Source organism: Bacillus sp. AR8-1, from assembly GCF_008042345.1.
GTDB classification, from domain to species: Bacteria; Bacillota; Bacilli; order Bacillales; family Bacillaceae_G; genus Bacillus_A; species Bacillus_A cereus.
Window position 1 is genome coordinate 1 of the sequence record NZ_QNUB01000032.1, and the last position, 51283, is coordinate 51283.

The following is a 51283-nucleotide window of genomic DNA, read 5'->3' on the forward strand; positions in this document are numbered from 1 at the left end:
TCTTCTTTAGGCTTTACTATTTCTTGCGCTTTTACTTCTTCTTTGACTTTTGCTTCTTCTTTAGGCTTTACTATTTCTTGCGCTTTCGGTTCTTCTTTAACTTTTGCTTCTTCTTTGACTTTTACCTCTTCTTTAGGCTTTACTATTTCTTGCGCTTTCTCTTCTTTTTTAACTTTTACTTCTTCTTTGACTTTTAACTCTTCTTTAGGCTTTACTATTTCTTGTGCTTTCGTTGTTTCTTTCGCTTTTGCTACTTTCTGCGTCTTTACTTCTTTCTTTTCTTTAACTGATTTTTGTACTTTCGCTACTTGCTTCGTTTTCTCTTCAGTTTTCTTTTCAGTTGGTGCTGTACTTGATAGGAAAGAAACGTTTGCATAAGCAGTTTTTCCTTTATACTCAAATTGCAGCCATCCGTCTTTTACTTGATGCGTTGATTCAATTACATCATCTTTTTTTAGTCTGCCAAGAATTTCTGAATCCGTGTTTGCTTCAGTGCGTACATTTAACAAATTCGCCGTTACATGATATACATCTTTTGTAAACTCCGAACTTACAAACACTTCTTTACCATTCAACTCAATTTTTGACCAGCCATCTTCGGTATTTATGACTTTTAACTCTTGCCCATTCTTTACTTTTTCGACCACTTTTGATTCTGTAGTCGGTTTTTCACGTACGTTAAGTACATCTGCTGTTACAATTGTTTCTGCGGTAGCAGTTGTGGTAAACGCTCCCAATCCAAAAACAGTTGCTGTTGCTGCGCCAATTACTTTTTTCATATTAACCTCCATTAAATTTTTTTGAATTTTATCAAATGCCTCCGTAAAATTGTATAATTTTACATAATATCAAAACATTTGCAACAGTATATTAATATTGTTTAATATACTGTTATTAAAACTCCTTACTCCAATACTATCAAATTCTCATTTCTAATTCTATATATTATAAATCTCCTTATCTTTTATAAAAGCTCCATACCCTTCTTCACACTAAATAGTTGTGGCAATTCCCGCCAAAAATAAACTTACGATTGCTAAAATTTGAGTAGCAACAATAGCCCCTCTTAAATGAAACTTATAATCTTTATATCCTTTCATACCTTCCGTACTAGGAATCACAACAAACCTTGGAGTAATCCAGCAAAAAATTAGCAAATCAATTATAAGTAAATCTACTAAATTGAAAATCATTAAAATACCAAAAGTGTGTAAATAGGCATCCATATACATTAACTTTTCATGCTTATGTAGTATATATGTAGAAACGAAAGGACTACCGAAAAGAATAGTATTATATACAATATTAAAATAAATGCTTTGCTTTTTTTCATGAATCGATTTTGGAAAAACTACTTTTTGAATATCTTTCGGATAATCAGTTAACGAAAGTCGAGGATTATAATATAAGGACCCTAAAATCATTACAGATAGTACAATAGACATGATGACACCAACGTACATCATTTGCTCAAATTGATTCATATACTGTATTCACCCTTTTCTGTAATTACTATGATGGTCATTCACTTAATTACATATTGTATGTACGTACATAATCAAAAATTAACAACTAGCTTTAATAGCAAAGCAAAATTGTTGCAATGCAAATGCAAATTTAATACAGTGGAAGCCTAATTGATACAGATAGGATTGGTGAAACCTATGAAAATTGAACATATTGCAATTTGGGTAAATGACTTAGAATGTATGCGTGATTTTTATATAAAATACTTTAATGGTAAAGCAAACTCGTTATACCATAATGAAATGAAACAATTTGAATCTTATTTTATTACGTTCGAATCTTGGAGCAAGGCTTGAACTTATGCGTAAAAAAGGGGGTGAAAATAAGCCTAATTTAAACATAACTGGCTATGCTCATATGGCTTTTTCTGTCGGTAGTGAAGAACGAGTGAATGAACTGACAAAGGTGATAAAAGATGCTGGTTATCCTTTATTAAATGGACCACGTTTTACTGGAGATGGCTATTATGAAAGTGTAATAGGTGATCCAGAAGGCAATCAAATAGAAATTACGATTTAACTTACCCTTTTTTACCACCTCCATATTTTCCCACGGATTAGGCGGTGCTGTTGCTGAGGTGCCAAATGGGGCAACTGCTTACTTTTACCGAAAGCACTATCAAACATGTCAATATTCGCTACTTGGGAGCAAACAGAAGGTGCTGGTGGAAGTATTCGATGGGTTGAAGACTTCCGCTTGGCAATGCTTCCATTTACAAAAGGTGTCTACGTTAATACGCCTGACCTATCCATTAAAAATTGGCTAGATGCATACTTCAGTTGTAACTTTGACCGATTAATGAAAGTAAAAGCGAAATATGATCCGAAAAATGTTTTTAACTTTCCGCAAAGTATTCCGCTTTTTTAAAATATACACTCCACCTAATCTATCTAAATGCAAAACATCCATTTTTAAAAATGGATGTTTTGTAAAAAGAAGTTTACATAATATAATTATCAATTGCTTATACCGAATAACTATTCAATCATCGAAAGTAAAAGGTTCTCAAGCTCTTTTTTAGACAGCATACTATCATTTATATACACTTGATATGCATTTCTCCCTTCCCTTGCTGGCACAACTATTTTCATAGCCCTTACATTCGATTCTTTATACTCACCGAATGTAACGTCATAGCCATTTAATTTATATTTCTTTATATCTCCAGTAAAATTAGGCCCTCTTTCAGATGGTTTATCAAATGGTCTATCAATAAAGTAATCTTTATATTCTCCTTCAACAATTTCTAATTGATAAATTGTAAAACCTTTTTGTACAACTTCTACTAATTCACTTCGTGTTTCTTTATGTAAAATAGCTTCATCCATTATGTAAGGCCGATCTTGTTCATACATTTTCTTCTTTTCAAAGATTCGAAATCGTCGCCACGATTTACGACGCCAATCCTGTACTTCCTTGACAACTAGTCCATGTAACCAAAAACGAAATGAACGATTTATATCATAGTTTGTTATGGACTTCCACATATTGATGTACACTTCATTAACTATATCGTCTACATCTTGGTTTTGACTTCCTACTAAAAATACTACTGTTCTATAAATATCTTTACATGTATATTCATAAATAATTTGAAAGGCTTCTTGGTCCCCAGACCCCATTTTATATAGCCATTCCTTTAATTGTACTTCATCAAAAGCTCCGTTCCCCTCTCATGATCTTTCACACTATATTCGCTCGTTTTTCACAAAAAGTTCATTTTACATGAAAATTTATTTATTACAATAAAAATATAAGGTATATTTTTATGAAAAGGAGGAATTCAAGAATGAATACAGAGGATAAAATTTACGCTGAAAAAGTGTTAAAAAATCTCTTTATCGGATCACAAGTTGATGGATTACAATTTGGTATTTCTTCAGGCGCTATAAAGATTCAATTTACAAACTTTCACGACTCCATTGATTATGACGAGCAATTATATATCAATATCGAATCAAAATGGTGTTTATTTAATAAACCTCAAAAAAGATACCCATTAAATGAAGATGAATTTGAAGTTTATTCTGAGGAAGAAGAATATGAAAGAATATTTAAGATAAGAAGACAAAAAGTTACCGATATACAACTTGGCTTAGAAAGCCCTCATTTAATTATTACATTAGATAGTGGACAAATTATTTTTTTAAATGGTTTTCATGATTATTATGAATGTTGGCAAGCTGGTGTCCTATGTGAGCAATGGCTTGTAGTCGCTGCACCTGGGAATGAAATCGCCACTTGGACTCCTGATGAGTTTATCGATAAATAAACTGTTTTCACGAAGAAAAACCGAAAATATTTTATGAACTACATAACTATTTCTATTACACTTAAACGAATAGACATTTTACTTTAATAGAAATCATTTTATTAAATTTGAAAGGATAATAATGATGGCATGTGTCCATGATTTTGGAATAATTGACGAATTTAATTCTCAAAAAAGTTACAATGATTATACACCAGAGAAATATCATTGTATTTCTGTTAATGATGATATTATCAGTAGTTTAAATCAAAATTTATCAATTATGAAAACTTACTTTCATACAGTCAAAAATCAAGAACACGGTTTAGCTTATTACGGTATTACAATTATCCCGCCTGAATCATTAGCAATATTCTATGAAACAGTTACATCTTCAAAGTTCTTCAAAAATTCTGATGAGCTGATTGAATTAGCTTCAAAAATTGAACAAGCTACAGCAGAACAGAAGTACATGATCCATTATGGGGTTTAAATGTAATACAAAAAATGCTTAGGATTTCTCCGAAGCATTTTTTGTATGTTACTAATAAATTTATTTCCTTAACCATTTAGTCCATGATTGAGCCTATGGCCCCACCTTTTACAAGTGAGGGCACCCCTATTAATCTAAATAGGCGTCTCATTTCCAATCTTCCAGCTAAACCATTTCCCATGCCCTTCTGTTTCTCCAACCGTTTCACGATATTCGTTTCCGTTAATATAATAATCAATATGAAGGTCACGATCCCACATGTTGTTATAAAGGTGGAATACATCACGTTTTGCGCCAATTTCTTGTATTTGTTTTTCTAACTTATGTTTTACTTGTTCTGGTATTTGATTTGCGACGTGTGTATGGAAAATACAAATAACAGCTTCTTCACTTATTTGTTCAATAATAGATGATAATAGCTCTACACCGTCTCCTTCTATTAATTGGACAGATTCATTTTTCACTAAAGATGCAGCTTGATCAAACATCTCAAGCCTTTCTTTATGTTCTGGCCAAATTAAAGCACGTAACCATAAATAATCTTCCTCATTATGTAAATCATTCACATGTAAGTCCAGTCCGATTCTTTCTACGACAGATGGGCTTTCTTTTAGAAAATGCGGTACATTCTCCCCTCTTATTTCAGAAGTTACATGCACATTTGAATTTATATTTCCGTACATTTCATCCGTCCCGTACGAATAACGATATTGGTCCCAGAACAGTTGCAACCCAGAACTTGTCCCAATTTCAATTAACGCTAACGGCTTCTTCACTTTGTTAAATATGTAGCAGAAACTTGGGTATAAGTATGCGCACCGTCTTACTTCATTTGTTTGAACGAGTTTCGTTTGTAACAAAGTAATGATTTCTTCTCGGTACTCTTTACAGAAATCTTTAAAATGATTAAAAGCTTTATCTAAATTTGTATCAGCATTTTCAACTAAACTACTATAATACGTTTTTAAATGATGTTCTTTCCCTGCTAGCAATAAATAATGTACTGCACCTAATAGTAAGTTTGGGACTGGTTGACCTACCTGAGCATAGGACGATAGTGTAAGTACTTCCTCATCTTCAGCAATTTTCATTGATAAATATTCATATAAATCACTTGACCCTTTACATTCCTTTATTGAAAAGTTTCGAAATAAGTTTGAAATTTGTTCTTTTGTACACATTAGAGTCCCTCCTTTTTATTTTTCGGAATAATCTTACCATTACAGAAAGAATAATCCTATAAAAAGGTACTCGATTTAGTCGCTTAAGGATACGTAAGCTTTTTCGAGATAATTTCAAACTGTAATTTTTTTCTATTTACCACCTTAAAAGAGCTTGTTAAATAAGATTTTTAGCGAATAAAACGTTAAATAGTTTAAAATTATCAGATAACACTAGATATTTTAGTCTATTAATTATTATAATAGAGTATGAGATGGTTATATAATTGAGACAAAAAAGGTATACACCTAGGTGGGGCCTAGGCGGTGTTTCTCTTTTACGGCTTAGACATAGAAAACACCTACACTTTTTTGCCAATATAGGGGATGGAGAGATTATCATGAGCAACATGCAGCAAAAAACAGACGTTATCTTAATTGGTGCAGGAATTATGAGTGCAACGTTAGGCTCATTACTAAAAGAATTAGCACCAGAATGGGAAATTAAAGTTTTTGAAAAACTCGCAAGTGCCGGGGAAGAAAGCTCTAACGAATGGAATAATGCAGGTACAGGGCATTCTGCGCTATGCGAACTGAACTATACTTCCGAAAAAGCTGACGGATCTATAGATATTAGTAAGGCTGTAAAAGTGAATGAGCAATTCCAGCTTTCAAGACAATTTTGGGCATATCTTGTAAAGAGCAAATTAATTCGTAATCCACAAGATTTTATTATGCCACTACCTCATATGAGTTTAGTACAAGGGGAAAAAAATGTTGAGTTTCTAAAAAACCGTTTTGAAGCGCTTTCAAAAAATCCACTGTTTCAAGGAATGGAATTTTCTGATGCTCCTGAAACATTAAAAAAATGGCTTCCACTCATTATGGAAGGTCGCACATCTAATGAACCGATGGCGGCAACGAAGATTGACTCTGGAACAGATGTTAACTTCGGTGCATTAACACGTATGTTGTTTGATTACTTAAAAACAAAAAATGTCGAGCTAAACTACAAGCATAGTGTCGAAAATATTAAGCGCACGAAAAATGGTTTGTGGGAAGTAAAAGTACACGATATGAATAGTGGTAAAATTGAGCATCATACTGCTAAATTCGTCTTTATTGGCGGCGGTGGCGGTAGCCTACCTCTACTTCAAAAGACTGGTATCCCTGAATCAAAGCATATCGGTGGCTTCCCAGTAAGTGGACTATTTATGGTATGTAAAAACCAAAAAGTTGTAGAGCAGCATCATGCGAAAGTGTACGGTAAAGCTAAAGTTGGCGCTCCGCCAATGTCTGTACCTCATCTAGATACGAGATATATAGACAATAAAAAAGCTTTACTGTTTGGACCATTCGCAGGCTTCTCACCTAAATTCTTAAAAACTGGCTCAAATCTTGACTTAATCGGTTCTGTAAAACCGAATAATGTCTTAACGATGTTAGCCGCTGGTGTAAAAGAAATGGGACTTACAAAATACTTAATTCAGCAAGTTATGTTATCACATGAAAAACGTATGGAAGAATTACGCGAATTCATTCCGAACGCGAAAAGTGAAGATTGGGATATTGTAGTTGCTGGACAACGTGTACAAGTAATTAAAGATACTGATGCTGGCGGTAAAGGAACACTTCAATTTGGTACAGAAGTAGTAAGTGCAGCTGACGGCTCAATCGCCGCATTACTAGGCGCATCACCAGGTGCTTCTACTGCTGTTCACGTCATGCTTGAAGTATTAGAAAAATGTTTCCCAAGCCGCATGGTAGAATGGGAAGAAAAAATAAAAGAAATGATTCCTTCATATGGCATTTCACTAACTGAAAATCCAAGATTGTTCCAAGATCTTCACACTTCGACTGGTCGTACACTTGGATTAAACGAAAAAGAAACTGTTCATAATTAATGAAGAAATAAAAAAAACGTCCGATATATTCGGACGTTTTTTTTGTCTACTAAAAATTATACTTATCAATATTATCTTTCGTAAATATAACTCGTTCTGGCAATACGATAATTCCGTTTCCTTCTGCCTCATAATCATATCCTTGAATGGAGTTTGGCTCTACTTTCACTTTTCCGATTCCTTTTACTTCAAAGCTATCCCCTACTTTTAACTTCTTTCCTTTTACAACAATCTCATTTGCTACATAAGTTGCCAACGCACCTTGCTGTTTGACATCCCATAATCCGAATTGTTGTACTGTTCCTCGTTTTACATAATCACGCATAACGTTCGGTGTAGAAAATCCAGTTACCACTACTTTTTTATCCATTTTTAAGTTTTCAGCTGCTTGCGCCATGGCTGGGAGTGCTGTTGCATCTGGACAAATAACTGCGTTAATATCTGGATACGTTTTTAATATGTTCTCCCCTACGGATAAAGATTTTTGTGCATTATTTTCACCGTACTGCGTCGTTACAATTTCCCAGTTCGGATATTTCTTTTTAATAATTTCTTTCGCTTTCGTTACCCATTGGTTTTGATCCGTTACTGTTGGACTAGAATAAAAGAACGCTACTTTCCCTTTATCTCCAATTTGCTTGGAAGTCATTTCAATTAATAAGTTAGCAAGTTGGTCTGGTGTCCCTTGACTTATATAAAAAGAACGGTCTTTTGGATTCACATCAGAATCCCACGTTAAGACAGTCATTCCTTTTTTCTTAGCACGTTGCAATGATTGCGATAAACCATCAACTGATGTAGAGGAAACCATAAGTGCATCATAATTTTGGTTAATAAAATTATTTATATACTTTACTTGCCCTGATACACTCGCTTCAGACGGCCCATCATATTTCACTTGTACGCCTAGCTTATCTCCCATCTCCTTTGCTCCTTCACCGCCCGATGTAAAGAAGCCAACTCCAGTTAATTTCGGGATAAATGCAAATTTCACATCATCCGCTTTTTTCTTATCTGCCGTTTGACTGGAACAAGCGATTAAACCGATTAAACAAATACATACAATCAATACAATCCCTAGTTTTCTCTTCATGACATTTCCCCCTTATGCCAACTCTGTCTTTTCCCCGCTAAAAATTGATGTAATCTGAAATGTCTCATAATAACTGAAAGAATAAGGATAATACCTATTACGACATTTGATTGTTCATTTGTTAAGCCTGTCATTTGTAGGCCATATTGCATAAGGCCTATAAAAATACTTGCAAGTACAGTACCGAAAATACTTCCTTTTCCACCTGTAATAAGTGTCCCGCCTAATACGACTGCTGTAATGATTGGTAATATTGTTTCACTTCCTATATCAGCACGTGCAGAACCGAAATATGCAGTTAAGAAAACTCCCCCTAATCCACCTCCTAACCCAGAAAGTATGTAAGCAATGATTACTACTTTCTTCGTCTTAATCCCGGTGTATTTTGCTGTATTTTCGTTCGCACCTGTTAATTTTACATGGCGCCCGTATATAGTTCGGTGAAATAATACAGTATATAAAACTGTTAATACGATCAGTAGCCATAATAAATTCGGTATTCCTATAAAACTACCGTTTGCCAGTTGTACAAATGTGTCAGGTAAACCGCTTATTCCTTCATACCCAGAAGCACCTGCTCCTCCTGAAATGACGAGTGCAATTCCTCCATATAAAAACATCGTTCCGAGTGTAACGACGAGTGGTTCTACATCTGTCATTTTTATAATGAGTCCGTTTAAAGCGCCTGCTAAACAACTAATTATTAGGGCGATTATGACAGCAAACAAAATAGGTATTCCGTTCATCCAAAGTACACCAATCAAGATCGAAGTGAGCCCCATTATTGATCCGACCGATACATCAATTCCTCCTGTTACAATAACGAAAGTCATTGGTATCGCCGCAATTGCGATAAATAGGAAATCATTTGTACTAAAAAGGAGATTACTAATATTTAAGAAATCACTATTTATAAAACTAAAAAGGATGAATTCTATAAGAAGTAATACAATTAGAACCCCTTCCCATCTATATACATACTTCATAGATTCATCCTCCTTTCTGCCTTCCACTTTTTCATAACACTATCTAATATGATGATAAGTAATAATAAAAAACCTGAAATAGCATTATTCCAAAATGCTGGTATTTTTAAAAAGACGAGTGAGCTACTTATTGTTTCTAAAAATAACGCTCCTAATGCAGCTCCAAATAAAGATCCTGTTCCTCCTTTTAAATGAATTCCTCCTAGTACAGCGGCTGCGATTACTTGTAATTCTAATCCTGTACCTGTTTGATTTGGGACGAACCCGATATTCATAACAAATATGCAACCAGCGAGCGCAGCGCTTATGCCTGAAATCATAAACGCATATATCTTCACTTTATTAACAGGTATACCAATAAGCCTCGCGCCATCTTCATTATCACCTACCGCATAAAAGTATCTTCCCAATGGCACTTTTCTTAAAAAGAAGTATAGTAGTAGTAAAATAATAAAAACGAACCATACAGTTATAGGTAAACCAAGAATGATGATAGATGACAGCTGCTTAAAATCGTTTGGAATATCTTCAATCCACTTCCCGCCTGTGAAAATTAACATTGCACCTCTAATAATTCCTAACATGCCTAATGTCATAATAATGGCTGGTACCCGAAACTTCGCAACTCCAATACCATTTACGAAACCGATAATGGCCCCAAGTATAATAGCTACAAATATCGACAAGAATGCACTATCCCCATTCGTTAACATCATTCCGCAAACTGCTGCACTTAACCCCATGCTTGAACCAACTGATACATCTATATTTTTCGTAAATAAGACGAACGATTGACCGATTGCTAGCACGACTAAAATAACGCTTGATTTCATCAGTAAAGATAACGAGTTAAATTGAATAAAACTAGGGTTTATCATTCCTACAATAGCTATATAAATTAGTAGTAACAGTATGATAGACGTTTCATGCATTTTTAACATATGTTTCATTCCGCTACACCTCCGTATGCAAGGCGTGTAACTTCATTCACACTCAGTTGTTCTTTTTCCATATGAGAAACAAATCGCCCATTTCTCATTACATATACACGGTTTACTAATTGGACAATTTCTTCAACATCTGAAGAGATTAATAAAATTGCGAGTCCTTCCCTTTTCATTTTTTTTATCGTCTCATACACTTCAAGCCTTGCTTTCGCATCAATTCCGCGAGTCGGCTCATCAAGAATAATAATTTTAGGATTACATGCAAGATACTTCGCAAGCACGACCTTCTGCTGATTACCTCCTGATAAAGATGCCAGTTCTTTATTCATATTCTGTACAACAATTCGGAACTGTTCTATAAACGAATTAACTAAAGCGCTTTCTTTTTCTTGATTTATAAAAAAGCGATTATTTTGATATAAACTTGCTGCTGCAATATTTTCTTTAACAGAAGCAATTGAGAAAATTCCATTCCTCGCCCTATCCTCTGGCACATAAACTAGTCCTTCGTCTAGCCTTTTATGCAAAGAACACGTATCAATTGATTTTCCACCCAATAAGATAGACCCTGATTTTATAGTTTTCAATCCAAATATCGCTTCTGCTAATTCCGTTCTGCCAGATCCTATAATGCCAGCAACACCTACAACCTCACCCGCATGTACAATGAATGATATATTTTCGAATCCGTGACCATTTATATCAACCACTTCTAATATTTTTTTCGTCTTTGCTGTCTCTTGAACTACTTCTATTTTCTCTTTCTGTTTATATCCTTTTGGCAATAGTCCTTCCATCAGCATGTCATATGTATAGTCACATACATCACCTTGGCTTACAACCATTCCATCACGTAGTATTGCTACTTTGTTTGCAATTTCAAAGATTTCTGGAAAACGATGCGTAATATAAATCATCCCAATTCCTTTTTCTTGCAAGCTTTTCATCAGCACAAAAAGACTCTTAATTTCATGAGTTGTTAATGTCGATGTTGGCTCATCTAAAATAAGAATCTCAGCGTCTCGTATTAATCCTCTAATGATTTCTACTAACTGTTGCTGCGCAATGGATAACGATCCTCCCTGTTCATTAAGGTCAATATCCCAACTTAAACTGTTAATTAATTGCTGAACTTTTACTTTTAGTTTCTTTCTATTCCCCTCTAATCCAATACATATATTTTCTTCAATGGTCATATGAGGAAAAATGAGCGGTTCTTGTGGTATTAAATAAATCCCTTCTTGGTGTGCTTCTTTTGGATTTGCAAACTGCTGTCTCTTTCCTTTCACATACATTTCTCCACTATCATACGAATATAACCCCGTTAATATTTTCATTAATGTCGATTTCCCGGCGCCATTTCCACCAACTAAAGCGTATATATCACCATGATCTACTTGTAAGTTCACTTCCTTTAGCACAAGTTGATTCGAAAACGCCTTACTCATTTTCTTCACTTGTAATAAGGGCACATTCTCCACATGATGTCACCTGCCTTTACCCAGAACATTTTTTGAGAAAATGATTATTTGTTCTACTTGTTTTGTAGCATTGTATATTCCTTTTTTCATATCTAGAACACTTTTTTCAATGTACTATTAATCGTTTCAACTGGAATAAACAAAATATGTGACACATATGTTTAAGCATTGGTCAATTGTTGAAAGGGATGAAGAGTATGTCACAGCTGAACTTTGAAGAAAATTTATTAACTAAAGTAGCCTGGTACTATTATAAAGATCAATTAACACAACAAGAGATTGCTTCACTTCTTCATATTTCAAGAAATAAAGTCGTCCGGTTATTAGATAAGGCACGCAGTGAAGGTATCGTTACATTTCACGTAAAAGGAACCGGTTTGCATTGCTTGAGCATTGAACGTGACTTAATGAAAAAGTTCCACTTAAAAGATGCTTTCATTATCCCTACTCCAATAAACAATTATGCTACTTCTCTCGGAAAAGCCGCTGCACAATATTTAGAGACTCATCTCCAACAAGGTGATTTACTCGGCATCGGCTGGGGTGAAACGATAAGTAAAATGCTAGAAAACATTCATTTTGAAAGTTCTATTAATCTTTCATTCGTAACGCTAACAGGGGGAGTAAACCACTATCTTTCAAGAAAACAAAACTATTTACACTACATGCAAGGTGATCTTCATATTATTCCTACTCCTTTTCTAGCATCTTCTACTGAAATGGCACGAAGTATTTTATCAGAACCAAGTGTGAAAGATATGCTTCATGTCGCTTCACTTGCACATACAGCAGTTGTCGGTATTGGCGGGTTATCTCAAGACGCTACAATTGTAAAAGAAGAAAAATTAACGCTACGTGAAATGACATATATTCGAAGTCAAAACGGGGCGGGCGATATTTTAGGACAGTTTTATAATACGAATGGTGAGTTATTAGAGCTCTCGCATCATAATCGTCTAATTGGCACACCACTTATGATTCTTCGCAACATGAAGCATGTCATTGGTGTGGCTGGAGGTACACAAAAGATAGATGCCATTTATGGGGCTTTAAAAGGGAAATTTATTCATACATTAATTACTGATGAAGAAACTGCGCTCTCCTTATTAAGAAAGGAAGGTGATTCTTAATGTCTACTTTATTAGCTTTCGATGCTGGTACAGGAAGCATTCGAGCTGTTCTTTTTGATTTACATGGCAATCAAATTGCAGTAAGCCAAAAGGAATGGGTTCATAAAACTGATCCTCGTTACCCCGGTTCTATGAATTTTGATGTAAAAGAAAACTGGCAACTTGTACAACAGTGTACGAAAGAAGTTCTGCAAAAAAGTAATATACTTCCCTCTTCTATTCAAGCTATTAGCGCTACAAGTATGCGAGAAGGTTTTGTTTTATATGATAAAAATGGGCAAGAAATATGGGCATGTGCAAATGTTGATGGCCGTGCATCCGCTGAAGTTAGTGAGCTAAAAGAAATCCGCTCACATCTTGAAGAAGATTTATACAGAAAATCTGGGCAAACTTTTTCATTGGGTGCTTTACCACGTCTACTTTGGATTAAAAAACATGAACCAGACGTCTACAACAATATTCACTCCTTTACGATGTTAAATGATTGGATTTTGTATAAATTAAGCGGCGTACTGCAAATCGATCCTTCCAACGGTTGTACGTCTGGAATCTTTGATTTACAAAATAGAAATTGGGATAACAATGTCGCTAAAGAGTGTGGTATAACGTTGCCATTTTCACCAAAAGTAAATGAAGCTGGCACTGTGATTGGTAATGTTACAAAAGAGTGTGCAGCACTAACTGGTTTACTTGAAGGAATTCCTGTCGTCGCTGGCGGCGGTGATGCTCAAATGGCAGCACTCGGGACTGGAGTCGTAAAACCAAATCAAACTTTAATATGCGGCGGCAGCTTTTGGCAACAGGAAGTGAATATTACAGAGTCAACAACGGATCCAAATGCGGAAATTCGAGTAAATTGTCACGTCGTTCCGAACCTTTGGCAATATGAAACGATTGCCTTTTTCCCTGGCCTCGTTATGCGTTGGTTTCGAGACGCTTTTTGCCAAGAAGAAAAAAAGCTCGCTGAAAAACTCGGTTTAGACGCTTATGAATTATTAGAAGAACAAGCGAAAGACGTACCTGTCGGTTCATATGGTATTATCCCTACTTTTTCAAACGTTATGAACTACATTTCTTGGCGTCATGCCGCACCTTCATTCTTAAATTTAAGTTTAGACGCTGACAAATGCGGAAAAAAAGAAATGTTCCGTGCTATTGAAGAAAATGCGGCCTTCGTTACACTTGGAAACTTAAAACTAATTGAAAATCTTACTGGTACATTCCCTTCTGAAGTCATTTTTGCTGGCGGTGCCGCTAAAGGGAAACTATGGCCACAAATTCTATCAGACGTACTCGGCATTCCTATAAAAGTACCCGTTGTGAAAGAAGCAGCTGCTTTAGGAACTGCAATTGCTGCTGGAGTTGGCGCTGGCATATATACATCTATGGAAGAGACTGCCGAACAATTTGTACAGTGGGAAAATATATTTGAACCAATCACTGAAAATCACGAGCTATACAAGGAATTCTATGAAACATGGAAAACCGTGTATAGCAGTCAGCTCGCTTTAGCTGATAAAGGACTTACAACACATATGTGGATTGCGCCAGGTGCACTGTAACTCATTTACATAAAGGAGTGAACTGTATGTTAAAAGCGAATGAAAATGATTTCTCCTATCGCTTCGGTGATAACGGGCCGAAATATTTAATACAAGGCCCGAATATTGATCTTGGTCTTGTTGTCATTCAGCCTGGGCAAGAGTTTCAAAATCATTACCATACAACGTGTGAAGAAGTTTTTTATGCGTTAGAAGGTGAAATAGACTTCTATGTAAATAACGAAAGAGTTCCGATTAAACAAGGTGATGTCCTGCAAGTTCGCCCTCATGAATCTCACTATCTAATTAACCATTCTGACAAACCTTTTAAAGCTGTTTTTATAAAGTCACCACATTTACCAAATAAAGATACGGTACAAACGGAAAATCCAACATTAACGAAGGAGTGATTTTGAATGACTTGGGGATTTAAAAATCGATTAAATACAATTTTACCTGATGGTAGAGCGGTTATGTTAGCAATAGATCACGGCTACTTTTTAGGGCCAATTCACGGGCTAGAACAACCACTTGAAACAGTTAAAAACTTACTTCCTTATACAGACTCCCTCTTTTTAACACGCGGTGTACTTAGCTCCTGCATTCCTGAAAACTGCAGCACACCGATGGTTATGCGTGTATCCGGTGGCGCTACTGTCGTCGGTAAAGATTTAGCGAATGAAACAATTGTTACACCTGTGAAGGAAGCAGTGAAGCAAAACGCAATTGGCGTTGGCGTTTCTATTTTTGTCGGATCAGACTATGAAACACAAACTGTTACAAATCTCGCAAATGTAGTTTCTGAAGCTCATGATTACGGCCTACCAGTACTAGGCATTACCGCAGTCGCAAAGGAATTACAAAAACGTGAAGCTCGCTTTCTAGCACTTGCTTCCCGCGTATGTGTTGAAATGGGTGCTGATATTATTAAAACGTATTACTGCGAAGGATTCGAAAAAATAACGAGCACATGCCCTGCCCCAGTCGTCATCGCGGGCGGCCCAAAACTAGATTCAATTGAAGACGCATTAAACATTACGTACAATGCATTGCAAGAAGGAGCAATTGGAGTAGACATGGGCCGAAACATATGGCAATCCGAGCACCCAGCTGCGATGATCCAAGCAATACATGGCATTGTGAAAAATGGATTGAATGTGAAAGAGGCACTTGAACTTTATGATGATGTGAAGAATTAATGTGAAAAGACAGACTATTTATTAGTCTGTCTTTTTTGTTAAAATAAAGTAAAGGAGGAATGATTATGCGAAGAATGACTTTCGAACGTCCTACCGATCATTACGATGAACGCTTATACTCTATTGATGAAAAAATTTGCGCCCTATTAAAAGAACGAAAAGAACTTTCAGGTGGTGACCCAGGTTTTCCACATGATGAAGCGATTTATAAATGGGCAAAGCAATACGAATTTTATCCAGACTATCTAAACTCATTATTCTCTTCCATGATGGATGAAGAAGAATTTAAACCTCGCGTTGAACCAACTGAGTTTAAAAAACATGTACCTGTTTTTAAAACTTATGAACATAATGGCGTCATGTATACTGTAACTTTTATTCGGCAATATGCAAATGCTAGTGTAGTTTATTTATATAGCGATTGGGATTCCACGGATGAAGATTTTATTGAAAATAAGCCTCATAGTTTCTTCCAATTATCAATAGATGATACATACGATTGCTGGTCAGAAGGTGGTGGCGGCACCGATGGACATATGAATCATCAATTCGTTATATCTCCTGTCCTTCCTGATAATTTGTCTGGAATAAGCTTACGATTTAAAGAACTCAGTATGCCGTTTAGGAAAGATCAAGCTGTGCTTGAATTTGAAATTCAGATAGACAAATAAGGTGAGACTATAATCAATCCACAAATAGTAAGATAAATAAGGTAATAAAATAAACAAGCCCCTTTCCAAACTGGATAAGGGGCTAAATATACACCTTCAAATGATTACTCTTGGTGATTACTATTAAGCTTTGAAATTTTCTTACCTTCTCTATAATCAAGACAAGACACTTCAATTAATAAGCCATTAAATACTGTAAAATAAAAACCATAACTACTACCTCGCATCGAATAAGGTTCCTTATCTATTTCAATGCCGCCTGCTACTAAACGATTATACGCTTGATCCACTTCATTTGTAGTTTCCACTAAAAAACCAATATGAAAAGCTTCCGGATACGTAACTTCCTTATTCCCTTTAAATGCTTTTGGATCACTTAGCACAAGTATAAATCCACTCTCATCACTCATAACTACAAGTGCTTTCCCTTTTTGTTCCAAAAATTGAAAATCAAAAAATGTTTCAAAGAAATGTCTCGCTTCTGATAAGTCATCAACACATAAATTTAAATGATTCAGCTTCATGTACTCATCTCCTTTTAAACAGAAGGGATATAGACTCATTTTCATAACCCTTAAATATGTAAGGCAAGATATTCAAGCGTTCCATCTAAGACTATGCTTTATAAGTCTAATACTTTTCTCCATAGCCTAGAACGTTTTTTATGACTGCAATTATATAAACCGTTCGACGTGAAATATTAATGTACCTATATAAAATAGTCTCATTATTTATTTTCCAGATTGTGTAGAACCCACTCAACCAGGAAAATTGCTGAAGGGATGCGCTCTGTTGTATCACCTAAAAATAGCTTATTAAGTAACTCATCTAAATGAATTGGCTTATTCGGCAACGTTTGAATATACCTTAAAGCAGATCCCGCTGGCGGTACTGGCTTATTATTAATAGCCCATATCCCTTCTAACAATGTCCAAGTTGACGTATGAACTAAGTATGAAGCTTTTAACTCATCATTTGCTTTTAAAGCAGATTGAATTTTAATAAGCGAACTATGCAACCAATGAGAAATGCCCTTCATTTTGTCACTTGAAACACGATAGTTTTCAAATTCATATGTAGCTATTTCCTTTAACTTTTTTAACTCACCGCTTTTATCAAACAAAATTTTCCCTTCTAGAAATGAGTATAGTTCCATCGGATTGTTTTTAAAGTTTACTTGAATTTGATTAAAATCTGCACCCTTATATTCAACTAAAATATCTTCTCTCATTTCAGAATGAAATTTCTTCTTTTGTCCGTCTTCTAAAAGAATATAGAAGTCTAAATCAGATTCAGGATATGCATCGCCTCTTGCAACAGATCCAATTAGCATGAATCCATTTACCTTTTCCATAGATAAGACTTTCGCTACTATTGTTTGCACTAATTTTTTATGTTGTTCATATGTAATGAATGCAAGTTTTTCTATCATTCCCATCCCCCCAGTAATAAAAAAGAGGATACATGATTGCTTCTACAACATGTATCCTCTGCTTGTATATTACGACTGTTGATAAGCCGATTTCGATGATTTCACATAATAAACTGCATGATCCACATTAATAATATGATCTGGCTTTGGTTTACCACGGCCCGCTCTATGTCCAGCTAAGTGTTCTTCACTTGTTTCCCAGTTTTTCCATGCTTCTTCAGATTCCCAGCGAATCATTACGACAACTTCTTCGTCGCCGCGTCTTACTTTTTTCACGAGAACACTTAAATCGATGAAGCCTTCAAATTTTTCAATAATACCTTCTCCAGTGAAACGTTCTACAACTATATTTGATGTACCTTCTTTTACTGTAAATGTTTTCGTTTCGATAAACATATATCCCACTCCCTCTTTGTTATACGAATACTAGTATTCTTCTATTATAATTGATTATGATAATTATTTTCAATTGTAAAGTTTTAATTTTTTGAATTATGCTGATTTCTTTTCTATCGCCTCATCTAAAAATTTGAAATATGGAAGTAACATCCCTATTAAAGATGTAACACATATAATTGCACCGATGATTACATATAGCACTCTTACTCCCCACATTTCACTCAATATCCCCCCTACTAACACACCTAATGGCATAGCGGATCGTATAAAAAATAAACGCACTGAAAATACTTGTCCTATCATATTATTTGGGACGGTTTGTTGGCATATTGTCGTGTTATGAACATTGAAAAATGCAATACAAATCCCTGCTATTACTTCAATTATTATTGCAATGATAATACTATGATTGAATCCTAATGAAATGTATGTGAGTCCCCCTATAAACAATCCTCCGAGCATAAGTATACGCCGGCTTTTATATGTTACTTTTCCGACTAATACTGAGCCAATTACGTAGCCAAGTGGAAAACCTGCCATGAAATAACCGTACTCTGCATATCCCGCTGACAGCTCGTCTTTTATATATGGAAGATTTGTAACCATCGTTACCCCTACTCCAAACTGTACGAAAGTAAGAAATATACCGAGCCAAACGATGATTGGTTTTCTAAAAAAATATGTAAAACCTTGAAGAAATTGTTCTAACCACGTTTTCCGAATAGGTTGCGACGTTCTATTTTCTTTTATATAAAATAAGAAAGTGCCACTAACAAATAAACATATGCATACGAAAGATAATGTAAGTTCTGTTCCAATCAAATGAATGACTACTCCGCCTAATACTGGCGCAAGAAACATCATAAGGCGAGTCATCCCATCAATATACGCATTTGCATCTTGAAGTTGTTCTTTCCCTACAATGCTCGGTGTAATTGCTTGACTTGCAGGTGTATAAAGTGGTGTAATAAGTCCCACTACAATTTGAACAACATAAATGTGCCAAACTTCTATACTACCCGACACTAGCATCACCAAAGGTAATAAAAATATGGACGCTCGTATCCATTGTGAAAATATCATAATCCACTTCCGGCTCCATTTATCAATAAATGGGCCACTTATTAATTGCAATATGAGTGATGGGATGAAATATAATAGCCACATACTACTTAAAGCCATTTCCGATCCTGTTAATTCATATACTAGAATTGAATTACATAACGTTCCGAAAGCCCCTCCTAATTCTGAGATTGCACTACCAATCCACATAAAAAAGAAAGAACGACTTTTCAATACACTCTTCACTATAGCTCACCAACTTTTCTCTTAAATTCCTCCCTTTATGTACATTCTTGTTGCATATTATCTATTCAAAAACGCTTCTAATTCTTTTGCTAACGACTGTACTGCTTTCTTCCTTAATACATATTTTCCGTCATGTATATCAACTAACTTCGCTGCACGTAACAATTTCAAATGATGGTGTACTGTCGATTTACCAAGCTGCAATCTTTCCGTTATTTCCTGTAAAGTACGTTCTTTTTCAAACAACATTTTTACAATTCGCAATCTCGCTTCATCCCCAAGAGCCTTATGTTTTTGAACTAAAAAATAATTCGGTTCATACGAATCTTCAGGATGAATGCTTTCATTCGCAACTGGATAATGAAATACTTTCGTATCTTCAATATCTGCTTCAATATTCCACGGTCTGTACGTCATTTGCGGAATAAGAAGTACGTGATGAACACTTGGCTCTGGCATATAGTTCACTCCGCCAGTTGCCCATTCGACAAACTCTTCCGGTTTCATCTTTTTATTCATTTCATTTTTTGCTTCATAATCTCGTTTTAATATAGAAAGTATTTCTTCTTCCTCTTTCTTAATTATGCTCTCATACCAACCTGTCATTACAGTGATTAAATGAGATTTCAGCACTTGTACATCTACATCACATATAAAGCTAATATAAGTAGAAAAAAACGGATGATCCTGCGTTAATTCCTTTAGTTCATGTATTGCAGTTACGTTTCCACTTGCCGCTAAAGTTCTTTTTTCTTGGTACTTCTCTCCTAAAAACGGTAAACATATGTACTTCAAACCTTCTTCTGAAAGTAAATCAATTTTAAAATTAAACTGCGATAAATCTTGAAAATCCTCTTCATACAATAACTGAAGCAATGCTTTCCACGTATTATGTTCTTCTACAAACTGTAAGTGTTCTTCCATCTCATCTGTTAATGATTGTCTAATTCCTTTCCATTCACTTTCAGTCTTTTCAAGAGTATCAATTAACCTTTTATGAGTAATTGCTGCAATGCCAAGTGCACATTCGAAAAGTATCGAATATTTCACCTGAACGTTGTATGTTTCCCTCTTTTTACTCTTTATGTGATAGACTTCCATTTTTATCCCCTCCTTGTTTGCTATGTATTAAATTCTATCTTTATCGAATTTTACCTTCTATTCTTTTAGAATTTACAAAAATATAAATTAAACCACATTCATTCTAAATTAAGAAGAATAAGAGCTTTTTTATATACAAATAATAAAGCTCAAGGAGTGGTTGACATGCATTTCATATTAAATATGTTTGGGATTTTCGTTGTCATATTAATCGTTTTCTTATGTTCGCCTAATAAAAAACATATAAAATGGAGACCAATTGTAATCCTCATCATATTGGAGCTTTTTATTACGTGGTTTATGTTGGGCACAAAACTAGGCAGTATTATCATTAATAAAATTGCGTCATTTTTCAGTTGGCTACTGGCATGTGCGAATGAAGGAATTCGATTTGCATTTCCTTCCGCTATGGACAGTCCACACATTGATTTCTTCTTTAGCGCGTTACTTCCTATCATTTTTGTTATCACGTTCTTTGATATTCTTTCTTATTTTGGAATCTTAACTTGGATTATTGATAAAGTAGGTGCAGTTATTTCAAAGATTTCTCGTTTACCAAAGTTAGAAAGTTTCTTTTCGATTCAAATGATGTTTTTAGGAAACACCGAAGCACTTGCGGTTGTTCGTGATCAATTATCTGTTTTAAAAGAAAATCGTTTGTTGACTTTTGGAATTATGAGTATGAGTAGCGTTAGCGGATCCATTCTTGGCGCTTATTTATCAATGGTTCCAGCAACATATATTTTCAGCGCAATCCCATTAAACTGTATTAACGCATTAATTTTAGCCAATGTATTAAATCCTGTGGAAGTTTCGAAAGAAGAAGACGTTGTTTACACACCTTCAAAACATGAAAAAAAGGATTTCTTTTCTACTATTTCAAACAGTATGTTAGTCGGGATGAATATGGTTATCGTTATTTTAGCTATGGTAATTGGTTATGTAGCTTTAACAGCATGTTTAAATGGGATTTTAGGATTTTTTGTAACGGGGTTAACAATTCAAAAAATCTTCTCCATTATCTTTAGTCCTTTTGCATTTTTACTCGGTTTATCAGGCAGTGATGCTATGTATGTAGCTGAATTAATGGGGATCAAAATAACGACGAATGAATTTGTTGCAATGATGGATTTAAAATCAAACTTAAAGTCGCTACAACCGCATACGGTTGCGGTTGCAACGACATTTCTAGCTTCTTTTGCTAACTTTAGTACAGTAGGTATGATTTACGGAACTTACAATTCATTATTTGGCGGAGAAAAATCATCAGTCATCGGTAAAAATGTTTGGAAGCTTCTTGTTAGCGGGATGGCTGTTTCTTTATTAAGTGCTATGCTCGTTGGGCTATTTGTATGGTAAATAATTTTTATAATAAAAGACACTCAAGCCAATTGAGTGTCTTTTATTATTATTTTCGAATTTGTCCATTTCCACGAATTACATATTTTGTAGAAGTTAATGCTGGAAGCCCCATTGGTCCTCTTACGTGTAACTTTTGTGTACTGATACCAATTTCCGCTCCGAATCCAAATTCGGATCCATCTGTAAAACGAGTCGATGCATTATGATAAAGTGCCGCGGCATCTACAGAAGTAAAAAACTTGCTGACGTTTTCCTCGTTTTCAGTAATAATTGCTTCAGAATGCATAGATCCATACGTATTTATATGATGAATCGCTTCTTCAACAGTGGAAACCACTTTCACTGCTAGTGTGAGAGATAAAAACTCAGTTTCCCAGTCTTCTTCTGTCGCAAGTAAGATAGAAGAATCAATCGCCACTGCTTTATTATCACCATGTAGCTCCACTCCTCTTTCCTTCAAGGAAGAAAACAACTCGCTACCATATTGCTCTGCCCAATTCTCATGAAGTACAATCGTCTCAATTGCATTACATACAGATGGACGCTGTGTTTTTGCATTTATAATAATATTAAACGCCATTTGTTTATCTGCTGTTTCATCAATGAATATATGACAATTTCCCGCACCTGTTTCAAGTACTGGAACAGACGCTTCTCTCACAACAGTATCGATTAATTGTTTGCCACCTCTTGGAATAAGAACGTCTAGATAATCCTTCATTGTAAACAACTGCTTTGCGCTATCTCGCGTTGTATCTTCTATAAGCTGGACGCTTTCTTGAGGTAAGCTTGTTTGTTTGAGCGCCCTGTGAATAACGGCAACGATCGCTTTATTAGAATGAATAGCAGAAGAACTACCACGTAATATGACCGCGTTTCCTGTTTTCAAACAAATTGTAGCAGCATCCACTGTTACATTCGGTCTTGCCTCATAAATCATCCCAACAACACCAAGTGGTACGCGCATTTCCTGAATAGATAGTCCATTTGGCCTTTCCCATGCACTTACACATTCTCCTACAGGATCACGTAATTCAATTAGCTGCTTAATCCCTTCTGTCATATCAACAATACGCTGTTCATTCAGCATAAGGCGATCAAGGAGAGAATCAGAAAACCCTTTTGCCTTACCTTCTTCTATATCCCGTTTGTTTTCCTCTAAAATATAAGCTGTTTCACTTATTAATTGATTTGCAATTGCAGCAAGTGCTTCGTTTTTTTGATTTGTAGATTTTAGTACAAGTTCCCTAACAACCTCTTTTGCTTTTATCCCCTTTGCCAACACTTCATTCATTTTTATTTCCTCCTTTTTAAAGTGAAACCCAATGATCCCTATGGATGACTTCATAACTATGTCTCTCGCCTCTTACTTGAATATCTTGGCTTTGCATACCTTTTACATCTCTTAGTTCCTCTGCACTATATGTGCATTGTCCTTTTCCTATTACGCGCCCTTGTTGCGTTACAACCTCTACAACTTCACCCACTTGGAAAAATCCTGATACATTCGTAACACCAGCTGGAAGTAAACTCTTACCATGCTGAATGATGGCAGTAGCTGCCCCAGCATCTACTTCAATTTGTCCGCTAACAAGCGAATGCAAGGCAATCCATTGCTTGTTCATCTTCATTTCTTTTTGAGGGGCATTACCGACATACGTTCCATCACCCTTACCCTTCAAAACATCTACAAACTTTTCCTGTCCACGTCCTGTTCCGATAAATACACTCACACCAAGAGAGAGTGCTGTCTTTGCAGCATCGATTTTTGATTTCATACCGCCAGTCCCAAGTTTTGAGCCAGCATCTCCTGCAAGAGAAGAAATTTCTTCCGTAACTTCAGGAAGAAAATAATATTTTTTTGCATCCGCATTTTTCTGAGGATTTTTGTCATATAACCCGTTCACATCTGTAAAGATCATAAGCATATCCGCCGAAACAAGCCCGCTTACTAAAGCTGACAGCATATCATTATCACCGAACGTCAGCTCCTCTAAAGAGATGGAATCATTTTCATTAATAATTGGAAGAGCGGAACGGTTTAATAATTCTCCTAACGTAGCGTAAGCATTACTATACTGTTCTTTTCTAGAAAAATCACTTCTCGTCAACAAAAGTTGCGCAGTAACGATGCCATATTTACGGAATTCCTCCGTGTACGCCTGCATTAACAAACTTTGTCCGACAGCTGCTGCAGCCTGTTTCCCTTTAATCGTTACAGGTCTGCTAGGATATCCTAGCGCTGAAAAACCTGCAGCGACGGCTCCAGATGTAATTAACACAACCTCGTGCCCATCAGCTTTCAACCGAGCCAATGCGGCAACGTGATCTGAAAGCTGTTCTGTAGAGATGCCTCCGTGACTATCTGCCAAGGAACTACTCCCAATCTTTACAACAACTCGTTGTTTTTTCACTTTTTTATCCCCCAAGTCTAAAATCAAAGTTTTTTATAAATTACACTTCATTCACTTTGTAACTATATCTATTCTCATCAATGCTGCACTGAAGTATTTAAGAGCAAAATAAAAATGACCGCTTCGCCCTTAATAAAATAAAAAGGACGAAACGGTCATTGTTCCGCGGTACCACCTTAATTGATATACATAGATATCCACTTGGTGCCTATAACGCAGGCGAACGCCTAAACTTTCATTTAAGACTCAGGGATAGGTTCGATATATTCTATACGAGGAATCTTTCAGCCGGTGAATTCCACTCTCTTTCGCAAGAAGACATATGTACTAATTCCCTTCAACGATTTTCAATCTAATTTTTTTATATTATGCGATATAGTTCGATTCGGTGTCAAGAGGTATTTTAAAAAATAAATAGAGCCACAAGTTATTTGTATGAAATTATCGCCCTACTGAATGAAAATACAAAATGATATAAGTTTAACTAATATTCATAAACATAAAATCTTAAATTATAGTGTATATATTTACATAATGTCGAATATAATTAATTTTTATCTTTTAGTGTTGCAAAAAGGAATATATTCTCTTAGAATGTTTCTTTATATTGCACAGGGATGTTATTCTTATTCTAAGAAAATAATATCAAACCGATATAATTGATTATAAAAGGAGCAAGATTGAGTTATTATGGATAAACAAATTGGATTCATCGGTTGCGGAAATATGGGAATGGCTATGATTGGCGGAATGATAAACAAAAATATAGTGTCTTCAAATCATATTATTTGTTCAGATTTAAACACTGCTAATTTAAAAAATGCTAGTGAAAAATATGGGCTAACTACAACTACCGACAACAATAAAGTAGCTAAAAATGCTGATATTTTAATTTTATCAATCAAACCAGACCTATACGCATCAATAATTAATGAAATAAAAGAAGTAATCAAAAACGATGCTATCATCATTACGATCGCTGCTGGGAAAAGTATTGAAAGTACTGAAAATGCCTTTAATAAAAAATTAAAGGTTGTAAGAGTAATGCCTAATACTCCTGCTCTTGTTGGAGAAGGAATGTCTGCATTATGCCCTAATGAAATGGTGACAGAAAAAGATTTAGAAGATGTACTAAACATTTTCAATAGTTTTGGTCAAACAGAGATCGTAAGTGAAAAATTAATGGATGTTGTAACATCTGTAAGTGGTTCTTCACCAGCTTATGTATATATGATTATAGAAGCGATGGCAGATGCTGCTGTACTAGATGGTATGCCAAGAAATCAAGCATATAAATTCGCTGCTCAAGCTGTGTTAGGCTCTGCAAAAATGGTACTAGAAACAGGAATACATCCAGGTGAATTGAAAGATATGGTTTGTTCTCCTGGTGGAACGACAATAGAAGCTGTAGCAACATTAGAGGAAAAAGGATTACGAACAGCGATTATTTCAGCTATGCAACGTTGTACGCAAAAGTCTGTTGAACTATCTGGTCAAACTAAAAAATAAAACTATAAAAGAGATTACGTTAGCTATGAATTCACATAATTTTAATTAAAAATTCACTACATGATAAACGGCCAAACTCATATAAAATTGAGCTTGGCCGTTCCGCTTTTTAATTATATTAAAATAATTTCATTCGAATCTTCTTTAAAGGTTCTGTTTTATCCCTTACCTATTCCCTACTATGATTGTGTAATTTTATTAGAAACTAATAATTTTTCAATGCATTTCGGTAACATATCTATTAGTGTTTCAAATGCGTAGTTTACATCTAGACGTTCTGTCCATTGATGTGCATCTTTTCCTACCGGCCCCATATTTAATACTGGAACATCAAACTCTTCTAATTCCTGAAGTGGAATTGAATAACCTTTATCCCATAATGGCATATTGTCTACAAGAGAACTCATTGAATCCAGTGGATACTGCAAGCCTACATAGCTTAAATCTGAAATCCCCCCAAAATAATTTTGGTTTTCAAATGTAATCTTATGATTGTAGTGTGCATACTTTTCCATTTCTACAACTACCTCTTTTATTAAAGGATTGTTGCGCGAACTCACAGCTGGATAGTACGGCGGAGCGAAGAAAAGTACAATCATCGGTGCCTTTTCTTTACATAAAATCGCTAATTTATCTACTAAATCAATCGTTACCGCACGATCATCTTTATCTTCTCTATTTTTTATAATATTAGATTGAATATGATTTATTTTTTCTTTTCCATGTTGCTCAATTGCATATGTGATAAGCTCTTCATAAGTTAATACATTTACTTTAAGATTAGGTGGTATAAATGGATTATATTTAGAAAAACGATATGCATGTTTTTCATACGACTCTTCTATTTTCTCTGCTACTTTCGTTACTTTTTGACGTAACAATGAAACTACATCTGTCATTGATTTTTCTAATAAAAACAAATTAAATAATGTAACTGCACGATGCGGAATTTGTACAGAATAATCCTCCTTTAAGTCCCTTTGAAGTAAGTTAGTTGGCGGAGGACTCGCTTCCCCTTCTACAATATCACAAAGGTCTGTGTTTAACTCTAATTCTGCTGTTATTAATGAAGCCATATAACTCCCATTTAAGCCTGCAAAAGGTTCACCTACATGTGTCTCTTTTCCATAGCAAAGAAAACCAGGTAACACTTTACCAATAGAGCCAGTGTAAATATACTTATTTTGGTCACCAGGATGTCTTGAAAACATAGGCTCTGAGTTTAAGACCGTTTTATAATCTAAGTTATGCTCTCTAGCTAAATCTAACAGTCTTGGAACAGCGGCCCTCATCCCTACAGAATTCACTTCTTCATCTGGTACAGCCAATAAAAGAACATTCCCATCGAATCTTCCTTCACATGCTTGTTCAATCATTGCCATTTGTAATGCTAGACCGCATTTCATATCCATTGTTCCTCTACCAAACAGCCATTCCCCATGTTCTATATCTTCACGTACATGGTCTGGAAGTTCATCTTTATGAGAATAAAACATAGATGTTAACTTTTTAGGATTAAATGCATCTTCTTTCCACACTCCGTAATCTTGTACATCTACAACATCAAAGTGACTTACTAGAATTACAGTATTTTTTATACTATCGCTTTTCTTTACTAGTGCTGTAACAAAATATCGTCCGTCCCCTGTCGGATTTTTTTGTAAATGATGCGGGTTTTCTTTGAAGTACTGTAAATCAGATAACTGTTCCACAACAAAGTCTGGCAATATTACTTCAGCTTCTGAACCGGTAATACTAGGAATTTCAACAAGACCGCTTAATAATTGAATCAATTGTTCTTTTGATTGCCACTTTGACATATAAATCCCCCTATTTTTCCACATTATGAAAACTAATTCCAGTATATGAATAAAAAAATGACGACAGCTATCAAAATTATAGTTCTGATGTACTGCCGATTTTTATTGATATTTCATGAGCCGCTTGTTTTACCTTGCTAATAAGAAAAGATAGTCGATCATCATTAATACGATGACTAATTAACCCAACACTTAATGCTCCTACTACTTTATGATTAAATCCGATAATAGGTGCAGCTACTGAAGCTGTCCCTTCTGTTTTTTCACCATAACTGACAGCATATCCTTCATTTTTTATTTGCTTTATTTGATTAAGAAGAATTTGCTTTTGTTCTGGTAATGAAGAAAGTAAATTTTCTACAATATGTTCCATTTCATTCGTTTTCATATTGGCAAGCATCGTTTTATTTGCGGCACCAATTGAAAGTGGAATTTGTTCCCCTAGATTATCGATAACTCGAATTTTTAAAGGACTATCAATTCTTTCAATGATAATAGAATGTGTTCCGTTTGGAATATTTAAATAGACACTTTCCTCCACTTCAGCAGCTAAACGTTTCATCACTTCTCTTGCAACAGATCTGTAGTCTACCTTCTCCAATTGACGTAACCCTATTTCCATCCACATTGGTCCAATTTTGTACTGTTTTGTCTCTGAAATTTGTGTAACTAACCCATGCTCCATTAAAGAGTTAAGTAATCTATGTACTGTACTAACCGGGAGATGTGTTCCATCAGCTATATCAGAAATAGCCCAATACTCTTTTTCATTTGTAGAATTCAATAATTTAATAATACTTATCGCTCGATCAATGGACTGTACCATAACTCGCCTCAACTTTACTCGTAATATGTTAGTATGCTTAATTAACTATCAATTTAGCAAACATTCGAAATGAAATCAATCTATTTATTTAATTTTCTAACAATAAAAACATATCACTAACAAAGAATTGAAAACGCAAACAAAAAAACATTGACTTTTCTTTTTAATTATCTGAAAATTATAACAAGATTTCACATCACGGAATACATTCCATAATACGGAAAAACATCAAACTTTATTCTATCAACTATGAAAGTGAGGAAAACAATGGCGCAAGTAAGCAATACAAACAATGAATTAAAACGGACGATGAAAAGTAGACACTTATTCATGATTGCACTCGGTGGTGTGATTGGAACGGGGTTATTTAACGGATCTGGCTTTATTATAAGTCAAGCTGGACCTGGCGGATCCGTACTTGCCTTTATGGCCGGTGGATTATTAATGTATTTCGTTATGCTATGTCTTGGTGAACTTGCTGTAGCCATGCCTGTTTCAGGTTCTTTCCAAGAATATGCCACTAAGTTCATCAATCCTGCAACTGGCTTTACAATCGGATGGTTGTATTGGTTAAGCTGGGCGAATACGACCGGTCTTGAATTTACAACTGCCGGCATTACAATGCAGCGCTGGTTTCCTGATATTCCTGTTTGGGTTTGGTGTTTAATATTTGGCGTTACAATCTTCACTATTAACGCATTATCTGCTCGTAGTTATGCAGAAACAGAATTTTGGTTTTCAAGTATAAAAGTATCTGCCATTATCGCTTTCATTATTCTTGGCGGCGCCGCTATGTTCGGTTTTATTGATTTAAAAGGTGACGAACCCGCTCCGCTATTATCAAATTTCGTAAATCATGGTGGTTTATTCCCAAATGGACTTGCCGCTATTCTTTTAACAATGGTTACAGTCAACTATTCCTTCCAAGGTACAGAACTTGTTGGAATCGCAGCAGGTGAAAGTGAAGATCCAGCAAAAACTTTACCTCGTTCTATTAGAAATATTATATGGCGCACGATGTTTTTCTTCGTCTTAGCAATCTTTGTTCTTGTTGCTTTAATTCCTTGGGAAGAAGCTGGATTAACAAAGAGCCCATTCGTTGCTGTTTTTGATAATATCGGTATTCCATATGCAGCTGATATTATGAACTTTGTTATTCTTACTGCTGTTCTTTCTGTTGCAAACTCAGGACTATACGCTGCTACTCGAATGCTTTGGTCTTTATCAAAAAACGAAATGGCTCCAGCCTTTTTAAAGAAATTATCATCACGTGGGATTCCTCTCAACGCTTTAATCATGACGATAGCTATTTCTGCTTTTTCTCTTTTGACAAGCGTAGTAGCTGCTGAAACTGTTTACTTGTGGCTCATTTCAATTTCCGGAGTCATTACCATTATTGTTTGGATGTCAATTTGTGTTTCTCAATTCTTTTTCCGCAAACATTATTTAGCAGACGGCGGAAAATTAGAAGACTTAAAATTTAAAACGCCACTTTATCCACTCGTACCAATTCTTGGTTTTGGATTGTATGGCATTATATTAATCAGTCTTATTTTTATCCCAGAACAACGACTTGGAATCTATTGCACTGTCCCATTTATCATCTTTTGCTACACTTACTATCACTTTAAAGTTAAGAAAAGAAATTCTACTAACACTCATAGTGAAACTAAAATTAGCGAGACTTCGTAATATTTGACGATACATAAAAGACCACACATGGCGTTTCACTTCATGTGTGGTCTTTTATCGTTCCTTCTCTCATTTCCCCCTACTATTGAAAGAATTATTTATAACACTTTAAGTTCTGGATTGCTCAGGTGAACTTTGGGTTGAAAAATGAGCATTTCTATACCTTTCCCAAAATTTCAAGTTCTGCTAATGATGTTGTAGAAAGTGTTAATGTAGTAAATACTATAATACTAACAATTACTATTTTTACTATTCATAAGTTGATGATTCTGCTTACTATTACTGTTTTGTTTTGATATATTTAATATATATTTAAAGACAGACAGGAGTTAGATACGATGATAAAAGGTTTTGGAGGAATATTTTGGAGAACTAAGAATCTTGAAGTTATAAAAAAATGGTACAGTGAAGTGTTGAAACTTGATATAGAAGATTGGAATGGAACTGTGATTAAACCCCAGTTAGGAAATGAGACCATCTTTTCTTTCTTTACAGAGAATGACAATTATTTTCCAAAAGAACAACAAGTGATGTTAAATTTCGAAGTACATAATCTAAACGAGACTATAAAGCATCTTGAGAATATTGGTGTACCTCTTGAGAAGAAAGAAGAAATCAGTGAATTTGGACAGTTTATTTGGATTAAGGATCCTGAAGGTCGATTGATCGAACTTTGGGAGAAATAGTGGATTCTACTTATTTACTATTAAGTTAACAGCTGCGTTAATACATCAAGGTAAATAAAAAAGTCGATTCCTTTAACTCCACAGGAAATCGATTTTTTTTTGGAGTTAAACTTCTTAGCTTTGTAAATCCTCATTTTTCAAATTCTACCCTATGGCCACCAACTTAAAAACATAAAAAAACGCTATTCTTACGAAAAGAATAGCGTTTTTCATTATTTAAATATGATTTCATCTGAATTTAATAGATATATCCCCTCTCCTACAAAAGTAGTAGAGTGTTCATTTAAACACTTACTACCTCAGTGGGATTTATCACATTCCAATTTCAATATAATAGTAAATAGGTATATCGGATATAGATGTACATTACTAGGCTTATACATATTTCAACTTTAGAATTACATTCACTATTTAATTGGTAGTTACCAATAAAGAAAGGAATGATCATAATAATACAGAACATATACGAAACTCATTTACATGTAAGAAATTTAGAAAACGCAATAAATTTCTATCAAAACAAGCTAGGATTAACGTTAGCAAGAAAATTCTCCAAAAGAAGAGTGGCTTTCTTTTGGGTCGGAGAAAATAAACAACAAATGCTTGGACTATGGGAAGTACATAACATTGAAGACTTTGAGCCGAGACATTTTGCTTTTGGTGTAAATTTAGAGTTTTTAATGACTTCTAAAGCGTGGTTAGAGGAACGTGGAATAGCAGTGATAGGAAGTCAAGGAAAAGGAAATCAAAAGCCAATTGTCCAAAGGTGGATGCCTGCTGCAAGTGTATACTTTCTAGATTGTGATGGAAATAAATTAGAATTCATTTCTATGTTACATAAGAATCCAGATGAATTAGAATATGCGTCCTATTTAAGTGTATGGAATGAGGAACACCAAGAAAAATGAATGGAATTTCCGTTCAAGTCTTTTCTTATTTTTGGATATAATGTTGTACGATTCCCCATTTACTATAAATTTGTTAACATAATGCATTTACTGTCATCTTATATTTGTACTTACGTACGAGCTATTCCTAATCTGCTTCAATTACAATTTGAATTATGTAAATTTTCTTCTTATCTGGCATCTACTCTTTAAACACAAACTCCCCTTAAATCGAAAATGATTAAGGGGAGTATTATATACGATGCAATTATAGTTCAGATTTCACTCGAACAGAAACATTATTTTTAATTATATTTTTGACATCTTTAAAGCTAACAAAATTGTTACTTTTCTCATCCCAAAGGCGGAAACGTAGTGATTGTAAGCTTGTAGCAAGCGTAATCGTTGGTACATTTTTTAACGGAAGCGTATTATTGTGTGCCTCTTCTAGTTTATAGTTAGGTACTCTTGGGCTTAAATGGTGAACATGATGGAATCCAATATTACCCGTTAGAAATTGCAAAATTTTAGGAAGCTTATAAAAAGAACTTCCTTCCACTGCCGCTTTCACATATTCCCAATCTTTATCCTCTTCAAAATAAGAATCCTCAAATGTGTGCTGTACGTAAAACAACCAAATCCCTACTGAACCTGCTATTAAAAATATAGAACCATGTACTAAAAGAAACGATTGCCATCCAATTGCCCAGCAAAGCATTCCTATAATAGCAACGATTAAAATATTCGTTAAATAAGTGTTCATACGTTCTTTTTTTCTAGCACCTTTTCGGTTAAATCTATTTTTAAGCAGGAAAACATAAATCGGGCCTAACCCAAACATAACGAATGGATTGCGATATAAACGATATGCTAAACGGAGTCTAAATGGTGCAGCTACATATTCATCAACTGTAAGCGTCCAAATATCCCCTGTACCCCTCTTATCCAAATTACCACTTGTAGCGTGGTGAATAGAATGTTCATGCCCCCACTGATCAAATGGGAATAATGTTAAAACACCCATACACGTTCCAACTATTCTATTTGCACGTCGACTTTTAAAGAACGAATAATGGGTGCAATCATGAAAAATAATGAAAATCCTTGTCATAAATCCAGCGGCTAACAGTGCTGGAACTAATGTTAACCAATAAGAAACTGACAAACTTTTATAAGCAAGGTACCATAAAATAATAAATGGCACGATTGTGTTGATCAGTTGCCAAACACTTTTTTTAATCGTTGATTTTTCAAAAGGAGCAACTTGTTTTTTTAAATTTTTAGTATTTTCTAAGGTCATTGTTCTAATTCCTTTCCTTTTTGTTGCTAATTCATATTATAGCACACTATTAGTATCAGGTGTTAAAAGTAGCTATAATAAATATTTTATACTATGAAAATCTCTTTTTTCTTACTCATTACTTACAAATTTCTTACGTCCAAAATAGCTTCTATAATTGGACAGACGGAGCATTTTATGTATCAAAGAAACTTCGAATTTTTCCAATAAGTACATAAAAAAACAGAGAGTTTTTTCACAAGAAGAAAAGAGCTGTCATAAGTCAGTTTCACCGACTTGTGGCAGCTCCTCTTCGTTTTACCTTATTTTATCGATGAAGCCAAACCGCACCTGCAGACTTGTCTTCAGCTTGGCCTACTACTTCAAACTTCAGTCCTAGTTTCGGCAACTTACGTCCTGCATCAGGAATGATGCTGTTGATATATTGCTTAGAATCATCAAATTTTGCCACTCCTGGTAATCCTTTATAATCAAAGATACCGCGAGTTGGTGAATTTACTTTCCATGCTGGTGTTTGATCAAATGAGAATGCCGCATCGGCAATTTGATAACGCGTACTGCTCTTCACAGTAGGTTGTCCGTTTAATGTCCCTACAATTGCCTCTGGATGGGAATCTACTACTCCTAAGAACCCTTCACCTGGATGAACGCCTACCCAGTTATCTGTAAAGCTTTGATCCGCATACCATACAACCATTCCTGTATTAAATACTGGGCCACGTGCATGTTGTAACGCAGTGTCAGAACCAGCGTAATTTCTCCACTCTACATAGTAAATATGTTTTTTCTGTTCAAATCCGTTAGACACAGTAAAGCCTTTTAACGTCATTGCTGGCTGACCTTCTGCATCATCAGAGAAAACAACTTTTCCATCTACAGTTAATGCTGCATTATCTAACGCAAATCCTTTATAAGCTACTGCAATATCTGTTAAGTACTCAAATTGCAGTTTTACTTTTTTTCCTTTGAATTGGCTTAAATCGTATGATTTATCAACCCACTTACCATCAGTTGTATCCGCGCCGCCTTTTACATCTTTTTCGCCCATTCTATCAATGCGTGTCTTCGTTCCATCTTCTGCAATCGCATATACGTCAAGGAAATCATACTTCGCTTCAAGTTCGTAAAATGCCTTATAATCGAACTTAGCATCCTTTGCATTTGTTAAGTCAAATACTGGTGTCTCAAGTGTTGTATGAATGTCATTTCCTTTTGTACTATAATAGAACTTCTTACCAAACGCCGATTCGATATTTTTTATATCTTTGTCCGGCAAGTTAACACGAACGATTCCAGGTCGTTTAGATTTTGTAGTACTTTGATCTACATATGTCGCAACACCGATGCCTTTGCTAAGTTTATCATAATCTACTTCAAGGATATTCGCCCAATTCCCCTTCATATTCTTTTGGAAAAACTCTTTATTTTGTGGTGAGAAACTCGTTGGCTCTGTTCCTGCAATTTTTCCAGCCCAGCTACCACCACTCATAATAGACCATGACTCAACAGGTTCACCTTGTCCTGAGTACTTTGTATCATATTCATCTGGTAAGCCTAAATCATGGCCATACTCATGTGCAAACACACCAACCGCTCCGTCTTCAGGCTCGATTGTATAATCGTATGCAGCCATCTTTCCGCCCCAGTTCGAAACAGAAGATTTCGTGCCATCAATTGCATATGGTTTTGAACCTAGTTTTGAACGATGTGACCAAATCGCATCATCTTTCAATTTACCGCCGCCAGCTTCTTGACCAACGCCAGCATGTACAACCATTAAATGATCAATAATTCCATCTGGCTCATTTTTATTTCCATCACCATCTTGATCGTATTGATCAAATTGGTCATAGTCTGCTAAATTGATTCCTTTTGCTACCGCTGCTTTTAATGCTTCTTTCACAAAATCTTTTGGTCCTAAAGGCCCCTTGTTATCATGCCCAGTACCCGCATCAGCACCATAATCTGATGCTTTTCCTGGAACAGTAAGCCATTCTGTTACAGTCCCATCAACTGTATAGCTACCACCAGATTGTTCTTCATAATATTGCTTAAATGTGTTAATCTTCGATCCATCAAATAAAGTGAATGGTTCATCACCAAATAACATTTTTTGATAATGTTCACGATTAAAGTCCTTAGAATACATGTATCCTGGCTCTTGATCAATATTGTTATGCTTAAAATCGCTAAATTCTACAAGTAAAACAAGTACTTTATCTTTTCGAACAGCTCCATTGTATTCTTCTTGCTTCGCTGATGTAGTAGGTACTTTTCCATTTAATTTCCCTGGATTTAATGCTGCACCTTGTCCAGCTACTGGGCCTATTTCAGGCTGCTGTGCCTGTTCATTTTCCTTCATTTTTGCATCTTTTACTTTTTTCATAAAATCAGAAGCTTCTTGTGTAAGACTATCTCCTGTTAAGATTTCTTTCCCAGGGTTTTCCCCTTTCTTTTTCTCAACATATTTTTCGACAGCTTTTGACGTCTCAGCTTGTGATGCAGATTGATCAATTACCCCCCGTTGTTTTAGCGCTTCTGCCAAACGCTCCTCCGGTATTAAGTGCTCATCTATTGGTAGAGATGATGTTGGTGTCTCAGCATACGCTGCGTGACCTCCAAAAGCAAACGTACTACTTAGTACCGCTGCTGTTGTTAATACCGCTAATGGTTTTAATTTCTTTTTCAATGTATTTCCTCCCCAGTGTCTGCAAATTATCGTTTTTTGCCGATAACAACATAATATTCGTTATAATACGAATATTCAATATTTTTCAACAAATAAAATGTTGAGAAATATTTTTTTATGCAGAGTGAAATACAAAAGATAGAAAAACAAACAGGCTCTCCTATAAATAACAGTGAACTTTTATATGTTCTTAGTTACAATCAAAATCCAGTAAATCTGAGATTTATATTTTTTTAATAAAAATAAGAATTAAATATTTTCTATACTATTTAATCTATGGATTACCACATTACTCACTATTCTCATTATTACAAGCTAATAGTGGTTCGTACATCATTATAGCGTGATTCTCCGTTACATATTGATCTTCTATTAACTGTTTCTGTTGATTATATACTTTACGTTGAATCACATTATGTCGTATATAACCGCCCCAGTATGCAGGTTGAATTGAGTGTTCTTTCTCATACACTTCATATTGATAAAGTTGCGGATAGACTGTTCTCCATTCACCAACTAAATATTCATCTGTCATATAAAGGTGAAGTTGATACGGTTGGTCCGTTTCATTTTTAATTTGTAAATCCAAATAGTTATAGGAACAAGTCGCTCCACTCCCAAACGGTTGAGTTCGCCTAGAATCAGGAAAGACATCAAAGCTATGACGATATCGTTCTGTTACTGTCAGTGGTGTATGTAAAGTCATCCAATATATTAAATTCGAAAGCTGACAAAGACCTCCTCCAATACCTGTTTGAAAAGATCCGTAGTGTAATACCATACCTTCTACATACCCTTTTTTCCTCGTAGGCTTACCTATTAAACGCCAGTAAGAAAATGTTTCTCCTGGTCTAATGACGATACCATTTAGTTTTTTAACAGCAATTTTCAAATTAACAACCTTATTCTGTTGATACCACATATCTACATCTTTGAGCTTACGAAGTAATATCGTTCGGTGCTGAATTGCTGTACAAGGTAGCTTTTCTTGTTGGAGCCTTTTTGCATATGTTTTTCCGTCTACTAACCACTGAATGTATCTCTTTGTAGAGTAATACCACGTCCCTAGCATAATGCGATACTTAGACCGCTGTTTAGGACGTAAGTGCACTATATTCATTTTATTCCCTCTCTCTTTCTTCAACTAAATTCTAATATACCTCTAATTCAATGAACTACAGTTTTCTTAGCTGCATAATAATTTTCGTAAATAAAGTGAAACTTTAATTAGCCCTCACCAATCGGGCTTTTACAGGCAGCCCGATCCCCACCTAACTTCTTTGCTTTCGCTGAATTTTGAGGTGGGGGTCTTACTGCCCAGCAAATAGCGGGATAAAAAAGACGCAAAAAAATAATAAATTTACTCTAGTGGAGATTTTATTTTGATGATTGCTTTATAATTATATGAAACTGCGCTACAATACGATAAATTGAAATAAACATATTATAAATATAACGAATAATATTAAATAAGAAATAATGAAAATTAAAGAAATTCTAAAGTATTAATATATTTTTCATAAATATTAATTGATAATACATTAGACTTTACTATATGTATAAATTCTCTATTCTACAAAACGAAATTTTTTAATGTAAGAAAAAAATATAATTCCCCTTTAACATTTATACAAGTCTCATCTGGAAAACTTTCCAAAACAATCCGAACCCTTATATTTAGAATAAACGCAAAAAATTGCCACCAGTTAGCTTAACTGGTTAGCAATTTTTTAACGAGAATGCTTTACAAATAGTTGAATTGCTTCTTCTGGTACATAGCACTTTCCATTACTCTCTACAATAATACTTCCTAATTCATACCCTTTACCATTGATACGAATTATATTTTTGTTACCAAATAGTTGTGCTTCTACTTTATTATGTTTTACCACGAGTAACGAGTTTGCTCCTTCGGTTTTGTCAGCTGTTACAGTTGCACCGACTTTCTTAAAGGCTTGTTCACTCTCTAAAAATATTTTATTCGTTACTTCTTCTAAGTTAAAGCCCATCGCTTTCGCCATCGTCTTCGCAATGTCTGTATTTTGGATTAAGCCTTCTGGTTTTTGAGGTCCATAAGAATGTAAAAATACATCCTCACCTGTATGTCCTCCTGTCGTAAAGCCGATATTTGCACGATTAGCCAATAATGTAGTAAGAATTCGTCCTACATCCATTTTCTTTTTTGCAGCTTTTAATTTTTCTTTTTCATCATGAGTTAGATTATCCAAACCGTATAGTTTAGCTACATCTTCTACATTTGATAAATCAGATTTCAGTTTATTTATAGTTCCTTCAAGTGTCATTTTCGCCTTTTTCAATGAATCAATGTATGCAGAAACCGGTGTAGTATTGTATCCTTTTGTCGTATTTCTATTCCCTATAGAGATACCGCTGTTACCATGATCAGTTAAAGCTATGAGCATCGTATCCCCATCTTTCTTCGCAAATTGTAACGCCTTTGCTACCGCTTCATCAAATGCCAATACATCACTAATCATCCCAATTGGATCATTAGCATGCGCTGCCCAATCAGGCTTACTACCTTCTACGAATAAAAAGAAACCATCTTTGTCTTTTGATAATGTTTGAATTGCTTTTTCTGTCATTTGAGAAAGTGTTGGTTGTTCTGGATTTGTTGCTATACGATCTATATCAAACGCAAGAGCATGATTTGAGAAAGAGCCCCAAATTTTATTAGATTTGGAGTTCAATAACGCATCTTTCGTTTCAACAAAATCGTATCCTTTGTCTTGAATCACCTTTACTAAATTTTCACCATCTTTTCGGATTCCATTACTTTTCATAGGTAGCAGCGCCGCTTTTCCCCCGCCTAATACGACATCTATATTTTGATATACTTGCTGCTTCGCAATTACGTCAAATTGCTTGCGATTGACATGGTGAGCCGAGAATCCCGCCGGAGTAGCATGCTGAATTTCAGATGTAGCAACAATTCCAGTTGCACGGCCAGTACGTTTTGCACCTTCCAATACGTTTGCGACCGGCCGTAACTTGTCCTCTTCTTTTATTGGCTTTAAGTTAGGTGAATTTACAATAGAAGGTAGTACGCCTACATATCCTGAATTCGATTTATTTCCAGTTGCTAATGCTGTTGCTGCTGGCGCTGAGTCTGTAATAGCTGATTCCGCCGAAAACGTACGAACACCTCCTGTTACAATTTGATCTAACGTAAGCGGTGCCCCTTTATACCAGCGAGCCAATGTTGTCGCCGTTGAACTCGTTCCGTCCATAACCATCATAATTATATTTTTAGGCTGGTGTTCTACTTTTTTCACCTTAGCTTTGGCCGCATGATAATTCATCATACTTTCCGTACTTAATACACTTACTATTATAGCTCCCACTAATAGTAATTTTTTCATCTTCACACCATAATTAACCATGATTGTTCCTCCATAAACTTTGCATTCATTTCAATACACCTTATTTCCTTTTTCATTCCACAACCTACATATGTTTTATTAGTTCCCAATTCTTATAAAGCTAACAATAGTTACTTTCTCTTTCTTTCCTTAATTAAATACCGGTATGTGTCATCTATCTTATAAAAAAGATTTAGCATCCTTTTCATTAATTACTTGTTTAACAATAAATCCTCGATTAAAAGGAATAAAAATTTATTGTTAAACAATAAATTTCATGTTAAATTAATAAGATAATAAATAAATGAGGTGCTTTTTATGAAACAAGGATCCACACTCTTTTTAAAGACCGTTGTGATTCTGATCGGAATCCCCGTTCTTGCTATGTGCATTTTTTTAGTCCCTAAAATAGGAAATTTCGCCGCAGAATTATATCCAGATATTTCATATATTAAATATCTTGTATTTATCAATTTATACGCAACAGCAATACCTTATTACTTCGCACTGTACCAAACATTTAAGCTTTTAAACTATATTGATAAAAACAACGCATTCTCAGAGTTATCTGTTCAAGCTTTAAAAAATATTAAGTACAGCGCATTGGCAATTAGTGTATTATATGTATTAGGTATGCCACTTTTCTATCTCGTGGCAGAGAGAGATGATGCCCCTGGCATTATTATTATCGGAATGATTATGATTTTTGCTTCAATGGTAATCGCGGTCTTTGCTGCCGTTCTCCAAAGACTATTAAAAGATGCTATAGATATAAAATCAGAAAATGATTTAACGGTCTGAGGTGAATAATATGGCAATTATTATTAATATTGATGTAATGTTAGCAAAAAGAAAAATGAGTGTAACAGAACTTTCGGAGAAGGTTGGAATCACAATGGCTAACCTTTCTATCTTGAAAAATGGAAAAGCAAAAGCAGTCCGTTTTTCAACTTTAGAAGCAATATGTAAAGCATTAGAATGCCAACCGGGGGATATTTTAGAATATCAACCTAAAGATACCGAATAAAAAGAGTCCTTTATACGAGTAATGGGTTCAGTTTAGGAAGAGAAAAATGCTAATAAACATTAGAAATAACAAACTAAAACGCTCAGAAAATATTCTGAGCGTTTTTTATTTCCTTCTTCAACTAAAGCACCAGTTAGTGTAAAAAGCTATTTCACCATTTGTATGGCTAACTTATCTTTTAACATTGACCTATATGAGTCAATTTCATATTTTGTATTATTGATTGTTTCTTTTTTCATTTTTAACATATCGAATATTTCTAATTCTAAATTCCTTCTAGCTTCAAGAACTTTTATCGCTCCTTCTACACCTGAATGGTGATGTTCTTTCCCATAGCCTTGGTTAGTGTAATAGTCGATAATTCCTGTGGACCATTCTGGAGTTCTTTCTTTTAACGCCTTCCTAAATGAAAATTCAAGATTATCTTGTTCTACATACAATAACATTGGGTTTAAATTCTCTATGATTTTTGCAACTTTCATTACATAATTTATTATTTTTTCTTTTTGTTCACCATATTTAATCATCCCAATAGTTAATGGATTTTGTATGAAACAACATTCAAAGATATAAACCTTATTGTCTTCTAGAGCGATTTCAGCAAAGTCATTCCATTTGTCAGCAATTAATTCAACATTTTTATCGAATGGTAATTCGTATATATCATTTTTTAAAATAACGTTAAATAATTCGTCCGAAAACTGGTCACCAAACTCATTTTTCATCTTTCTGTATGGTAATAAATAATTGCTTCCTTTTTTTAGAACTTTCTTAAGGAGCACTTCTTTAAAATCTCCACTGTTAGATAATAATCTATTGAACTCAAATTTATTAAAACAAGATACACCATCATAGTCGGCTGGGTGGTTCAAATTTCCCTCTAAAAATAGTTCAACTTCAATTTTATTTTGGCTTAGAATTTCATTTATTAGCTTTGCAGTGGTTGATTTTCCAAATCCAGGTAACCCTTCTACTATTATTAGTTTTGTATTCATAGTTATAAACCCCTATCTTCAAAGTATTTAACCAAGATTAAAAAAATCACTTAATCCACTACAATCACCCCTTCAAAATATGATATTTACCATTTCCTTTGAAAAAACCTTCTTAAAGTAATCTGAACGCTAGTTTAAGAACATTTTTTCACAATCTCTATAATTATTTTAACATAAATTTTCCATTTATCTTATTATTTAGAACGCTATTTAACTATATAAAAGCGCTTAAACACTGAAAGAACAATAAAAAAAGGGATGCTAAATCATAAGTGATTTACATCCCTAATTTGTATGTTATTTTATATTTTCACTCCCGTAACTATACCCGTTATCATACGAAAAGGACTCTTTTTATTTCACATTACGGCGCAAAACTAATTTGACCAGTAAACAATAGGATAATCGCTATGATCCAAAATATAAAAAATGATGAGGACAGTATTAATGAAAGGATTGCAATCCCCTTCTTCTCTGTTTTTTTCGTCATTGTGATTATTGAAAGCATGATACCTACACCTGTCAGGGCAATTGTAATATAATCTCCAACTATATTACCTGCATTCGCTATCCTTGTTGGCGTTATAAAAACGAATAGAAAACACAAAATGCCGATGAGTAAAGATATATAGCTTATTATACTGTACTTCTTTTTAGGAACTATTTCTGTTTTCATACTAATCCCACCCCTTCTATATAGCTATGAGTTTATATTAGCATGAATAACCATAATTTGGTTATGATAAAAAGCAGATAAAACGGACACTATCACTTTATCTGTCAGTTTATTTCTATCTAACAACTAACCTGACTATTTCTTTACTAAAGATATACAATCATTCTTTAATCCACGGCAATTGGTATATAATAGCTCTAAAAAATAAAGACTGTACCTTTAAAATGAAAGATACAGTCTTTATTAATAACTTTTTTTATAAAGAAAACTCTCTATCACTCACTACCTTAAAAAACTCCGAGTAATGTGATAAAGAATAATCCGCTACATCACAATTACCTTGAAACATACATGTTGAAATACCTAATTCTTTTGCAGGTAATAAATCTAATTCTCTATCTCCAATAGCTAAATCAATATTGTATTTTTTATGCAGATGATTATAAGCTAAAGAGTTTGGCTTTCGAGGAAAGCCATCGTCAATTGTAACCATATCTACGAAGTATTTTTCCCAGCCGTAATATTTTAAAATGCCCATAACCCCTTCCCTATGTTTATGGGTCATAATCACATTTTTATTTGCAAATTTCAAAACCTCTTCGACACCTGCAAAAGGTTTCATATCTTTTGACGTGAATTTTCCCTTCAAAACTTTAATCTTTTCTTCCTGCTCGCATGAAATATTATAATACTGAATTGCATGAGAGTATGATATTTTTAAGTTTTTGTATATTTCTTGTTTTTCTACTGAATCACCTAATATTTCAGAAAGCATCATTGTATATGCAGGATACGTATCAAATAACGTCCCATCAAAATCCCATAAAATATTCATTCTATTCACCTTCTATGTTCAAATCATTTAATGACTAAATCCGCCCTATCCCTCGGCGATTCCATTTCTAAGTAATAATCCTCTGCTTTCCAATACCTATTTTCAAACTTTGAAAGGTTTTTCTGTGTCTCCTCACTCTCACGTAGAAACCTTGTCTCTCTTGGACAGTCCAAATAGACCATATAATGAAAGAAATCTCTCCATTCTTTTCGCTGCAGAAAAACTCCTTCAATAACAATTACGCCTACAATAGGAATCTGTACTTTTTTCATTTCACATGAGTCCGTTTCCTCTTGATAAAAAGGCAAAATTAATTTTGTCTCATGTTGTAACTTCTGAAAAAACTTCTGCCTCAAGTATGTAATATCCCACTGTAAACAATAATACTCATACCATTCTTCATGGTTTGTATAATAGCGTCGATTACGCTCCACTATATGATCATCAATATGGAAAATATGAAACGGAATGCCTTCTTGTTTCATATTTTCTTTTAAATTTGCTACGAATGTTGTTTTTCCTGAACGACTTAAACCATCTATACCTAAAATGAATCTATTTTCCCTATGATTCTTCATAATCGTTATAAGTTCGTTTGTACTCATTACTTCTTCCACTCTTCTTTTAATAAAGAATATAAAATGGTATCATGAGCAACTCCATTTTGAATCATATGTTTTCGAAGTAATCCTTCTTCTTGAAATCCTGCTTTTATTAACAACTTTTGAGAAGCTTTATTTTCTACATATACAACCGCTGCGATTCTTATCAGTTGCAGCATTTCAAATCCGTAAGCTAAAATCGCTTGTAATGCTTCCGATGCATATCCTTGTCCCCAATATGTATCATCTAATTCATAACCAATTTCAGCTCGTTTATGATTATTATTAATTAAATGAAATCCGCACGTTCCGATTAATTGGCCCGTCCCTTTTTTCTCGATTCCCCAGCGAAATACACTGCCCTCTTCATAACGATTTTTAAACGTTTGAATCGTTGTTTTCGCTTGCTCAATATTTTCAAAAGAATCCATTCCGAAATAACGTATAACTGATTCTTTCGAAAAATATTGGAACATCGTTTCTGCATCTAATAGTGTAAGTTCTCTTAAGAGTAAACGTTCTGTTTCTAGTTTTGGAAATCCCATCTCTCTTTCTCCCTCTATTCTAATGAACTGCAAATTTCAATATAATTTCCATCTGGATCAGCAATGTAGGCAATTGTTTGTCCCCACGGTTTTACAATAGGTTCAACTAAAATCTTGATTCCTTGTTCTCTAAATTGTTCAATCGTTTCTTGTACATTCTCAACAACGAATCCTAATTCGAAATGAGAAGACTTTAATTCACCTTCTGTAAGCGGTAGTCCTGTTAATTCTTTCACATCTTGCCGCGTATTCATCGCTAAAATGGTAGTTCCAGTATTAAATTCAATATATGTACCGTGCTCTGCTTTTATAGGTAACTGTAAAATATCTTTATAGAATTTTAAACATTCCTCAAACTTTTCTACATATAAAATGATGTACTTCATTTTCAAATCCATTTTACATCCCCCTTTATATCTATCCCTAAAATTTCGACAAAAGTCTCACAAAAACCTTGTTCCTTGTAGTAATGAGCAAAAAAAATGAGGCCGATTTCTCGGCCCCCCAGCTTATTGGCATAAAACAGGAGATTTGGTTTGGACATAACCAGTTCGTGCTTTTATTATATTTTATTTTTTCTGAATTTTAAATACATTAAACACCTATTTATATTGAGAAAGTTTTTTGCTTGCATAAAATTAAAGATTTTAAGAAATGATACAAATGGAGGTGTATACATATGGAACCAATGCTATGTCCAAGCTGTAAAACGAACCGTACTCGCTTTAATATTCTTGAACAACAAGTAAAACCAGTCAAATTAAATCCACAAACTGGTCAAGTAGAAGAAGAATACACAAATGAAACGATGAATGCTTTTCATATGGCCTATCAAGGACCTACATACCGTGTCCAGTGTGCTGTATGCGGACTTGTTGAAAACCCAGAACAATTTATTAAACCTGCGCAAAATCAGTCTTTCTAATAAAAACATTATTATCCCTTGTAGAAATAGATTTTTCTATAAGGGATTTTTCCATTTAATAAGTTAATTAAAGATGTATTTCTTCCTTATTATATATTAAAACCCACACCCTTTTGGTAATATTTACATAAGGAGGGGGATAACAAATGATTTTAAATAAAAAGATAATGCTTCCATCAACATTTCTACTAGTAACTTGCCACATAGTCATCTTTTACTTTTGGATCTTCGATTTTGAAAAAATAACGACTCCTTACGGTCTAACAATATGGATTGTTTCTACTATTTGTGGTCTTTTACTTTATTACCATTTTAAAAATCAAAAATCTAATAAAGTGATATTTATTGCTAATTCTTTATTATTAATTATTTCTTCTTCATTTATGATTTTTTTAGGTATTGTTACTAGTATCATCTTTGTAACTGTTAGTTCTATGAATTAAATATATATTTTTATTATATAAAAAATAGTTAACAAAATAGAATTACATAAAAATTAAAGAAGAAGATAATGATGTCATTGTCATCATTATCTTCTTCTAGAGTCTAATCTTTATTATAATATTTCACTTTTCAATTTCTTGATTTTCCAAAAAATTCTCATGAAGAAATAAGCATACATACAACCTACAAGCCCTGTCATAACTTTCGCCCAAATTGGCACTCTTGATTCTGTTGAACTTAAAAATACGCTATACATTGAGGGTAATATAGTTATTGAAATTAATGCGAAAAATTGTAATAATTCCTTCATTTTTTGCACCTTCGTGTCCTTCTCTGAATATATGTCAGGTAACTCAATTCCCTTCTCTACTTCCTTACAAAAATAATTCCATCTTGTAAAACTTGTGACACGTTTCCAACCAGACATTTCATATATTTCAAAGTACTCCTGTTGTTTTTCTTTTGAATCCCAATAAACCAATCTAAAATCCGCTTTATATATTACATCTTTCGGTTCTGTTTTCTTAAACGTATACAACAAATTATACCTTTGTAACGCCCAACCTTTTTGATGCATTTTCCGTAAAAAAGCTTCTTCTTTTTCTAAACTCCATGCCATGAAAAATTTAAATACCTTCTTTGTCTCCATCTCTCATTCACTCCCCTAATATACTATTCCCATTCCTTACAGATCTCTGTAACCTGTTATACTCGAGCTCTAACACTTCTCTCCCAAACGTTGTTAACTCATAGCACTTCTTTCTATCTGTAGAGGCAACTTCAACAATTAATTTTTCTTTAAGTAATTTCGTCGTATTCCCGTATAACGTACCAGGACCGAGTTTTACTTCTCCATTTGTCATCTCTTCTACCATTTGCATAATTCCATAACCATGCATTGGCTTTACAAGTGACAATAATATGTAGTATGTCGCCTCAGTTAACGGAATATATTTTTGCGCCTTCGCATTCATTATAACTACCTCCGATACATCTCCTTATGATATATCGACTCACGATACATCGTATACCGATATTGCATAATCATATTCCAAAATATGCAAGCTTAATTTAATAATTAAATATCTATTTCTTTGAATTAAAAAATGATACCAATTTTCTGAATAATTCGTTAAAATATAGAAATATTAGCTCTTTTATACTGAAAGGAATGGTACATATGATAAATAAATTGAAAGAAAACATAGGATCTGTGTTTGTTGGTAAAGAAAATGTTATTGATCTACTGCTTGTTTCACTGCTTGCTGATGGACATGTACTACTCGAAGACGTGCCTGGTACTGGGAAAACGTTACTGGCGAAAACCATTTCAAAAAGTATTGGCGGTAGTTTTTCTCGTGTTCAATTTACCCCTGATGTACTTCCAAGTGATGTAACAGGTATTGAATACTTTAACCCAAAAACAAGTGAATTTGAGTTAAGAATTGGACCCGTTATGACAAACATTTTGCTAGCAGATGAAATTAACCGTGCAATGCCGAGAACACAATCTAGTTTGTTAGAAGCGATGGAAGAGCGACAAGTGACGCTTGAAAAACAGTCTACTCCTCTCCCAAAACCGTTCTTTGTTATTGCAACGCAAAACCCAATTGAATCACAAGGGACTTTCCCTCTTCCAGATGCACAGCTTGATCGCTTTTTAATGACGATTTCAATCGGTTATCCAACTCCTGAAGATGAGTTACAAATGATGCGACGTTTTCGTAACGATATACCGCTAGAACGTGTCACACCTGTTATCTCTTTAGAAGATATATTAGAATCACAGAAACGAATAAAAGAAATTTTCATATCAGAACCGTTAGAACATTACATAATTAAACTTGCACAAGCTACTCGAAATCACGATTACATCGCTAACGGTGTAAGCCCACGTGCCACACTTTCTTTAGTGCGCGCAGTTCAAGCATTAGCCTTCTTACGCAGGAGAGAATATTGCACCCCTGAAGATATACAATTTTTAACTCCTTCTGTTTGGAATCACCGTATTGTCTTATCAATGGAAGGTGCCCTGCGCACGACTAAAAATGATATAATGCAAAGTATTTTAAAAGAAGTTGACGTACCTGTGGAGATTGAGCAAGCATGAATGGACAGCGTGTTGTAACTGTACCTTTATTTTTTCAACTCCATATTATTCAACTAACTGTGCCAGGCGCTATACTATTTACGTTTTTTATGCCGCAACGAATTATAATGTTTCTCTTTTTCTCCTATTATTTATTTGCGATTTTCATTTATAAATATGTCGCTTACATAGAGAAAAAATTTGAAGTTATAAACGAGAGACAAACAACTCGGCTTTTCCCTGATGAATCTGGAAAGTTTTTTATTCATTTGAAAAACGGTGCACATATCCCTCTCGTTAATAGTGTTTGTTATTTTCATTTAGATGCGTCTCTTATACAGCATAAAGATCAAGGAATTGAACGAATATCAAAAACGTTATTCTCTTTTCCATTTTCACAACCTGCACATTCGGCGCAAAAATGGGATTTAACATTAACCGCAACGAAACGTGGTGTGTTTCAAATTGAACAGTTCGAATGTGTTTTAAAAGATCCTTTTCATTTATTAAATGTACACTTACCTGTTTTCGATAAGTTAAAAACTGAAATTATTGTGTATCCTTCTCCTAAAGAAGTAGCAGGTTTGCAAGAACTTCAGCAACTTCTAACTGGTTCTTATCGAACTAATTTTTCTTTTTACAATGATGAAACATCTATTATCGGTGTAAAGCGATATGAGCGTGAGTCTTTCCGCTCTATTCATTGGAAGGCATCTGCTAAAATGCAAGAATTACAAGCGAAGCAATTTGAACCTGTAAAAAATTATAGTTGGACGATTTGTCTTTCTTTAGCTGCCGATCGTGGATTTGGTTGGAAAGATAATGTTGAAGATTTAATTTCATTCACAACATACATTTGCCAATATGCAACGAAGCATCACATACCGTTTGAATTATTTATTAGTGTATTAGCAGAAGGTGGTGCATTACATTTATCGTTACATGAAGGGCAAACACAATATGCAAAAGCTTTAGAAGAATTAGCACGTATTTCAGATGATAGTACGTTACTTCCGAAACAAGGATTCCTTCATTATGTAACGAGAAAGAGAGAACGTTCGTCTACAATGATATACATTGGTTTACAGAAAAATGAACTCCCTCTTCTCTCGCAGCCAACGTTCCTCATTAATAGCGAAGGGATGGTGGAATTGGTTGAAAACTTGGCTCTATCACGTTAATGACTTTATTTTGCTTCTCCTCCTTTCATTATTAACAGAAAGGGATGACCTTGTTGCTATTGCCATATTTTTAGCAACAGGCTATATAGGCGTATTTCTTATTCATAAATTTATGAATAAAAAAACAACCGGATTTGTCATACTATTCATTACTCAAATAATTGGTTGTTCTTTCCTTCTCCCATTCTCTCTATTCGGCACAATTATGTTACCGCTTTTCTTCTTTATCGTACATGTAGTCGGACCAGGATATCCAGTTCAAAAATCGTTAGGCGGTATTGTTTGGTTTAGTATTTCAGCCATATTTTATGCGCCCTTTCCACCTTTGTGGAAGCTGTTACTATTAGTTATACACATTATGATTACATTTTGGTTAACTGGGGCAAATCGGAATCAACAGTTATTACGTTTCATTTCTATCATTACGATTGGTGTAATGAGTATAGTACTTGTTTTAGTTTTTCCTTTTATTCGTCTTATTTTTAGCTTTATCACAGAAGTAGTCGCGTTAGGAGTCGGTTATGTTATAAATCCATTTCTCATAGCAGCTGAATTGAAAGATACTGAAGGGGTTTGGGCAAGTAAAGGGCATCTCTTAAAACCTAAAATTGAAGACAATGGGGAAAAACTTCCTGATTTTGACCCCACACTCATAAATAGCATTACCATAATAGCATGTACAGCTATCGCTATTTACGTCGTTTGGAAAATAGTAAAAAAACGAAAACAATTCAGTTTACCAAATATGCCCGCCTTCGAATCTACTATTATTACTAATAAAGAAGGAACGAACCAAAATCGTTTTAAACGAAATAAACCGCCGCATAACGAAATTCGGAAGGAAATTTTCAAGCTAGAGAGTAAGTTAACCCCTCCTTTAAATAGAAAACGGGGAGAAACTGTTGAGGCTTGGCTAGAAAGAATAAATGATGAAGAAGATGTAAATATTCAAAGTGATATTATTATAGATGCTTATAATACGGTGCGTTATTCAAATGGTAAAAGCATTGTACTTCTGCATGAATTTAAGGAAGAGATTCATAAGCTTTATGCCTATCAGAAAAGTTTGAAGAAACGAAAGAAATAACGTAACAAAAAGACTCCTATATTCATAGGAGTCTTTTTATACTTCTACGTTGCTTTTTAAATGGAAGCATTCTTCCCTGCTTCAATTTCTAATGACTCTTCATGCCACCAAAGTGTTTCTTCAGGGTCTTCTTTAGCGATTAGGTGTGCTTCTTTTTTCGTTTCTACTGTAGGATATGAACCTTTTAGCGCACGCCCTGAAGTCGTAACAAATAATACACTAAATACAACTAATCCAATAATACTTACACCCGTCAAATAAAATGCTGGCGCAAGCGGGTTACCAGTTGCATGAACTAAGTATGAACATACGAGCGGTGTTGTTCCACCGAATATCGATACAGAAATATTAAATGAGATCGAAAGTGCTCGATAACGTACATCAGTGAAAAAGAGTGATGGTAATAATGAAGGTAATGTTCCTTCATATACACTTAAGAAGAAACCTAGTACGAAAATACCTGCAAATATAGCTGCAATATGTCCGTTACCTATTAGTAAAAATGCTGGAATTGCAAATACAGTTAAACCAAGTAAACCAATTTGCACGACGCGTTTATTACCAATTTTATCACTTAATTTACCGAAATATAGTGCTAGTGGAATCATAAGTGCCATCGTAATAGAAATAATTAATAAGCCCGTTGTTTCTTTGACTTTAAGTACTTGAGTTAGATAAGAAGGAATATACGAAAGAATCATATAATTCGTAATATTAAAGAAGGCGACAATTACTGTGCTTAATAAGAAGTCTTTTTTGTGATATTTAATAATATCCATAAATGAAAATTGTTCATTGTCTTCAGATTCCTCTTGTGCTTTTTCCATCTCTTCAAAGATTGGAGATTCATCTAGATGACGGCGTAAGTATAAACCGACCAAACCAATTGGTGCAGCTACTAAGAACGGAATACGCCATCCCCAGCTGAGCATTTGCTCATCTGTTAACAATAACGTCAAAATGGTAACAATTACCGATGCAGCAATGTAACCTGAGAGTGTTCCAATTTCAAGACCACTACCGAGTATACCACGCTTTTTATCTGGAGAAGATTCTGCGATATAAACCATTGCTCCTGAATATTCGCCGCCTGTAGAGAAGCCTTGAATCATCCGGGCAACTAAAAGTAGTATTGGTGCCCATACACCAATTTGTTCATAGGTTGGTAGTAATGCGATGAATAATGTAGAAAGTGCCATTAAAATAATAGTAGTACTTAACACGATTTTTCGGCCGTACTTATCTCCTATTCTACCAAAGAATACACCTCCGATTGGTCGAACGAGAAAGGCTGCTGCAAATGTACCGAATGTAAGTACAAGTTGCAATCCACTATTATCAGCACCTGAGAAGAATAATTGACTTAAGATAACCGCTAAATACGCGTATAATCCGAAGTCAAACCACTCCATTGCGTTCCCTATACCAGTAGCAATTACTGCTTTCCTGGCTTGTTTAGGATTGACAATATTAACGTCTTGAGGTTCAAAATTTAAATCATTATTTTGTTGCATATAATAAAACAGCTCCTTATTTAATTTAACTTCTTTAAGCACACCTTCTCTTATTGAATAAAATTAATTCGAAGCACTTAAGGAAAATTAACGTCTCCTTATCTGTTATTATTGTTTCACATAATTAATTATTTGTCCAATGAGATGCTCTCTATGTTAAGTAATTTACTTT

General features: G+C 34.6%; 49 protein-coding genes, 3 pseudogenes and 1 other annotated feature. Of the genes and pseudogenes, 22 read left to right on the forward strand and 30 right to left on the reverse strand.

Annotation, left to right across the window (positions count from 1 at the left end):
- On the reverse strand, positions 1–779 hold a 779-nt coding region (locus tag DN400_RS21265; RefSeq protein ID WP_147801907.1), incomplete at its 3' end, for an SH3 domain-containing protein.
- A gap of 213 nt (positions 780–992) precedes the next feature.
- Complete coding sequence (locus DN400_RS21270; RefSeq protein WP_001071232.1) at positions 993–1484, reverse strand: hypothetical protein; 492 nt, start codon at positions 1482–1484, stop codon at positions 993–995.
- A 180-nt stretch (positions 1485–1664) separates the two neighbouring features.
- Here DN400_RS21270 and DN400_RS21275 point away from each other — a divergent pair.
- Both DN400_RS21275 and DN400_RS21280 read left to right on the forward strand, forming a co-directional pair.
- Positions 1665–2046: pseudogene (locus DN400_RS21275) on the forward strand (VOC family protein).
- Positions 2047–2050: 4 nt separating this feature from the next.
- A pseudogene (locus DN400_RS21280) lies at positions 2051–2394 on the forward strand (BBE domain-containing protein); the annotation flags it as partial.
- Positions 2395–2735: 341 nt separating this feature from the next.
- On the opposite strand, the pseudogene DN400_RS29970 reads toward DN400_RS21280, so the two are convergent.
- Positions 2736–3149: pseudogene (locus tag DN400_RS29970) on the reverse strand (sigma factor); the annotation flags it as partial.
- A 167-nt stretch (positions 3150–3316) separates the two neighbouring features.
- Between DN400_RS29970 and DN400_RS21290 the strand changes: the two are divergent.
- Positions 3317–3799: a hypothetical protein gene (locus DN400_RS21290; RefSeq protein ID WP_147801909.1), complete on the forward strand. Its 483-nt coding sequence runs from the start codon at positions 3317–3319 to the stop codon at positions 3797–3799.
- Positions 3800–3923: 124 nt separating this feature from the next.
- Entirely contained in the window at positions 3924–4271 is a 348-nt protein-coding gene (locus tag DN400_RS21295; RefSeq protein WP_097914165.1) for a short-chain dehydrogenase, read from the forward strand.
- 134 nt (positions 4272–4405) lie between these two features.
- Here DN400_RS21295 and DN400_RS21300 read toward each other — a convergent pair whose 3' ends face one another.
- Positions 4406–5452, reverse strand: coding sequence for a DUF2332 domain-containing protein (locus tag DN400_RS21300; protein ID WP_147801910.1), 1047 nt, complete (start codon positions 5450–5452; stop codon positions 4406–4408).
- 380 nt (positions 5453–5832) lie between these two features.
- Here DN400_RS21300 and DN400_RS21305 point away from each other — a divergent pair, with 380 nt between their 5' ends.
- Positions 5833–7335, forward strand: a complete 1503-nt coding sequence (locus DN400_RS21305; RefSeq protein WP_000069138.1) for a malate:quinone oxidoreductase — start codon at positions 5833–5835, stop codon at positions 7333–7335.
- A gap of 49 nt (positions 7336–7384) precedes the next feature.
- On the opposite strand, the gene lsrB is transcribed toward DN400_RS21305, so the two are convergent.
- The 4 genes from lsrB to DN400_RS21325 are packed head-to-tail and all read right to left on the reverse strand — an operon-like array spanning position 7385 to position 11842.
- The gene (lsrB, locus tag DN400_RS21310; RefSeq protein ID WP_097914159.1) at positions 7385–8428 is read right to left on the reverse strand and encodes an autoinducer 2 ABC transporter substrate-binding protein LsrB; all 1044 of its coding nucleotides are present in this window, start codon (positions 8426–8428) and stop codon (positions 7385–7387) included.
- Positions 8425–9414, reverse strand: a complete 990-nt coding sequence (locus tag DN400_RS21315; RefSeq protein WP_141531069.1) for an ABC transporter permease — start codon at positions 9412–9414, stop codon at positions 8425–8427. Before DN400_RS21315 ends, lsrB begins: the two co-directional genes overlap by 4 nt.
- Positions 9411–10364, reverse strand: coding sequence for an ABC transporter permease subunit (locus DN400_RS21320; RefSeq protein ID WP_097846447.1), 954 nt, complete (start codon positions 10362–10364; stop codon positions 9411–9413). Before DN400_RS21320 ends, DN400_RS21315 begins: the two co-directional genes overlap by 4 nt.
- Positions 10361–11842: a sugar ABC transporter ATP-binding protein gene (locus DN400_RS21325; RefSeq protein WP_147801911.1), complete on the reverse strand. Its 1482-nt coding sequence runs from the start codon at positions 11840–11842 to the stop codon at positions 10361–10363. The genes DN400_RS21320 and DN400_RS21325 overlap by 4 nt, the downstream gene beginning before the upstream one ends.
- 179 nt (positions 11843–12021) lie before the next feature.
- Here DN400_RS21325 and DN400_RS21330 point away from each other — a divergent pair, with 179 nt between their 5' ends.
- The 5 genes from DN400_RS21330 to DN400_RS21350 all read left to right on the forward strand — a co-directional run bounded on the left by DN400_RS21330 (position 12022) and on the right by DN400_RS21350 (position 16383).
- Entirely contained in the window at positions 12022–12972 is a 951-nt protein-coding gene (locus DN400_RS21330) for a sugar-binding transcriptional regulator (protein WP_002005323.1), read from the forward strand.
- Entirely contained in the window at positions 12972–14534 is a 1563-nt protein-coding gene (gene lsrK / locus DN400_RS21335) for an autoinducer-2 kinase (protein ID WP_147801912.1), read from the forward strand. The genes DN400_RS21330 and lsrK overlap by 1 nt, the downstream gene beginning before the upstream one ends.
- 26 nt (positions 14535–14560) lie before the next feature.
- Positions 14561–14923, forward strand: coding sequence for a cupin domain-containing protein (locus tag DN400_RS21340; protein WP_000909986.1), 363 nt, complete (start codon positions 14561–14563; stop codon positions 14921–14923).
- Positions 14924–14929: 6 nt separating this feature from the next.
- Complete coding sequence (lsrF, locus tag DN400_RS21345) at positions 14930–15712, forward strand: 3-hydroxy-5-phosphonooxypentane-2,4-dione thiolase (protein WP_147801913.1); 783 nt, start codon at positions 14930–14932, stop codon at positions 15710–15712.
- 65 nt (positions 15713–15777) lie between these two features.
- On the forward strand, positions 15778–16383 hold the full coding sequence (locus DN400_RS21350; RefSeq protein ID WP_044782826.1) for a hypothetical protein: 606 nt from the start codon (positions 15778–15780) through the stop codon (positions 16381–16383).
- A 104-nt stretch (positions 16384–16487) separates the two neighbouring features.
- Here DN400_RS21350 and DN400_RS21355 read toward each other — a convergent pair whose 3' ends face one another.
- The 5 genes from DN400_RS21355 to DN400_RS21375 all read right to left on the reverse strand — a co-directional run bounded on the left by DN400_RS21355 (position 16488) and on the right by DN400_RS21375 (position 20623).
- Positions 16488–16907 (reverse strand): VOC family protein, encoded by a 420-nt coding sequence (locus DN400_RS21355; RefSeq protein WP_000773089.1) that lies wholly within the window; start codon positions 16905–16907, stop codon positions 16488–16490.
- Between the two features lie 203 nt (positions 16908–17110).
- Entirely contained in the window at positions 17111–17815 is a 705-nt protein-coding gene (locus tag DN400_RS21360) for a nucleotidyltransferase family protein (RefSeq protein WP_097997389.1), read from the reverse strand.
- A 69-nt stretch (positions 17816–17884) separates the two neighbouring features.
- Positions 17885–18211 (reverse strand): heme-degrading monooxygenase HmoA, encoded by a 327-nt coding sequence (hmoA, locus tag DN400_RS21365; RefSeq protein ID WP_000469498.1) that lies wholly within the window; start codon positions 18209–18211, stop codon positions 17885–17887.
- Between the two features lie 96 nt (positions 18212–18307).
- Complete coding sequence (locus DN400_RS21370; RefSeq protein WP_000843855.1) at positions 18308–19522, reverse strand: MFS transporter; 1215 nt, start codon at positions 19520–19522, stop codon at positions 18308–18310.
- A 57-nt stretch (positions 19523–19579) separates the two neighbouring features.
- Entirely contained in the window at positions 19580–20623 is a 1044-nt protein-coding gene (locus tag DN400_RS21375; protein ID WP_061660022.1) for an ArsR/SmtB family transcription factor, read from the reverse strand.
- A 165-nt stretch (positions 20624–20788) separates the two neighbouring features.
- On the opposite strand from DN400_RS21375, the gene DN400_RS21380 reads away from it, so the two are divergent.
- Positions 20789–21982, forward strand: a complete 1194-nt coding sequence (locus DN400_RS21380) for a NupC/NupG family nucleoside CNT transporter (RefSeq protein WP_147801914.1) — start codon at positions 20789–20791, stop codon at positions 21980–21982.
- Between the two features lie 49 nt (positions 21983–22031).
- On the opposite strand, the gene DN400_RS21385 is transcribed toward DN400_RS21380, so the two are convergent.
- Entirely contained in the window at positions 22032–23279 is a 1248-nt protein-coding gene (locus DN400_RS21385; RefSeq protein ID WP_098851016.1) for a glutamate-5-semialdehyde dehydrogenase, read from the reverse strand.
- Between the two features lie 16 nt (positions 23280–23295).
- Positions 23296–24399: a glutamate 5-kinase gene (proB, locus tag DN400_RS21390; RefSeq protein ID WP_000744798.1), complete on the reverse strand. Its 1104-nt coding sequence runs from the start codon at positions 24397–24399 to the stop codon at positions 23296–23298.
- A 139-nt stretch (positions 24400–24538) separates the two neighbouring features.
- Positions 24539–24749 (reverse strand) — a binding site (T-box leader).
- Positions 24750–25089: 340 nt separating this feature from the next.
- On the opposite strand from proB, the gene proC reads away from it, so the two are divergent.
- Entirely contained in the window at positions 25090–25908 is an 819-nt protein-coding gene (gene proC / locus DN400_RS21395) for a pyrroline-5-carboxylate reductase (RefSeq protein ID WP_000360722.1), read from the forward strand.
- 179 nt (positions 25909–26087) lie between these two features.
- Here proC and DN400_RS21400 read toward each other — a convergent pair whose 3' ends face one another.
- Together DN400_RS21400 and DN400_RS21405 are read right to left on the reverse strand one after the other, a co-directional pair.
- Positions 26088–27752 (reverse strand): M20/M25/M40 family metallo-hydrolase, encoded by a 1665-nt coding sequence (locus DN400_RS21400; RefSeq protein ID WP_141527858.1) that lies wholly within the window; start codon positions 27750–27752, stop codon positions 26088–26090.
- 52 nt (positions 27753–27804) lie between these two features.
- On the reverse strand, positions 27805–28554 hold the full coding sequence (locus DN400_RS21405) for an IclR family transcriptional regulator (RefSeq protein ID WP_000250751.1): 750 nt from the start codon (positions 28552–28554) through the stop codon (positions 27805–27807).
- Between the two features lie 267 nt (positions 28555–28821).
- Between DN400_RS21405 and DN400_RS21415 the strand changes: the two genes are divergently transcribed.
- The 3 genes from DN400_RS21415 (at position 28822) to DN400_RS21425 (ending at position 31840) form a co-directional block, all read left to right on the forward strand.
- Positions 28822–30246, forward strand: a complete 1425-nt coding sequence (locus DN400_RS21415) for an amino acid permease (RefSeq protein ID WP_000079995.1) — start codon at positions 28822–28824, stop codon at positions 30244–30246.
- Between the two features lie 338 nt (positions 30247–30584).
- Positions 30585–30932, forward strand: coding sequence for a VOC family protein (locus tag DN400_RS21420; protein WP_000589591.1), 348 nt, complete (start codon positions 30585–30587; stop codon positions 30930–30932).
- A 449-nt stretch (positions 30933–31381) separates the two neighbouring features.
- The gene (locus DN400_RS21425) at positions 31382–31840 is read left to right on the forward strand and encodes a VOC family protein (RefSeq protein WP_033657522.1); all 459 of its coding nucleotides are present in this window, start codon (positions 31382–31384) and stop codon (positions 31838–31840) included.
- A 247-nt stretch (positions 31841–32087) separates the two neighbouring features.
- On the opposite strand, the gene desA is transcribed toward DN400_RS21425, so the two are convergent.
- From desA to DN400_RS21445, 4 genes are all read right to left on the reverse strand, one after another.
- Entirely contained in the window at positions 32088–33119 is a 1032-nt protein-coding gene (gene desA / locus DN400_RS21430; protein ID WP_000171498.1) for a Delta(5) desaturase DesA, read from the reverse strand.
- A 307-nt stretch (positions 33120–33426) separates the two neighbouring features.
- A complete protein-coding gene (locus DN400_RS21435) occupies positions 33427–35808 on the reverse strand; it encodes an immune inhibitor A domain-containing protein (RefSeq protein WP_098256231.1) in 2382 nt (793 codons plus the stop codon).
- A gap of 289 nt (positions 35809–36097) precedes the next feature.
- Positions 36098–36928, reverse strand: a complete 831-nt coding sequence (locus DN400_RS21440; protein WP_016081140.1) for a VanW family protein — start codon at positions 36926–36928, stop codon at positions 36098–36100.
- A gap of 610 nt (positions 36929–37538) precedes the next feature.
- On the reverse strand, positions 37539–39212 hold the full coding sequence (locus tag DN400_RS21445; protein WP_097914129.1) for an alkaline phosphatase: 1674 nt from the start codon (positions 39210–39212) through the stop codon (positions 37539–37541).
- A gap of 297 nt (positions 39213–39509) precedes the next feature.
- Between DN400_RS21445 and DN400_RS21450 the strand changes: the two genes are divergently transcribed.
- Positions 39510–39992, forward strand: coding sequence for a DUF2975 domain-containing protein (locus tag DN400_RS21450; protein WP_000809125.1), 483 nt, complete (start codon positions 39510–39512; stop codon positions 39990–39992).
- A 10-nt stretch (positions 39993–40002) separates the two neighbouring features.
- The gene (locus tag DN400_RS21455; RefSeq protein ID WP_000974623.1) at positions 40003–40218 is read left to right on the forward strand and encodes a helix-turn-helix domain-containing protein; all 216 of its coding nucleotides are present in this window, start codon (positions 40003–40005) and stop codon (positions 40216–40218) included.
- A gap of 146 nt (positions 40219–40364) precedes the next feature.
- Here the strand turns inward: DN400_RS21455 and DN400_RS21460 are convergent, their stop codons facing one another.
- The 6 genes from DN400_RS21460 to DN400_RS21485 form a co-directional block, all read right to left on the reverse strand.
- Positions 40365–41213, reverse strand: a complete 849-nt coding sequence (locus DN400_RS21460; protein WP_050844076.1) for a P-loop NTPase family protein — start codon at positions 41211–41213, stop codon at positions 40365–40367.
- A gap of 364 nt (positions 41214–41577) precedes the next feature.
- Positions 41578–41889, reverse strand: a complete 312-nt coding sequence (locus tag DN400_RS21465) for a hypothetical protein (RefSeq protein ID WP_000845548.1) — start codon at positions 41887–41889, stop codon at positions 41578–41580.
- Positions 41890–42145: 256 nt separating this feature from the next.
- Positions 42146–42724 (reverse strand): HAD-IA family hydrolase, encoded by a 579-nt coding sequence (locus tag DN400_RS21470; protein ID WP_016512647.1) that lies wholly within the window; start codon positions 42722–42724, stop codon positions 42146–42148.
- A gap of 23 nt (positions 42725–42747) precedes the next feature.
- Positions 42748–43329 carry a kinase gene (locus DN400_RS21475; RefSeq protein ID WP_016512646.1) on the reverse strand — a complete coding sequence of 194 codons (582 nt, stop codon included), beginning with the start codon at positions 43327–43329 and terminating at the stop codon, positions 42748–42750.
- On the reverse strand, positions 43329–43871 hold the full coding sequence (locus DN400_RS21480; protein ID WP_000506652.1) for a GNAT family N-acetyltransferase: 543 nt from the start codon (positions 43869–43871) through the stop codon (positions 43329–43331). The genes DN400_RS21475 and DN400_RS21480 overlap by 1 nt, the downstream gene beginning before the upstream one ends.
- A 14-nt stretch (positions 43872–43885) precedes the next feature.
- Positions 43886–44269, reverse strand: a complete 384-nt coding sequence (locus tag DN400_RS21485; RefSeq protein ID WP_000364497.1) for a VOC family protein — start codon at positions 44267–44269, stop codon at positions 43886–43888.
- Positions 44270–44550: 281 nt separating this feature from the next.
- Between DN400_RS21485 and DN400_RS21490 the strand changes: the two genes are divergently transcribed.
- Positions 44551–44796: a hypothetical protein gene (locus DN400_RS21490; protein ID WP_000433609.1), complete on the forward strand. Its 246-nt coding sequence runs from the start codon at positions 44551–44553 to the stop codon at positions 44794–44796.
- Between the two features lie 146 nt (positions 44797–44942).
- Positions 44943–45239 carry a hypothetical protein gene (locus DN400_RS29975; protein ID WP_075720573.1) on the forward strand — a complete coding sequence of 99 codons (297 nt, stop codon included), beginning with the start codon at positions 44943–44945 and terminating at the stop codon, positions 45237–45239.
- Between the two features lie 113 nt (positions 45240–45352).
- On the opposite strand, the gene DN400_RS21500 is transcribed toward DN400_RS29975, so the two are convergent.
- Entirely contained in the window at positions 45353–45889 is a 537-nt protein-coding gene (locus DN400_RS21500; protein WP_075719993.1) for a DUF2812 domain-containing protein, read from the reverse strand.
- A 7-nt stretch (positions 45890–45896) separates the two neighbouring features.
- Positions 45897–46214 carry a PadR family transcriptional regulator gene (locus tag DN400_RS21505; protein WP_000991893.1) on the reverse strand — a complete coding sequence of 106 codons (318 nt, stop codon included), beginning with the start codon at positions 46212–46214 and terminating at the stop codon, positions 45897–45899.
- 206 nt (positions 46215–46420) lie between these two features.
- Here DN400_RS21505 and DN400_RS21515 point away from each other — a divergent pair, with 206 nt between their 5' ends.
- The 3 genes from DN400_RS21515 to DN400_RS21525 are packed head-to-tail and all read left to right on the forward strand — an operon-like array spanning position 46421 to position 49597.
- A complete protein-coding gene (locus DN400_RS21515) occupies positions 46421–47350 on the forward strand; it encodes an AAA family ATPase (protein ID WP_098256230.1) in 930 nt (309 codons plus the stop codon).
- Positions 47347–48510: a DUF58 domain-containing protein gene (locus tag DN400_RS21520; RefSeq protein ID WP_098366162.1), complete on the forward strand. Its 1164-nt coding sequence runs from the start codon at positions 47347–47349 to the stop codon at positions 48508–48510. The genes DN400_RS21515 and DN400_RS21520 overlap by 4 nt, the downstream gene beginning before the upstream one ends.
- Positions 48485–49597 (forward strand): DUF4018 domain-containing protein, encoded by a 1113-nt coding sequence (locus tag DN400_RS21525; protein ID WP_023522311.1) that lies wholly within the window; start codon positions 48485–48487, stop codon positions 49595–49597. The genes DN400_RS21520 and DN400_RS21525 overlap by 26 nt, the downstream gene beginning before the upstream one ends.
- Before the next feature lie 56 nt (positions 49598–49653).
- Here DN400_RS21525 and DN400_RS21530 read toward each other — a convergent pair whose 3' ends face one another.
- Complete coding sequence (locus tag DN400_RS21530; protein WP_147801915.1) at positions 49654–51111, reverse strand: MFS transporter; 1458 nt, start codon at positions 51109–51111, stop codon at positions 49654–49656.
- Positions 51112–51283: the final 172 nt, after the last annotated feature.

Excerpts from the sequence above, each read along its gene's own strand:
- DN400_RS21300 (WP_147801910.1), bottom strand. The coding sequence starts at position 5,452 with ATGTGTACAAAAGAACAAATTTCAAACTTATTTCGAAACTTTTCAATA.
- DN400_RS21405 (WP_000250751.1), bottom strand. The coding sequence starts at position 28,554 with ATGGTACAGTCCATTGATCGAGCGATAAGTATTATTAAATTATTGAAT.
- DN400_RS21360 (WP_097997389.1), bottom strand. The coding sequence starts at position 17,815 with ATGATAGAAAAACTTGCATTCATTACATATGAACAACATAAAAAATTA.
- DN400_RS21515 (WP_098256230.1), top strand. The coding sequence starts at position 46,421 with ATGATAAATAAATTGAAAGAAAACATAGGATCTGTGTTTGTTGGTAAA.
- DN400_RS21380 (WP_147801914.1), top strand. The coding sequence starts at position 20,789 with ATGCATTTCATATTAAATATGTTTGGGATTTTCGTTGTCATATTAATC.
- DN400_RS21320 (WP_097846447.1), bottom strand. The coding sequence starts at position 10,364 with ATGAAACATATGTTAAAAATGCATGAAACGTCTATCATACTGTTACTA.
- DN400_RS21465 (WP_000845548.1), bottom strand. The coding sequence starts at position 41,889 with ATGAAAACAGAAATAGTTCCTAAAAAGAAGTACAGTATAATAAGCTAT.
- lsrK (WP_147801912.1), top strand. The coding sequence starts at position 12,972 with ATGTCTACTTTATTAGCTTTCGATGCTGGTACAGGAAGCATTCGAGCT.
- DN400_RS21500 (WP_075719993.1), bottom strand. The coding sequence starts at position 45,889 with ATGGAGACAAAGAAGGTATTTAAATTTTTCATGGCATGGAGTTTAGAA.
- DN400_RS21415 (WP_000079995.1), top strand. The coding sequence starts at position 28,822 with ATGGCGCAAGTAAGCAATACAAACAATGAATTAAAACGGACGATGAAA.
- DN400_RS21475 (WP_016512646.1), bottom strand. The coding sequence starts at position 43,329 with ATGAGTACAAACGAACTTATAACGATTATGAAGAATCATAGGGAAAAT.
- DN400_RS21440 (WP_016081140.1), bottom strand. The coding sequence starts at position 36,928 with ATGAATATAGTGCACTTACGTCCTAAACAGCGGTCTAAGTATCGCATT.
- DN400_RS21505 (WP_000991893.1), bottom strand. The coding sequence starts at position 46,214 with ATGAATGCGAAGGCGCAAAAATATATTCCGTTAACTGAGGCGACATAC.
- DN400_RS21340 (WP_000909986.1), top strand. The coding sequence starts at position 14,561 with ATGTTAAAAGCGAATGAAAATGATTTCTCCTATCGCTTCGGTGATAAC.
- DN400_RS21530 (WP_147801915.1), bottom strand. The coding sequence starts at position 51,111 with ATGCAACAAAATAATGATTTAAATTTTGAACCTCAAGACGTTAATATT.
- DN400_RS21270 (WP_001071232.1), bottom strand. The coding sequence starts at position 1,484 with ATGAATCAATTTGAGCAAATGATGTACGTTGGTGTCATCATGTCTATT.
- DN400_RS21295 (WP_097914165.1), top strand. The coding sequence starts at position 3,924 with ATGGCATGTGTCCATGATTTTGGAATAATTGACGAATTTAATTCTCAA.
- DN400_RS21290 (WP_147801909.1), top strand. The coding sequence starts at position 3,317 with ATGAATACAGAGGATAAAATTTACGCTGAAAAAGTGTTAAAAAATCTC.
- DN400_RS21420 (WP_000589591.1), top strand. The coding sequence starts at position 30,585 with ATGATAAAAGGTTTTGGAGGAATATTTTGGAGAACTAAGAATCTTGAA.
- DN400_RS21385 (WP_098851016.1), bottom strand. The coding sequence starts at position 23,279 with ATGAATGAAGTGTTGGCAAAGGGGATAAAAGCAAAAGAGGTTGTTAGG.
- DN400_RS21355 (WP_000773089.1), bottom strand. The coding sequence starts at position 16,907 with ATGAAGCTGAATCATTTAAATTTATGTGTTGATGACTTATCAGAAGCG.
- proC (WP_000360722.1), top strand. The coding sequence starts at position 25,090 with ATGGATAAACAAATTGGATTCATCGGTTGCGGAAATATGGGAATGGCT.
- DN400_RS21455 (WP_000974623.1), top strand. The coding sequence starts at position 40,003 with ATGGCAATTATTATTAATATTGATGTAATGTTAGCAAAAAGAAAAATG.
- hmoA (WP_000469498.1), bottom strand. The coding sequence starts at position 18,211 with ATGTTTATCGAAACGAAAACATTTACAGTAAAAGAAGGTACATCAAAT.
- DN400_RS21400 (WP_141527858.1), bottom strand. The coding sequence starts at position 27,752 with ATGTGGAAAAATAGGGGGATTTATATGTCAAAGTGGCAATCAAAAGAA.
- DN400_RS21315 (WP_141531069.1), bottom strand. The coding sequence starts at position 9,414 with ATGAAGTATGTATATAGATGGGAAGGGGTTCTAATTGTATTACTTCTT.
- DN400_RS21520 (WP_098366162.1), top strand. The coding sequence starts at position 47,347 with ATGAATGGACAGCGTGTTGTAACTGTACCTTTATTTTTTCAACTCCAT.
- DN400_RS21450 (WP_000809125.1), top strand. The coding sequence starts at position 39,510 with ATGAAACAAGGATCCACACTCTTTTTAAAGACCGTTGTGATTCTGATC.
- DN400_RS21375 (WP_061660022.1), bottom strand. The coding sequence starts at position 20,623 with ATGGAAGTCTATCACATAAAGAGTAAAAAGAGGGAAACATACAACGTT.
- DN400_RS21350 (WP_044782826.1), top strand. The coding sequence starts at position 15,778 with ATGCGAAGAATGACTTTCGAACGTCCTACCGATCATTACGATGAACGC.
- DN400_RS21485 (WP_000364497.1), bottom strand. The coding sequence starts at position 44,269 with ATGGATTTGAAAATGAAGTACATCATTTTATATGTAGAAAAGTTTGAG.
- DN400_RS21305 (WP_000069138.1), top strand. The coding sequence starts at position 5,833 with ATGAGCAACATGCAGCAAAAAACAGACGTTATCTTAATTGGTGCAGGA.
- desA (WP_000171498.1), bottom strand. The coding sequence starts at position 33,119 with ATGACCTTAGAAAATACTAAAAATTTAAAAAAACAAGTTGCTCCTTTT.
- DN400_RS21480 (WP_000506652.1), bottom strand. The coding sequence starts at position 43,871 with ATGGGATTTCCAAAACTAGAAACAGAACGTTTACTCTTAAGAGAACTT.
- DN400_RS29975 (WP_075720573.1), top strand. The coding sequence starts at position 44,943 with ATGATTTTAAATAAAAAGATAATGCTTCCATCAACATTTCTACTAGTA.
- DN400_RS21490 (WP_000433609.1), top strand. The coding sequence starts at position 44,551 with ATGGAACCAATGCTATGTCCAAGCTGTAAAACGAACCGTACTCGCTTT.
- DN400_RS21445 (WP_097914129.1), bottom strand. The coding sequence starts at position 39,212 with ATGGTTAATTATGGTGTGAAGATGAAAAAATTACTATTAGTGGGAGCT.
- DN400_RS21470 (WP_016512647.1), bottom strand. The coding sequence starts at position 42,724 with ATGAATATTTTATGGGATTTTGATGGGACGTTATTTGATACGTATCCT.
- DN400_RS21460 (WP_050844076.1), bottom strand. The coding sequence starts at position 41,213 with ATGAATACAAAACTAATAATAGTAGAAGGGTTACCTGGATTTGGAAAA.
- lsrF (WP_147801913.1), top strand. The coding sequence starts at position 14,930 with ATGACTTGGGGATTTAAAAATCGATTAAATACAATTTTACCTGATGGT.
- lsrB (WP_097914159.1), bottom strand. The coding sequence starts at position 8,428 with ATGAAGAGAAAACTAGGGATTGTATTGATTGTATGTATTTGTTTAATC.